Annotated in this window: 47 protein-coding genes, 3 tRNA genes and 3 pseudogenes (1 of these 53 running past the window's edge); 30 read left to right on the forward strand and 23 right to left on the reverse strand. The window is 39.3% G+C overall.

The window, feature by feature from the left end:
• A partial coding sequence (locus tag GQR54_RS05545) for a cytochrome c family protein (protein WP_240918881.1) occupies positions 1-284 on the reverse strand: 284 nt, incomplete at its 3' end.
• A 343-nt stretch (positions 285-627) separates the two neighbouring features.
• Between GQR54_RS05545 and GQR54_RS05550 the strand changes: the two genes are divergently transcribed.
• The 10 genes from GQR54_RS05550 (at position 628) to GQR54_RS05595 (ending at position 12036) form a co-directional block, all read left to right on the forward strand.
• Positions 628-2049: a sulfatase gene (locus tag GQR54_RS05550; RefSeq protein ID WP_166376803.1), complete on the forward strand. Its 1422-nt coding sequence runs from the start codon at positions 628-630 to the stop codon at positions 2047-2049.
• Positions 2050-2068: 19 nt separating this feature from the next.
• Positions 2069-3232, forward strand: coding sequence for a mandelate racemase/muconate lactonizing enzyme family protein (locus tag GQR54_RS05555; protein ID WP_055255562.1), 1164 nt, complete (start codon positions 2069-2071; stop codon positions 3230-3232).
• A 17-nt stretch (positions 3233-3249) separates the two neighbouring features.
• Complete coding sequence (locus tag GQR54_RS05560) at positions 3250-4125, forward strand: SMP-30/gluconolactonase/LRE family protein (protein ID WP_024594145.1); 876 nt, start codon at positions 3250-3252, stop codon at positions 4123-4125.
• 201 nt (positions 4126-4326) lie between these two features.
• Positions 4327-5898, forward strand: coding sequence for a sugar porter family MFS transporter (locus tag GQR54_RS05565; RefSeq protein WP_024594146.1), 1572 nt, complete (start codon positions 4327-4329; stop codon positions 5896-5898).
• Between the two features lie 11 nt (positions 5899-5909).
• Positions 5910-6689, forward strand: a complete 780-nt coding sequence (locus GQR54_RS05570; RefSeq protein WP_024594147.1) for a glucose 1-dehydrogenase — start codon at positions 5910-5912, stop codon at positions 6687-6689.
• A gap of 1 nt (position 6690) precedes the next feature.
• Positions 6691-7674, forward strand: a complete 984-nt coding sequence (locus tag GQR54_RS05575; protein ID WP_024594148.1) for a hypothetical protein — start codon at positions 6691-6693, stop codon at positions 7672-7674.
• A gap of 123 nt (positions 7675-7797) precedes the next feature.
• A complete protein-coding gene (locus tag GQR54_RS05580) occupies positions 7798-9225 on the forward strand; it encodes an NAD-dependent succinate-semialdehyde dehydrogenase (protein ID WP_024594149.1) in 1428 nt (475 codons plus the stop codon).
• Positions 9226-9235: 10 nt separating this feature from the next.
• Positions 9236-10399 (forward strand): mandelate racemase/muconate lactonizing enzyme family protein, encoded by a 1164-nt coding sequence (locus GQR54_RS05585; protein ID WP_024594150.1) that lies wholly within the window; start codon positions 9236-9238, stop codon positions 10397-10399.
• A gap of 18 nt (positions 10400-10417) precedes the next feature.
• Positions 10418-11425, forward strand: a complete 1008-nt coding sequence (locus GQR54_RS05590; protein WP_024594151.1) for a 2-dehydro-3-deoxygalactonokinase — start codon at positions 10418-10420, stop codon at positions 11423-11425.
• The gene (locus GQR54_RS05595) at positions 11416-12036 is read left to right on the forward strand and encodes a 2-dehydro-3-deoxy-6-phosphogalactonate aldolase (protein ID WP_024594152.1); all 621 of its coding nucleotides are present in this window, start codon (positions 11416-11418) and stop codon (positions 12034-12036) included. Before GQR54_RS05590 ends, GQR54_RS05595 begins: the two co-directional genes overlap by 10 nt.
• Before the next feature lie 102 nt (positions 12037-12138).
• Here GQR54_RS05595 and GQR54_RS05600 read toward each other — a convergent pair whose 3' ends face one another.
• The 3 genes from GQR54_RS05600 to GQR54_RS05610 form a co-directional block, all read right to left on the reverse strand.
• Entirely contained in the window at positions 12139-12873 is a 735-nt protein-coding gene (locus GQR54_RS05600; RefSeq protein ID WP_165739260.1) for a FadR/GntR family transcriptional regulator, read from the reverse strand.
• A gap of 68 nt (positions 12874-12941) precedes the next feature.
• Positions 12942-13679: a FadR/GntR family transcriptional regulator gene (locus GQR54_RS05605; protein WP_024594154.1), complete on the reverse strand. Its 738-nt coding sequence runs from the start codon at positions 13677-13679 to the stop codon at positions 12942-12944.
• Between the two features lie 172 nt (positions 13680-13851).
• The gene (locus tag GQR54_RS05610) at positions 13852-16683 is read right to left on the reverse strand and encodes a TonB-dependent receptor (protein ID WP_166376805.1); all 2832 of its coding nucleotides are present in this window, start codon (positions 16681-16683) and stop codon (positions 13852-13854) included.
• A gap of 189 nt (positions 16684-16872) precedes the next feature.
• On the opposite strand from GQR54_RS05610, the gene GQR54_RS05615 reads away from it, so the two are divergent.
• Complete coding sequence (locus GQR54_RS05615; RefSeq protein ID WP_166376806.1) at positions 16873-17634, forward strand: 2-keto-4-pentenoate hydratase; 762 nt, start codon at positions 16873-16875, stop codon at positions 17632-17634.
• Between the two features lie 148 nt (positions 17635-17782).
• Here GQR54_RS05615 and GQR54_RS05620 read toward each other — a convergent pair.
• From GQR54_RS05620 to GQR54_RS05645, 6 genes and pseudogenes are all read right to left on the reverse strand, one after another.
• Positions 17783-18326, reverse strand: a pseudogene (locus GQR54_RS05620) (transposase); the annotation flags it as partial.
• A 572-nt stretch (positions 18327-18898) separates the two neighbouring features.
• Positions 18899-18975, reverse strand: a tRNA-Val gene (locus tag GQR54_RS05625).
• Between the two features lie 26 nt (positions 18976-19001).
• A tRNA-Val gene (locus tag GQR54_RS05630) sits at positions 19002-19078 on the reverse strand.
• Positions 19079-19232: 154 nt separating this feature from the next.
• Positions 19233-19309, reverse strand: a tRNA-Val gene (locus tag GQR54_RS05635).
• A gap of 113 nt (positions 19310-19422) precedes the next feature.
• Positions 19423-20487: a DUF3080 family protein gene (locus tag GQR54_RS05640; RefSeq protein ID WP_166376807.1), complete on the reverse strand. Its 1065-nt coding sequence runs from the start codon at positions 20485-20487 to the stop codon at positions 19423-19425.
• Entirely contained in the window at positions 20450-21820 is a 1371-nt protein-coding gene (locus GQR54_RS05645) for an MATE family efflux transporter (RefSeq protein ID WP_007585131.1), read from the reverse strand. Before GQR54_RS05645 ends, GQR54_RS05640 begins: the two co-directional genes overlap by 38 nt.
• Positions 21821-21948: 128 nt before the next feature.
• Here GQR54_RS05645 and GQR54_RS05650 point away from each other — a divergent pair, with 128 nt between their 5' ends.
• Positions 21949-22575 (forward strand): riboflavin synthase subunit alpha, encoded by a 627-nt coding sequence (locus GQR54_RS05650; protein ID WP_166376808.1) that lies wholly within the window; start codon positions 21949-21951, stop codon positions 22573-22575.
• Between the two features lies 1 nt (position 22576).
• Here GQR54_RS05650 and GQR54_RS05655 read toward each other — a convergent pair whose 3' ends face one another.
• Entirely contained in the window at positions 22577-22780 is a 204-nt protein-coding gene (locus tag GQR54_RS05655; RefSeq protein ID WP_008166246.1) for a CPXCG motif-containing cysteine-rich protein, read from the reverse strand.
• A gap of 103 nt (positions 22781-22883) precedes the next feature.
• A complete protein-coding gene (locus GQR54_RS05660) occupies positions 22884-23756 on the reverse strand; it encodes a fructosamine kinase family protein (protein WP_101163040.1) in 873 nt (290 codons plus the stop codon).
• 125 nt (positions 23757-23881) lie between these two features.
• Between GQR54_RS05660 and GQR54_RS05665 the strand changes: the two genes are divergently transcribed.
• The 4 genes from GQR54_RS05665 to GQR54_RS05680 all read left to right on the forward strand — a co-directional run bounded on the left by GQR54_RS05665 (position 23882) and on the right by GQR54_RS05680 (position 28375).
• A complete protein-coding gene (locus tag GQR54_RS05665) occupies positions 23882-24574 on the forward strand; it encodes a DUF445 domain-containing protein (protein WP_166376809.1) in 693 nt (230 codons plus the stop codon).
• 278 nt (positions 24575-24852) lie between these two features.
• Positions 24853-25638: a hypothetical protein gene (locus GQR54_RS05670; protein ID WP_007585117.1), complete on the forward strand. Its 786-nt coding sequence runs from the start codon at positions 24853-24855 to the stop codon at positions 25636-25638.
• A 100-nt stretch (positions 25639-25738) separates the two neighbouring features.
• Positions 25739-27121, forward strand: coding sequence for an amidohydrolase (locus GQR54_RS05675; protein WP_007585115.1), 1383 nt, complete (start codon positions 25739-25741; stop codon positions 27119-27121).
• 12 nt (positions 27122-27133) lie between these two features.
• Complete coding sequence (locus GQR54_RS05680) at positions 27134-28375, forward strand: amidohydrolase family protein (protein WP_166376810.1); 1242 nt, start codon at positions 27134-27136, stop codon at positions 28373-28375.
• 329 nt (positions 28376-28704) lie between these two features.
• On the opposite strand, the gene GQR54_RS05685 is transcribed toward GQR54_RS05680, so the two are convergent.
• Entirely contained in the window at positions 28705-30927 is a 2223-nt protein-coding gene (locus tag GQR54_RS05685) for an NADP-dependent isocitrate dehydrogenase (RefSeq protein ID WP_166376811.1), read from the reverse strand.
• 525 nt (positions 30928-31452) lie between these two features.
• Positions 31453-31671, reverse strand: coding sequence for a cold shock domain-containing protein CspD (gene cspD / locus GQR54_RS05690; RefSeq protein ID WP_002962500.1), 219 nt, complete (start codon positions 31669-31671; stop codon positions 31453-31455).
• Positions 31672-31881: 210 nt separating this feature from the next.
• On the opposite strand from cspD, the gene clpS reads away from it, so the two are divergent.
• Together clpS and clpA are read left to right on the forward strand one after the other, a co-directional pair.
• Positions 31882-32190 carry an ATP-dependent Clp protease adapter ClpS gene (clpS, locus tag GQR54_RS05695; RefSeq protein ID WP_007585109.1) on the forward strand — a complete coding sequence of 103 codons (309 nt, stop codon included), beginning with the start codon at positions 31882-31884 and terminating at the stop codon, positions 32188-32190.
• A 68-nt stretch (positions 32191-32258) separates the two neighbouring features.
• Positions 32259-34520, forward strand: coding sequence for an ATP-dependent Clp protease ATP-binding subunit ClpA (gene clpA, locus GQR54_RS05700; protein WP_007585108.1), 2262 nt, complete (start codon positions 32259-32261; stop codon positions 34518-34520).
• A gap of 213 nt (positions 34521-34733) precedes the next feature.
• Here clpA and infA read toward each other — a convergent pair whose 3' ends face one another.
• The 4 genes from infA to trxB form a co-directional block, all read right to left on the reverse strand.
• Positions 34734-34952: a translation initiation factor IF-1 gene (infA, locus tag GQR54_RS05705; RefSeq protein ID WP_002962494.1), complete on the reverse strand. Its 219-nt coding sequence runs from the start codon at positions 34950-34952 to the stop codon at positions 34734-34736.
• A gap of 90 nt (positions 34953-35042) precedes the next feature.
• Positions 35043-35747, reverse strand: coding sequence for an arginyltransferase (locus GQR54_RS05710; protein WP_010552618.1), 705 nt, complete (start codon positions 35745-35747; stop codon positions 35043-35045).
• Entirely contained in the window at positions 35740-36456 is a 717-nt protein-coding gene (aat, locus tag GQR54_RS05715) for a leucyl/phenylalanyl-tRNA--protein transferase (RefSeq protein WP_166376812.1), read from the reverse strand. The genes GQR54_RS05710 and aat overlap by 8 nt, the downstream gene beginning before the upstream one ends.
• A 96-nt stretch (positions 36457-36552) precedes the next feature.
• The gene (trxB, locus tag GQR54_RS05720) at positions 36553-37503 is read right to left on the reverse strand and encodes a thioredoxin-disulfide reductase (protein ID WP_166376813.1); all 951 of its coding nucleotides are present in this window, start codon (positions 37501-37503) and stop codon (positions 36553-36555) included.
• A gap of 298 nt (positions 37504-37801) precedes the next feature.
• Between trxB and pssA the strand changes: the two genes are divergently transcribed.
• The gene (gene pssA, locus GQR54_RS05725; protein WP_165734839.1) at positions 37802-39127 is read left to right on the forward strand and encodes a CDP-diacylglycerol--serine O-phosphatidyltransferase; all 1326 of its coding nucleotides are present in this window, start codon (positions 37802-37804) and stop codon (positions 39125-39127) included.
• A 131-nt stretch (positions 39128-39258) separates the two neighbouring features.
• Here pssA and ald read toward each other — a convergent pair whose 3' ends face one another.
• On the reverse strand, positions 39259-40380 hold the full coding sequence (gene ald / locus GQR54_RS05730) for an alanine dehydrogenase (protein ID WP_010552621.1): 1122 nt from the start codon (positions 40378-40380) through the stop codon (positions 39259-39261).
• Positions 40381-40522: 142 nt separating this feature from the next.
• Here ald and lrp point away from each other — a divergent pair, with 142 nt between their 5' ends.
• The 11 genes and pseudogenes from lrp to GQR54_RS05785 form a co-directional block, all read left to right on the forward strand.
• Positions 40523-41002: a leucine-responsive transcriptional regulator Lrp gene (lrp, locus tag GQR54_RS05735; RefSeq protein ID WP_007582985.1), complete on the forward strand. Its 480-nt coding sequence runs from the start codon at positions 40523-40525 to the stop codon at positions 41000-41002.
• 173 nt (positions 41003-41175) lie between these two features.
• Positions 41176-43674 carry a DNA translocase FtsK 4TM domain-containing protein gene (locus GQR54_RS05740; protein WP_166376814.1) on the forward strand — a complete coding sequence of 833 codons (2499 nt, stop codon included), beginning with the start codon at positions 41176-41178 and terminating at the stop codon, positions 43672-43674.
• Entirely contained in the window at positions 43671-44297 is a 627-nt protein-coding gene (lolA, locus tag GQR54_RS05745; RefSeq protein WP_166376815.1) for an outer membrane lipoprotein chaperone LolA, read from the forward strand. Before GQR54_RS05740 ends, lolA begins: the two co-directional genes overlap by 4 nt.
• A complete protein-coding gene (locus GQR54_RS05750; protein WP_166376816.1) occupies positions 44290-45633 on the forward strand; it encodes a replication-associated recombination protein A in 1344 nt (447 codons plus the stop codon). Before lolA ends, GQR54_RS05750 begins: the two co-directional genes overlap by 8 nt.
• Positions 45626-46006, forward strand: coding sequence for a fluoride efflux transporter CrcB (gene crcB, locus GQR54_RS05755; RefSeq protein WP_021032117.1), 381 nt, complete (start codon positions 45626-45628; stop codon positions 46004-46006). The genes GQR54_RS05750 and crcB overlap by 8 nt, the downstream gene beginning before the upstream one ends.
• A 9-nt stretch (positions 46007-46015) precedes the next feature.
• Entirely contained in the window at positions 46016-47320 is a 1305-nt protein-coding gene (gene serS, locus GQR54_RS05760) for a serine--tRNA ligase (RefSeq protein WP_166376817.1), read from the forward strand.
• Between the two features lie 378 nt (positions 47321-47698).
• Positions 47699-48391: a hypothetical protein gene (locus tag GQR54_RS05765; RefSeq protein ID WP_166376818.1), complete on the forward strand. Its 693-nt coding sequence runs from the start codon at positions 47699-47701 to the stop codon at positions 48389-48391.
• Positions 48391-50124, forward strand: a complete 1734-nt coding sequence (locus tag GQR54_RS05770; protein ID WP_166376819.1) for a zinc-ribbon domain-containing protein — start codon at positions 48391-48393, stop codon at positions 50122-50124. Before GQR54_RS05765 ends, GQR54_RS05770 begins: the two co-directional genes overlap by 1 nt.
• 172 nt (positions 50125-50296) lie before the next feature.
• Positions 50297-51028, forward strand: a pseudogene (locus GQR54_RS05775) (transposase); the annotation flags it as partial.
• Positions 51029-51121: 93 nt separating this feature from the next.
• Positions 51122-52096, forward strand: coding sequence for a transposase (locus GQR54_RS05780; protein WP_166376820.1), 975 nt, complete (start codon positions 51122-51124; stop codon positions 52094-52096).
• Between the two features lie 191 nt (positions 52097-52287).
• Positions 52288-52599: pseudogene (locus GQR54_RS05785) on the forward strand (hypothetical protein); the annotation flags it as partial.
• A 100-nt stretch (positions 52600-52699) separates the two neighbouring features.
• Here GQR54_RS05785 and GQR54_RS05790 read toward each other — a convergent pair.
• From GQR54_RS05790 to GQR54_RS05805, 4 genes are all read right to left on the reverse strand, one after another.
• Positions 52700-53902 (reverse strand): Nramp family divalent metal transporter, encoded by a 1203-nt coding sequence (locus GQR54_RS05790; protein ID WP_165741191.1) that lies wholly within the window; start codon positions 53900-53902, stop codon positions 52700-52702.
• A gap of 398 nt (positions 53903-54300) precedes the next feature.
• Positions 54301-55563 carry a valine--pyruvate transaminase gene (locus tag GQR54_RS05795; protein WP_165741190.1) on the reverse strand — a complete coding sequence of 421 codons (1263 nt, stop codon included), beginning with the start codon at positions 55561-55563 and terminating at the stop codon, positions 54301-54303.
• Between the two features lie 135 nt (positions 55564-55698).
• Complete coding sequence (locus tag GQR54_RS05800) at positions 55699-56358, reverse strand: glutathione S-transferase (RefSeq protein ID WP_165741189.1); 660 nt, start codon at positions 56356-56358, stop codon at positions 55699-55701.
• A gap of 13 nt (positions 56359-56371) precedes the next feature.
• Positions 56372-57671: the 3' portion of a peptidase U32 family protein gene (locus GQR54_RS05805; RefSeq protein ID WP_166376821.1), read on the reverse strand. 995 nt of this gene lie beyond the right edge of the window; 1300 of the gene's 2295 nt are visible here — the last part of the coding sequence; its start codon lies beyond the right edge, outside the window; it ends in the stop codon at positions 56372-56374.

A 57671-nucleotide genomic window follows, 5' to 3' on the forward strand; every position in this document is an offset into this window, starting at 1 on the left:
CTTACGGTGTACGTTTTTTTTGTACCTTGCTCGGTCAAATCAATTAAAAAGGCCTCTTTTTCTTTATAAAACACGGCTTTTTGAGAAAAATGGGTCGCGGTTATATTATTAAAATCACCAAGCACGGTATCTTTATTGGCTAAAGCCATTGAGTTTGCATGGTCTGACTGTTTCCAATCATGGGTTTGTTGTTGATGACAAGACTGGCACTCATCATTTGCAATCGCTGAAAAACAGCTGCATAAAAAAAGAACAACAAAAAGGCTGTTTTTTATATTTATCATTTTAGAATCCACCTTTAATAGCACACCAATGCATACTTAAAATTAAATAACAGGCCGCAGCTAAGCACACAGTAAATAGGCTTTGCCTTTAAACTGACAATGTTATTAGGCTTAAGTAATAGTGAGAAATTGAAAAATTAATTTCAAAATATCATACATCATATGTTTGCAATATTGTTATGTTTTGTTTAGTGTAGCGATATTGTGATTTATAAACGCATTATTTACAACTCAACCATTAAATTAACTATCCGTAATAGTCTAATATAACCAATATGTTAGCTATGGTGTAATTAATATTTTTAGCTATGTGCTTAACTATTATATTAAATAGGAAACTGTGATGAATAAGCTACTTGTTCTTCTTTCTGTATGTTTAGGCTTTTGCGTTAGTGCTAATGCAATGGCAAAAGCACAAACAGAAAAACCTAATATTGTTTTAATTTTTGCTGATGACGCAGGTTTTGGTGATTTTGGCTTTCAAGGTAGTACGCAGCTTAAAACACCTAATTTAGATAAACTTGCCCAAAGCGGTGTTCGTTTTACTCAAGGTTACGTAAGTGATTCGACTTGCGGTCCTTCACGTGCAGGTTTAATGACGGGTAAGTACCAGCAACGTTTTGGTTACGAAGAAATTAACGTACCAGGTTTTATGAGCGATAACTCAGCACTTAAAGGTGCAGATATGGGCTTGCCATTAGATCAAAAAACAATGGGCGATTATCTTAAAGAGCAGGGCTATAAAACAGCAGTATTTGGTAAGTGGCATTTAGGTGACGCCGACAGGTTTCATCCTTTAAAACGTGGTTTTGATACTTTTTTAGGGTTTAGAGGTGGCGACAGAAGCTACTTTAACTATTCAGAACAAGAAATGAAAAATGGAAACAAACATTTTTTTGATAAAAAATTAGAACGCGACTTTGGTAATTACGAAGAGCCAAAAGAGTACTTAACCGACGAGTTAGGTAAAGAAGCCGCTAAATACATTGAACAAAACAAAGATGAACCCTTTTTTATCTACCTAGCTTTTAACGCGGTACACACTCCGCTTGAATCAGATCCTAAAGATTTAGCTAAGTTTCCAAACTTAACGGGTAAACGTAAAGAGCTTGCTGCAATGACCCTAGGGTTAGACAGAGCCAGTGGTTATGTACTTGATAAACTTAAAGAGCTAGGCTTAGATGACAATACTATTGTGGTTTTTTCAAACGACAACGGTGGCCCATCTGATAAAAACGCCTCAAATAATGCACCACTTGCAGGGACTAAATCAAACCAGTTAGAAGGGGGCATTCGTGTACCATTCTTAATTAGTTGGCCAAAATATATTAAACCAGGTTCGACTTACGACTACCCAGTAAGCACACTAGATTTACTGCCTACTTTTTACAGTGCCGCACAAGGTAAGGCGTTAGGTAATGATATTGATGGCGTTGATTTACTCCCTTATATTCAAGGTAAAAACACAGCACGCCCACATAAAGTGATGTACTGGAAAAAAGAAAACAGAGCTGTAATACGCGATAACGATTGGAAACTTATTCGTTACCCAGACAGACCTGCAGAGCTATACGACCTAAGCACAGACATTAGTGAACAAACAGATTTAGCAGCAAAAAATCCTGAACGTGTTAAAACTATGTTTAAATCATTGTTTGAATGGGAATTAACGTTAGAGCGTCCGCGCTGGTTATTAAAAAGAAAATACGAAAAATACGATATAGACCGCATGGATAAATACCGTTTACCAGCAACTCAACCTTAATAACGCATAGGTAATAATAATGAAAATAGAATCTGTTGAAGCGCTTTTAGGCTGCGTAGGGAAACGTAATCAGCTATTAGTAAAAGTAGTAACCGAATGTGGCATAGTTGGCTGGGGCGAATCGGGCTTATCAAATCGAGAGCAAGCAGTTATTGGCGCGATACATCACTTTGCTGGATTTTTGAAAGGGCAAGATCCGCGTAAAATTGGCCGTATTTGGCAAGAGCTATACCGCAGCCATTATTTTGAAGGGGGCCGTGTAATTACGGCTGCTATTTCAGCCATTGATATTGCTCTTTATGATATTTTAGGTAAGTCACTACAAGTGCCTGTTTATCAGTTGTTAGGGGGCAAACAACGCGAGCACATAGCGTGCTTTGCGTGTTGTTATACAGAGGCCGATCCGGATAAATTTGACGATTTAGTTAAAGAAGCAAAAGCACTTATAGCGCTAGGTTGGACAACAATAAGAGTGATACCGAGTCGTTTTGACGACCCTGTGTTTTTTGAACCACAAGAATCTATAACGCGCACAGCGCGTTGCTTAAATGAGCTGCGTAAAGTACTCGGGCCTGATATTACACTCGGTATTGATTACCACCACAGATTAAGCGTGGCTGAGGCAGCTTCGTTTTGCCAACGTTTAAAGCCCGATACACTTGATTTTATTGAAGAACCGATTCGTCATGAATCTCCTGATGCGTATAAAACGCTGCGTACTTTAACGCATATTCCTTTTGCTATTGGTGAAGAGTTTAGTTCTAAATGGGCAGCTAAGCCTTATATAGAACAAGGGCTTACTCAATATTTACGTGTAGATGTGTGTAACATTGGTGGCTTAACAGAAGCAATGAAAGTGGCTGGTTGGGCTGAGGCACATTATATCGATGTTATGCCACATAACCCGCTTGGCCCTGTGTGTACAGCAGCCACAAATCACTTTGCAGCAGCGCTACCAAATTTAGGCTTAATGGAAACGCACCAAGGCCCGTTTAGTGAGTTTGGCGCCCATGATCCACTTCTTTTTCCTAAGCAGCATGTGTTAACAGGCAATAAGTTTACTATCCCTGAAGTACCTGGTTTAGGTGTTGAAGTGAATGAAGCCGCGTTTAGATTGGCAACCCCTGTAGAAACCGAAGCACCGCATTTATCAAAGCGTGATGGTTCACATACTAACTGGTAACTAGTTTAGAGAATTAAATGAATACACTTACAGCGACTGTTTTTGACAGCACACTAAATTTTGTAGGCGAGGGGCCTTTGTGGCACCCGATCACACAAACGCTTTATTGGGTTGATTTTCCAAACCATATTTTGCACAGCAAAAAAGGCGACCATAAAGTTGAGCAACGCTTAGATGATATGGTTACCGCTCTGGCTTGGGTAAACAATGAAACCTTATTACTAGCAAGTGATAAAGGCCTAAATACCTATAATACCAGCACGCATAAGCAAACTTTTTTGTGCAGCGTTGAAGCAGATAAACCTGACAACCGCAGTAACGATGGGCGTGCCGATCCGTGGGGTGGGTTTTGGATAAGCACAATGCACGGCGATGCTCACGAAAACGAAGGGGCAATATATCGTTTTCACAACGGCGTACTTACTCAAGTTGTTAGTGATTTAACCATACCCAATGGTATTTGTTTTGATAAGTCGCGTGCTAGAGCTTATTACGCAGATTCAAAAACGCAAAAAATTTACCGATTTGACGTCGACTCACTTACGGGTACGCCAATAGGAGAAAGTGTGTTGTTTTTTGACTATTCGAGCTCAGCTGTATCACCTGATGGCGCTGTAATTGATAGCGAAGGCAACATGTGGATTGCACTTTGGGATGGCGCACGTGTAGATTGCATATCGCCCGAAGCTAAGGTAATTCAAAGCTTAGCGACTCAAACACCTCGCCCTACATGCCCAGCGTTTGGCGACGATGGTACAACACTTTACGTAACGTCAGCACAATGTGGCCTAGAAGATACCCCATTTAATGCTATACCTCACGGCGCTACGCTTGCATTTAAAAATGCGGTAAAAGGTGTATTTGAGCCTTGCGTTAAAATAGACGGCTTTTAATTTTACGTATTCACTTTAAATATTAATTTTGTGTTTTTTCCTCTTACATTAATTAGATGTGAGAGGAAAAACACATTGCACATATAAACATCATATGTTTATATTGTTTTTACTAATTCTATCAATGTTATTCTTTTATATGTTGTAGAGCACTCATTACCAACACAGTAAAAGTATAAAAATAAAACTAAGGGTAATACATTGAAAGACACACACACACAATCAACAAAAGCAATTAAGTACTCCCTCATTGCAGCATTTGGCGGATTTGTATTTGGCCTAGACGCGGCCAATATATCGGGGGCGTTACGCTATGTTAGTTCGCAGTTTGAGCTAACCAGTTTACAAACAGGTAATGTAGTGGGTTGCGCCATTGTTGGCGTAATCATCGCACTATTTTTTACAGGTACTTTATGCCAAAAATTTGGTCGTAAAAAGGTACTTATTGGCATTGCTTTAACATATTCACTCTCTACGGTTATTTCTGCTTTTGCGGTAAGTTACCCCATGCTGGTTGTTGGACGCTTTATAGGAGGGGTCGCATTTGCCTCTATAACTGTCTCAGCTATGTATATTGGTGAAATTGCACCCGCTAATAAACGCGGCCAATTTGTATCAGTTAATCAGTTGCTTATAACGTTAGGTAGTTTATTTGCGTTTGTTGTTAATTACTTTTTTGTTAAAAACATGGGCTCAATTGAATGGTTAAATGAAGCCAATATTTGGCGTTATATGCTTGGCTTTGAAATTGTGCCTAATATTATTTGGTTTTCGTTATTAATGACGATTCCTGAATCGCCGCGCTGGTTAATGAGCAAAAAACGTGATGAAGAAGCACGCGCTGTATTCAAAGGTATGGGGATCAATAACGCCGATACCGAAGTAGTACTTAATGATATTAAAGCAACCATTCAAGAAGATTCAAAAAACAGTGCACTAGAGCAACTTAAAGTATTGTTTAGTAAGCCTATGCGTTTTGTTGTGCTACTTGCTGTATGTTACGCGGTAGTGCAGGGCGCAACCGGCATGAACGCCGTATTGTTTTATGCACCTACCGTGTTTGAACAAATAGGTATGAGCGTCGAAAACTCTTTTTTACAAACAATAGTACTTGGTGCGGTATCTGTATTATTTACATTGGTCGCCATATTCTTTGTTGAAAAACTTGGCAGAAGAACATTAACTATTACCGGTTTACTGCTTATTGCTGTTGCGCATGTATCAATTTGGTATGGTTTTGAAAATGCCACGTACTCACTCAACAGTGAAGCAATAACCAAAGTTGCAGAGCAAAAAGTAGATATTACAAAGCTGCACGTTTTCGAAAATAAAATATACAGCACTGATGTTGCGCTAAAAGCAGATCTAGCCACTATTTACAGTAAAAAAGAGCTACCAGTTGTTACCGGTGCAATTATTAATGCTTCTATAAATATTAGTCCTGCGTATGTTTTATTTGGATTATTCGCATTTTTAGCCGCCTTTAATATGTCGATAGGGCCAATAATGTGGGTGATATTCTCGGAGATATTTTCAAGCCGAGTACGCAGTGTTGCGCTACCCTTTGCCGCCTTAGTACAGAGTATTTCTAGCTGGAGTATTCAGCAGTTTTTCCCTTGGCAATTAGAGAACATGGGCGCAGCAAATACGTTTTTATATTACGGAGGCGTCGCTATTGTAGGCTGCATTGTTATGGCATTCATACTTCCCGAAACTAAGGGCAAGTCTATTGAGGCCATTGAACGCGATTTGGTCCCTGGGCTCAATAAATAAGGAATATAACTATGTCATCACGATTATTAAACGAAGTTGCTATTGTCACTGGCGCAGCCGATGGAATTGGAAAAACAGTAGCACGCGTATTTTGTGAGCAAGGCGCTAAAGTGTGTGTTGCTGATATAAATAAAGAAATGGGTGAAAGTGTTGTAGCAGAGCTAAAAAGCAAAGGGTTTGATGCTATTTTTGCTCATACCGATATTAGCGACGAAACGGCTATAAAAAACATGGTTGAAAAAGTAGTTAATGAGCTCGGCAAGCCCAGTATTTTAGTTAATAACGCGGCTTTAATTAGCCCCGGGCGAAACGTAGATGACGTTACGCCACAAATGTGGCGTGATAGCTTTGCGGTTAATGTTGAAGGTATGTGGCAGTGTGCTGTAGCCGTACTTGAGCATATGAAAGAGTTAGGCCGTGGCAGTATTATAAATGTAGGTTCTGTACATTCTTATAAAATTGTACCGGGGTATTTTCCGTATGCGGTAACTAAACATGCGGTTATAGGGTTAACTAAAAACTTAGCCGTTGAATACGCAAAGCACAACATACGAGTAAACGCATTGTGCCCAGGCATGATAGAAACACCTATGGCGTTTAAGTCGTGGGAGCAAACAGACGATCCGCAAGCTTCACGCAAAGCAATGGGCGATGTACATCCTCTAAAACGAAATGGAACAACTGAAGAAATTGCTTACCCAGCCGTGTTTTTAGCCAGTTCAGATTCGAGTTTTATGACAGGGCAAAGCTTAATCATTGATGGTGGCCGTTCTGTAATTTATCACGATTAAAGTGCTTAACTTAACACACTGTAAGGCTCATGGTTTTGAGGCTATTTTGCTAAAAAATAGTGAGCTTGCTATTACAGTTATTCCTCAGTTGGGTGCAAAAGTCATCTCTATTGTAAGCTTAAAACACAATAGAGAGTGGCTTGCTCACGATAAACAAATCACTTTAAAACCTGCAAAAAATAATGACTTTTCTGAGCATGATAGCGGTGGTTGGGATGAATGTTTTCCGGGTATTTCTCCTCAGCTGTACGAACATATCCCCAATAAAACACATTTTTCACATGATCATGGTGAGTTGTGGTGCCAAGCATGGCAAATAACTAATACCCATATTAGCGATGAAGAGATAATACTTAGCTTACAAGCTGAGGTTTTTGACTCTACTTTTACATTTATAAGAACGTTTACCTTAAAAAAACACAGTAAGCGGCTGCTTGTTGATTACCACGTAAAAAATAACACAACTCACAATCTCCCTTTTGTTTGGTCAGCGCATCCTATTTTTGCCATAAAACCAGAGATGCGTATTTTAATAAATAACAAACATATGGAGTTTAAAGTTGATGAAGGGCTAAGTCATTTTTATAACGTTAATAGTGCCTTTATTAACTGGAGTGAGTGCTCAACTAAAGTCCCGCCGCTAAATAAAGTTATGCCCTATAACAGTGGTTTTGCAAGTAAGGTTTTTAGCAAACACTTAAATACGGGCACTCATAAAGATCAAAGTATAATTGTAAAACTGGTTGATGATAAAGCTCAGCAAAGCTGCGGGTTTGAATTTTCATCAACAAACATAAGTCACTTAGGGCTTTGGTTTAATTACAACGGTTGGTCTGCCAATGAGCAGCTACCCCCTTTTGTACTTGGGATAGAACCTTGTATAGGCAATAGCGATTCTTTACACAAAGCCATGGCGAGTGAAGAGGAGGGCTTAATTAAAGGCAATGCTCATAAATCTTGGCATATGAGTTTTTTTGTTAACTAAATGTATTTTGTGTTTGCTCAATCAAACATCATATGTTTAAATAGTTATTATGTATTAAGGCCTGTGTGTCTTACTTTAGTCATTTAGCCCTTAGGGTGTTGTAGATAATAATGGAGCGACAGAATGCTTTCTAAACAACTGTATATTGGTGGAAAATTAATAACGAGTGACGCAACGACCGAAATTATTAATCCTGCAACACTCGAAGTTGTAGGCGAAATTTCGGCTGCAGGTATTAATGAAGCAAACATGGCCTTAGAGTCTGCGCAAGAAGCATTTTCAAGTTGGTCAACAACGCCTGCAACAGAGCGTGCTCAATGGATGCTTAAACTGCGTGATGCAGTAATTGCAAACGAGCAACACTTACGTGAATGCGTACATTTAGAAATGGCTAAACCATGGCAGTCAACCGCTGACGACTTTCAAATGTTAGTTGATAGCCTTAATTTTTACGCTGATGCCATTGTTAATATCGCCGATGAAGAATTAAAAGATAATGAAGGTACACACAGCCACGTTCTTTCGCGTGAGCCTGTTGGTGTAGCGGCTGCATTTTTAGCATGGAATTTTCCATTATTAAATTTGGCTTATAAATTAGGGCCAGCAATGGCTGCGGGTTGTCCGCTTGTAGTAAAACCGTCAAGCAAAACGCCTTTGTCTGCTTATGCTGTAGGCGAATTATGTGAAAAAATCGGCTTGCCAGCAGGTGTGGTTAACATACTTTCGGGCACAGATAGCACCGTAGGCGATGCTATTTCAGCGTCAACTATTCCCTCTGTACTTACTTTAATTGGTTCTACTAATGTGGGTAAGCATGTAATTGCAACAGGTGCTACGTCAATCAAGCGTTATTCAATGGAGCTTGGTGGTAATGCACCTGCCATTGTATGTAGCGATGCAAATTTAGATAACGCAGCCGATGTGATTTGTGGCGTTAAGTTTGCCAACGCAGGGCAAATTTGTGTTACCCCAAATCGTGTATTTGTACACGAAAGCGTTGCTGATGAATTTATTGAAAAAGTACTTACTCGTGCAAAAGCAGTAAAAGTTGGTTTTGATAAAAACGAGGCCATTGATATGGGCCCTGTTATGGATGCTAGCTCATGGCAACGTATTGATGAACTAGTTAAAGATGCACAGCAAAAAGGCGCACAATTGCAATTAGGTGGTAAAAAACCTACAGGCGTTAATGGGTATTTTTACGAACCAACCGTACTTACAAATGTAGATTCGAGCATGAATCTATACAAAGACGAAATATTTGGCCCTGTTATTAGTATTATTACGTTTAGTGATAACGAACAGGTACTTAGCGATGCAAATGACACGGACGCTGGTTTAAGTTCATTTATTTTTAGTAGTAACGAAGAGACTATTTCTTACTTTGCAAAACATTTACGCTTTGGCGAAGTACAAGTAAACGGCATTAAATACAGCATTAATTTACCTCATTTTGGTATTAAGCAATCGGGCGTGGGTGTTGATTGTTCGTTGTTAGCTTTAGATGACTACCTTGCATATAAACGTGTTTCTCGCGCGTTAAAGGTTTAAGGAACAGACTATGAAAATCACACAAATTATTAGCCACGTTTTACAGTACGACCTAGAAGAAGAACTTGGTTATTCGCAGCAGTATTACGCTAAACGTACCGCACATTTAGTTGAAGTTCGTACGGATATCGGTATTACAGGTTGGGGCGAATGTTTTGGCGGTGGCGGCGTTGCGTTTGCCAATAAAACAATTGTTGAGCATGTAATTCAGCCTATGATTTTGGGCATGGACCCACTCGACAGAGAAGTGATTTGGCATAAAGTTTATAACTTACTGCGCGATCATGGCCAAAAAGGCATGCCTATTCAGTCTTTATCTGGTGTAGATATTGCTCTGTGGGACATTGCAGGTAAATTTTTAGATCAACCCGTTTATAAGTTACTAGGGGGGGCTTTTAGAGACCGCATTCCGGCTTATGGTTACGGCATGATGCTACAAAAATTTCCAAACCTGGAAGAGCGCTTTACCGAAGAAAGCCAACGCATTAAAGAAATGGGCTTTACGGCCATGAAAATGAAAATAGGCCTTTCGCCAGACCGCGATATAAAGCTTGTTGAAGCTGTACGTAAAGGTATTGGCCGCGATATGCGCTTAATGGTTGACGCTAACCATGCATATACAGCGCGCGAAGCTATTCCGCTAGGTCGAGAGCTGCAAAATTTAGGCGTGTACTGGTTTGAAGAACCGGTTGCACCAGAGGATCATCAAGGCTATCGCGATTTATGTGAAGCACTTGATATGAGCATTGCCGGTGGCGAAGCCGAATTTACCCGCTGGGGCTTTAGAGACTTAATTAAAAACCGCTGCGTTGATTTACTCCAGCCAGAAGTGTGTGCGCTCGGTGGTATTACCGAATATCAAAAAGTATTAGCTATGGCACACGCGCATTTTGTGCCTGTTATAAACCATGTGTGGGGTTCGGCTATTGCGGTAGGTACTAATCTACATTTATTAGCTGCGTTACCTGATTTACCAGGTGCTGCACACCCAGTACAACCTATGCTTGAGTACGATACAACGCCAAACTTATTTAGAGAGCAGTTATTGCAAGAGTCTCTAAATATTAACGAGCAAGTTAAAAATAACAACGGAACAGTTGCGCTACCACAAGGTCCAGGCCTTGGTATTGAGCCCGACCTTGATTTTATTAAACATTACGAAGTATCAATTTAATAAATAAGGGCAAGGCTTATGAGCGATAACAAAAGCAACTTACCAGCATTAATTGTGGTTGATTGGGGAAGCTCTAACTTTAGAGCTTTTTTAGTCGATGGCAAAGGCAGCATTTTAGATACTGTTAATGGTGAACAGGGCGTACTTTGTATTAAAAATGACTGTTTAGAAACCGTATTACTTAGTTATATATCAGGCTGGTTATCAAAGCATAAAATGCCGATTATTATGGCGGGTATGGTAGGCGGTGCTATAGGTTGGCAAGATACAGGCTATGTAAATGCGCCAGCTAATCTCGGTAGTATGAGCGTAAACCTTTGTAAAGCAAATAATAAAGCAGGCTTACAAATTAGTATTGTGCCGGGTGTTAAATACGTTATGGAAAATAATGTATGCGATGTAATGCGCGGTGAAGAAGTACAAGTATTTGGCGCTGTATTAGATGTAGAGCAAACAGCGGGTGAGCTAAGTAATCAAACATTGAGTGAGACTATGTTTTGCCTACCCGGTACTCACTCTAAGTGGGTTCAAGTTGCAAAAGATACTGACCAAAAAACGGTTATTACAAGTCTTAGTACGTTCATGACCGGCGAAATGTTTGATTTATTGACTAAACAAAGCATTTTAGGTGAAGGGCTAGAGTCACTAGATAAAACACCAACAGATATGCCAAGTTTTTTAAAAGGCGTTGGTGTTAGTCAAGTTCAGAGCAGTTTATTAAGTGCATTATTTAGTGCGCGTACTTTAAAGCTAGATAAACAATTAACGCTGCAAAACGTACCTAGTTACTTATCTGGTTTACTTATTGGCGCTGAGCTTGCGGGTATTAAAAGTAAGCTAAACGACATTAAGCATGTTTATTTAATTGGTAACTCAAGTTTAAACACTCTCTATTGTGAAGCATTAAAAGAACTCGGCTTCACTTCTTCTATTTTAAACAGTGCTACGGCATCTACTAAAGGCATGTTTACACTAGCTGTACAGGCCGGTCTTTTAACTAAAAAGGAAACTCAATTATGTCATTAATTACGTTAACTCATGCTATGAAGCAACTACCACTGATTGCTATTTTACGCGGTATTACACCAAATGAAGTGCTTGATTATGCAAAAGTACTTATTGATATTGGTTACCGCGTTATTGAGGTGCCACTTAATTCTCCTGAGGCATTAAAAAGTATTAAGTTATTAAGTGATAAATACGCAGATATAGCCATTATTGGCGCGGGCACGGTTGTTACTAAAGACGAAGTTGATCAGGTAATTGAAGCGGGTGGGCGTATTATTATATCGCCGCATAGCGATGTAGAGGTGATCCGTTATAGTAAATTAAAAGGATTATACAGCGTACCAGGATTTTATACACCCACTGAAGGTTTTGCTGCACTGCATGCTGGTGCCGACGCGCTTAAGTTATTTCCAGCAGATACAGCTGGCCCAAAAGGCTTAAAAGCAATTACAACAGTGCTTTCGGGTATTGATATTTACCCTGTGGGCGGTGTATCGCCTCAAAACCAGGATGAATTTGTTAATGCTGGGGCATCGGGTTTTGGTTTAGGAAGCGGCTTGTATAAATCAGGAATGGGTTTAGAAGAATTTACGACTAATGCTAAAAATTATGCTGAATATTATCTTTAATTAATTTTTAATAAAATTGCGATAAAACGTTGTTGTGCTTGCATCGCTACTCATCATTCCTCTCACAATAAATGATGAGTTAGCGGTGCTATTTAAAATAAATTAAATATCCATTAACTTAGCTAAATTTGATTTAGCATCAGCTAAAAGCTTTTCTGTAAGGGCTTGTGCTTTTTCGCTATTACCGGTGGCAATAGCATCAAATACTTCTCTGTGAAACGGAATAGAAGCATGATTACTTTGTGCACTTTGGTTTGTTACTTTAATACTCACAAGCAACGCTGAAAAAATAACGCATTCCATCGAAATAAATAGCTCATTATGAGAAGCGCGTAAAATAGCGCCATGAAAATGTGCATCAGCAATAACAAACTTATCTAAATCGCTTACCGAGCTTTGCATTTCATTTAATGCATCTTCAATGGCTTTAATATCTTCAGGCTCTGCGCGAAGCGCTGCAACACTGGCTGCTTTGGGCTCAAATGCTAAACGAAATTCCATTAATTGAGTTAAAAACTCAGGATTAAGTGGGGCGCTTAAATGCCACGCAAGAACATCGTCGTCAAGCAACGCCCAGTTATCACGGGTTTTTACGCGAGTGCCAATGCCTCTGCGTACATCTAAAAGCCCTTTACCAACAAGAATTTTTACTGCATCACGAACAACAACTCGACTTACTTGAAAACGTTCAGCTAAACGGTTTTCATCATCAATCAGTGTGCCAGGAGTATATGTGCCAGCAACAATTCTACGGCCTAATTCTTTAGCTACCTGTACCGGTAAGCTAGGTGACATGGCACTGCTGCGTCTTAGATCGTAGTATGTTAATTCGCTCATAGTATCTTAGTGTCCGTATTATTTATTTATACGTACTATTTATATGAATTTGCGACAATAAACAATGGCTATTTGTTATTTACTGTCGCAGAAAGACGAAAGCTGGCATCTTTTAGGAGTTTTTCGGTGAGAAATTCGGCTTTATCGCCATCTTTTGCAGCAATGGCTTCGTACACTTCACGATGAAACGGAATAGATGCACCGTTATCGCGCGGGTCTTTATTTGTTACTTTAATACTAACTAAAAGTGCAGAATAAATAACGCCTTCCATAGAAGCTAAAAAGCTATTTTGCGCTGCTTTTATAATGGCCTTATGAAATAAAGAATCAGCAATAATAAAATCTTCTACGCTGTTATCTGTTTTAGCCATGCGCTCGCATGCGGCTGCAATTTCAATTAAATCCTCAGGGCGCGCACGTTCAGCTGCCCAACGTGCTGCTTTTGGCTCAAAGGCTAGGCGCACGTCCATTAATTGCTCTAAAAATTTACGATTAGGTGGTGCTGACAAATGCCATGCTAATACGTCATCGTCTAGCATATTCCATCTATCACGAGGTAGTACACGCGTACCAATACCTCTGCGTACATCAAGTAGGCCTTTGCTTACCAAGATTTTTACCGCGTCGCGTACTACTACACGGCTTACTTGGTAGCGTTTAGCGAGTGCATCTTCATCATCAATTAAACTGCCGGCTTCAAATGATCCAGACACAATGCGTCTGCCAATTTCTTTAGCCACTTGAACAGAAAGGCTTGCTGCCATTCCTGATGTTTGTTTTAGGTCGTAATATATAAGTTCGCTCATATCTTTAATATAAACATATTATGTTTGACTGGTCAATGTAATGTGCACAAAATAGGGGGAGTGGTAACTAATTTTAATCGTTGTTTATATGTTTAAAACTGACATAGTGGGAATATAATAAAGATCGCTGATGAGCGATCTTTATAGCAATTTGGGTTATTTCAATAAAGCGTTAAAACTTAGCGCGTATACCTATACGGTAACGCGGACCAGTATATTGGGTATTAATAACGCGCTCTTTTACATCGGCATATTGATAGGTACGTTCATCAGTTATATTTATTGCTTCGCCTGTTAGCGTAAAGTTATCGTTAACCGCATAAGACATACTAAAGTCGAGCTGACCATAAGCCGCAGTATGCTCTGGTAATCCACCACTGCGTATACCAGCTCGGCTACTTAAAAAGTCATCTCGCCAGTTGTAGGCTAAACGCGCTTGAAATGCATTTTTGTCGTAGTAGGCAACAATGTTATAAGAGTTTTCGGCAAATCCCTCTAATTTATCACCTGGGTCGGTCACACCTGGAAGCTCTATTTTTTGTGTGTTTTTATTTGTAGTATCAGCCCATGTATAGTTTGCTTGCACACCTAAGCCATTTAAAAAGCTCGGTAAATAATCCATATTATGTTGTACAGCAAGTTCTACTCCAGTAATTGAGCCGCCTGATTGGTTTTGTTTAGTATTAATAGTTTCGTTTACATTGCCGTATCCATCAATACTGACTGATGAATCAACATATTGCGACCCATCCCAAATATCAGGCGTATTATCTAGATAAGTTATTTGTGCAATTGTGCTAGATATATCCTTTTTGAAAAAGTTAACCGCGTAAGAATCGCCGCTATCACTATAATATTCAAAAGATAAATCGTATTGATTAGCCTTATAGGGTGCTAAATAAGGATTGCCACCTGTTTGAGAAAAGCTACCTGCTTGCATATCGGTATACGTTGTTTGTACGCCAATGTCGTCAATGGCAGGGCGCGACATAACTTTAGCCGCTGCGGCTCTTACCAATAAGTTATCACTTAAATTAATACTAAAATTAGCGCTAGGTAACCAGTTAGTGTAACTATTTTTGGCTTTAAGGCTTCCTGAGTCTGTGTAATCAACAACTAATAAAGGTTGGCCATTATCAAGCTCGCCCGTATAACCTAGGCGCCTTTTACCGTAACCGCTTGAGCTTGTATCCGTTTTTACATAACGGACTCCCACATTACCGCGCCAATCGTAATCACCAATTAAGCCGCTGAGATTAAACTGCGAATAAGCACTTATTTTCTCTTCGGTGACGCTTGATGATGCGATTTCGTTATATTGCTCGTTTGGCCAATTTGGATTTTTGGTCATATCACGAATAGCGCTATGGTATTTATTTATATCAGCAAACAAAAAGTCACGCGGAAAATTACCTGGCTCACTACTTAAAAAATCTGAATAGGGACTTGCTGAAAATATGTCATCAGGCATATCTCTAAGTTCGCCACAAATATCGGCATTCGGTGCTACTAAACCACAGTTATCTTCATGGAATGTTTCAAAGCGATCCCTTACTTTTTCGCGATCTGAATACGCAATACCAAAATCGATTGAATCTAAGGTTAGGCTTTCAGCAAACTCTAAATCGAGTAAGTATTTCCCTTTTGTTTGCAGCTCCGTAATAGTGTCTTCTAATTCGTAATGTGAAACTTGATTCCAATGTGCTCTCACGCTTGTCGGCGAAGCATAATCAATGGTTGTGTCTAAATTAACGGTATCAGTGTTTCTAAAATCAAAATTTAAACTGTCGTTTCGCTCCGGTGAAATATAATTAGGAACTAATAAGTCGCTACGCGGCGTTGATTTTGATGTTGAATGGCTTATATCAAACTCAAGCGTTAATACATCAAATTCTTTTACAGAATTAAACCCAAATGCCTGTGTTTTTGATTTTGACTCCAGCTCTTGAAATAAACCATCAATTCTAAAATCAACATTTTCACCAGTTCCGCCCAGTGTTTTACCCGAAAACTTAGTGCCTGATAAAATAGTACCGTTGTCTGATACAACCACATTTCGCCAATTAGGATACTGTAAGCCGGCTTGCAAACCTTGAGTTTGAGTTTCTACTGAGAGATCCGTATACATGTAATCAAAGGTATTTGTAAAAGTTGAATCTGGTGCCCACTGAAAACTGGTATTAATGCCTGTACGTTCGCGATGCTCTTGCCCTAATGCGTATTCAATTCGCCCGGCATGGCGAAGCATAGTTGGTGTAACCACATTGCCATCTAAATTATGAATATCGCCTTCAATAACTCCCGGCTCATTATTGAGTAATAACCAACGGGTTGTACCCATTGAATCGTATCGGTTATCACTTTTTTGTTGTGAAAGGGCAATATTAAAACCAAATGTTTCATTAGCAAACGTATTGCTAAATAACGCAGAGTATTCAGGACTCGTCTCGCCAGAAAGTTCACTGTATTTGGCATTTATAGAGCCAAGTACATGTAATCCAGGATTATCTAATGGGCGTGCTGTTTTAACGTTGACATAAGCACCAATACTGCCTTCAGGCGTTTTAGCTGTAGGTGACTTAACGACATCAGCACCCGATATTAGCTCAGCTGCTAATACTTGAAAATCAAACGAGCGACCAATTTCAGAAGTAGCTAATGTGCGCCCGTTTAATGTAACAACGTTAAATTCTGGGCCAAAACCACGAACGGTTATTTTTGAGCCCTCACCATTTACACGGTTAATTGAAACGCCAGGAACACGTTGTAAAGACTCAGCCACATTTTGATCGGGAAACTTACCAATATCCTCAGCAACAATACTATCTTGAACACTATCGCTGTAACGTTTTAGAGATGATGCGGCCTCTAGACTTGAACGAACACCCGTTACAACAATGACTTCAGTATCGTCTTTTACTTTATCGTTTGTAGCAGCTTGAGCAAATGAACAGCTTGAGAGAGCGGCTAAAACACCGAGTGCAATTTTTTTCTTTGAACGCATAGTGATCTCCATATATTTGTGTGTTGTGTCGTCAGATAAAGTTCAACCTTTGAGAGTTTACTCATTTAACAAGAAGTAAATTCGCAAAAGAATAACGTTCGACAAATCTAAACATCATATGTTTAATTGTCAAGAACACTGTTATTATTGCTATGCAAATTACTTTCAATAGCAAAAAAAGGAACTACAGTGGATAACTCAATCTTGCTTGAACATATCGCTAAGCATTTACTAAATAAAAGAGAGCAAGGTATTGCGATACCTGACTTATCATCAGATATAACACTTAATTCTATAGACGACGTTTTAGCAGTTCAGAAGTTGATGATTAAGCTAAATAATCAAAAAGTGTATGGTTGGAAATGTATGCTTCCATCAGGTGATGGCACGATTACTCTCGCGCCGCTTTTGCATGCACCGGTTAAATCTATGGAACGTTGTGCTCTTTTTACAAAAAATAATAAAGCGCTCATTGAGCCAGAAATTGCATTTGTGCTAAACAAAGACCTAGCAAGCTATGAAGAATATAAAAATGAGGAAATAGATAATGCTATTGGTAGCGCCCATTTAGCGTTGGAGCTTATTCAGAACAGATTTCCAGAGGGTTATCAAGCAACACACTATGAAAAATTGGCCGATGGATTATCTAATCAAGGTGTATATTTAGGCCCTAAAGTAGACGTTAAAAAAGCATATGAGAGCAGTGATATAAATATTGATGTTAAACAGGGCGAAGATTTCCAAAGCTATGCGGGGACGCATCCTGCAGGTTTGCCGCAGCTTCCTTTATATTGGGCTATTAACTTTTTAACGGAAAATGGGTTTGAATTAAAAGCAGGACATATCTTTATTACCGGCTCTTATAACGGTCTAATGCAATTAGATATAAATAAAAAAACATCAATAAAGTACGAAGGTTTAGGAGAGATTACAGTCGAATTTTCATGTTGATACATTGAGGTTCTGTAGGTTAGCAAACGCTTTTAAATTACGTTGTACAGCTAACCTACACGTGTATTTTGATTTTACGGTAAAAGAAAAGTTAAATTATTTAAATATCCAGTACGCTGTCTAAACGCCCTTCAAAATAAATAGCTAGTTAGGATAAGCAGAGACTCTAATTATGAATTGGCATCGTCCTACATATTCTCTGACGCATTTAATATGCCTGCGTACAATAATTTCAGTAAGCTATTTTCATTAGGGAGTGCCCTTTGGTTTGGTTAATTTTCTGAACTGATGATGTACTGCTTCCACTGCATTGGTGGAATAGATAATCTTCCGGATGCGCTCTGGGTACTTAAAGTAATGGGGTAATTTATGCCATTTCCTATGCTAAGAATTAATGACTAATGGATAAGCATTTCCCCATTTAGCCTCTAACTCATCAAGTGCGAGTTGAGCTTATTCCTAACTGACTGCTTTATAGACAGGTTTCAAATCAGCCATAAATGCTTTTTGATTCTTAGACGCTACGTATTTCATTGAGTTACGGATTTGATGAATTACGCATAGCTGAGTTTCGGTTTCTGGGAAAATAGTCGCAATGGCCTCAGGAAAACCTGTTAACTCATCAACACAGGTAATAAAAATATCCTTAACACACGATTACTAAGATCAGTAAGCACTGAAAGCTAGTAATCAAGTGTTGACTTTGCCTCTGGCTGACAAAACATTATTGAGGTGATGTAATCTAGTGGATTAATTTGTTAGATTTCGTTTTTTGATGTTGTTGTCCAATTGATTTTTTCCAGCCATTAAGAATTCTTCTGTGCATAATATCCAGTAAGAAACTAAGGATATCTACAATTAATTAAATCAACTCTGTTAAGCGTGACTGCTTGGATTTTTACGTTTATAGAATAGGGGTCATAGGATATTTCATGAAATGACACGGAAAATATTAGGGTAGTGGTCACCTGATTTGAAATTTTTGGTTTGGAATTTGTGATTTGAGGTTTGTGAATTTGCAAGGGTAGGGGTCTAATTTTGAGGAAGATTAAAGAGCTAAAAAAGTGGTTTGGGCGCTTGGGCACAAGTTTGGGCACAAATCGATAAAAACTGGAATTTTTAGGATGATCTTTTGAGGCTTGGCTCTCGTTATTTTAAAATTTTGAATACAAAATAATAAAAAAACTAAGAATTTAATTTTCAACAAAAAATTAAACGAGTAGATTGAATAGGATTTTTAACTGTTTGAAATATAGAGTTTAATTGGTACGACCGAGTGGATTCGAACCACCGACCTCTACCATGTCAAGGTAGCGCTCTAACCAGCTGAGCTACGGTCGTACAATTTTTTTAGGATTTTTAAATGTTGGTACGACTGAGTGGATTCGAACCACCGACCCCTACCATGTCAAGGTAGTGCTCTAACCAACTGAGCTACAGTCGTACAATTTTTGAATTCTTAAATAAATTTATTCTGTGATATTAGAATAAATTTGGTACGACTGAGTGGATTCGAACTACTGACCTTTGGACCGGGTGATCAAGAGTAGGTAGTGCTTTTTCCTTCAGATGTACTTTTATTTATTTTACTTAAATTTTGGTACGACTGAGTGGATTCGAACCACCGACCCCTACCATGTCAAGGTAGTGCTCTAACCAACTGAGCTACAGTCGTATTACTTTATTTAAGTAGGTGTTAATTGCTTAACAACGGCGGCTAATATATAGCGTGGCGGTTGGTGAATCAAGCAAGTTTGTTGTTTTTGAGTTTATTTGCCGTTTTTTTATTCATATTGGGCTTATTTCACACGTTTTATAAAAACCTTGCCACCAAACCACATGTTTTTTAGCTGAGCTTTTTAGTAAGTTCAGTAAGTTACTTGCTGAGCCCGTTTTGACTAAGTTATTAATTTGAGGGCTTGAGATACTTTCGTTAAACCAAAGCTCATTATAAAGCGGTTGTAGTGCCTCTAGATAACCAGTTAACTGCGCTTGATAGGGCTGAATTTCTTTTAGGTAAAACTTTTGAAATACGTTGCTTATGATTTTTGCGTTTTTATTATTTTTATCCTGAGGGCACAGCGTATTCAAGTTTAATGTTTTTACAAACTGCGTGGCGTTGTTATTTAACACTACTTGCTTGCGGACTGATTGAATGAGTGCTTGGTTAAATTGAAATTTATTAAGCTGCTCGAGTGCACTAAAAATAGAATCGCTATTAATTTCACTAAATTCTTTAGCGTTTATTTGCTGCTTAATGAGTACAAGTTGCTTTAGTGCAAATACGGTATCGCTAAAACCAGCGGGTTCAGTAGTAAGCTCGTTTGAGGTGAGTTGCCAGGTACGATTTAACTCAGGCTCTTTAAATAACATGGTGTTAAAAAAGTGCATTAGGTGTGTTTCTTTGTAGTTTTTGGCTGCGAGTATTTTTGTGTAACTAGGACTATTTTTATCAAGCGTGTTTAAGCAAACCTGTGCACTTTTAATAAAGTTTATTTGATATTTTAATTGCCCAGCAGCGCTGGCGGTTTTTCCTAATTGGTTATTGTGCTCACTTATAAGCACGTTAAGCTTACATTGGCTAATGCCTGCAAGCTCAACAATGCTCAGCGTTAAGTCACTTTGTGCTATTGGGGTAGGCTGCAGTAAGGGGAGTTGTTTGAGTGGCGCAGGCTGTGTTGGGCTTGTATCAACTGTGCTACTTAAGCGTTCAATATAAGTAACGTTTATACTACTTTGTGGTTTGTTGCAGCCAGTAAGCGTTAAAAAACACATTACCAGCAAAGCAGCTGGTAGTGTTTTAAGGCTGAGTTTGTTAGTTTTGATTGAGTGCATCAATTTTAAGAAATTCATATTTTAGACGTTTTTTTACCGTTAGCATTAATAAAATAGCAGCGACACTAAGACCTACTATTATCCCAGTCCAGAAACCGTGTGGCCCCATAGCTGGCACAATTATGTCTGTTCTTGCCAATACGTAACCTAAACAAAAGCCGATTAACCAATACGATATAAACGTAATATACGATATAGGCGTGGTGTATTTTAACCCACGGAGTATGCCATTTGCTGCAACTTGCAGTGCATCAGGTAATTGGTAAATACACGCTAAAATCATAATTGATGAAGCCAATGCCATAACAGCGGGGCTGTCAGTATACAGTTGGCTAATTAAATCACGACCGGCAAACGTAATAAGTGCTAAAAATAACGCCACAGCAATGGCTAAAATATAGCTGGTAGAAACCGCAACTTTTAATTGAGTCATGTTCTTTTGGCCGTATAAGTTACCTATACGAATGCTGATAGCGATTGATAGGCTCAGTGGCATCATAAACAGCAATGTAGTTACACTGGCTGCTATTTGATGCCCCGATATAGCTACTGCACCTAAATGCGCTATAAATAGCGGTATACACGCAAATAAAGTGACTTCAAAAAAGGTGGCGAGTGAAATTGGTATACCTAACTTAGTAATAATACCAATGGTAGTGAAATTAGGTTTTTCGAATGATGAAAGCAGGCCTTTAGCATCTACTTTTTTACTCATTTGGCAGTAAGTGACTTGCGCTATTGCCATAACAGTTAAAACAATTGCAGTGGCAATGCCACAGCCTGCGCCGCCATAAGCAGGAAAACCAAATAAGCCATTTATGAAAATATAATTTACCGGAATATTAACAGCTAAACCTAATAGGCTTATGTAAAACGCGGGCTTGGTCATTCCCATGCCTTCGGTAACGTTTCTGTATACCGTAAAAATTAAAAATCCAAATACACCCCATTTCACAAAGTGAATGTAGTCAATGGCAAGGTTTGCAATTGCAGGCGTTGTATCGAGCTTAAAAATAATAGCATCTGCTAAATGGGCAATTCCAAAGCCTGTAAAGCTCAAAATAGCGGTTAAATAAAGCGCTTGTTGAAAATAGTGGCTAATGCCTTTGCGGTCATCACTACCCGAAAACTGCGCAATAATACCGGTAAGCGCTAATAAAATACCTTGAAGGCCAAGTAATAATGGGTTCCATATTCCTGTTGCAATAGACAGTGCAGCTAAGTCAGTAGGGCTAACTTGGCCTGCCATAATTGTGTCGACGACCGACATTAAAATAAGTGTAACTTGCGCTAAAAAAACAGGTAAAGCGAGGGAAAGTAAACGCTTGGCTTCCCAATTGCAAAAGGTCATAAAAACAGCTAGTTGATAAAATAGGGCGTAATTGTAATCTATTGGGGTTTAAATAAAAATCACAGTAGTGAATGATTTTATGAGTTGATACGTTAAACTAGCACTTTGTAATAATTTAAAGTGATTTTATGTTTACAGGAATAGTGCAAACGCAAGCTACGGTGGTCTCTAATACTCAAACAGACGGTGTTTTACGCTTAGTTGTATCGGTGAGCGATGAGTACGTTAAGCATTTAGATTTAGGCGCAAGTATTGCTATTAATGGCTGTTGTTTAACAGTTGTGCAAGTTGAGCTAAGTAATCACGATGTGGTAGCGCAAGTGCATTTTGATGTGATTGACGAAACCCTAAAGTTAACTAATTTAGGACTGCTTGAGTTAGGTAGTTTAGTTAATTACGAACGCTCTGTTACGTTTGGTACTGAGCTAGGTGGGCATATAGTGTCTGGGCATATTCATTGTACGTCACAAATTTCTCAAATAGTGAAGCTTGAGAACAACTGCAAAATACAACTCAGTTTGCCAAAAGAGTGGCAAAAGTATGTGTTATATAAAGGGTTTGTTGCGATAAATGGCGCAAGCTTAACCGTGGGCGAAGTTGATGAACAAGGTTTTTGGTTACACCTAATTCCGGAAACGCTCGCCATTACAAACATTGGTGCAGCGCAAGTGGGTGACAAGTTTAATATTGAAGTTGATCAGCAAACTTACACTATTGTAAATACGGTAGAAAACTACTTACGCCATCAGGCTTAAGTTAAAATATTTGTTCGTCGTCACTGTCTACGTGTAGCTCTAACTTATTGTTAGCATGATCTATATGCATATTTAAATGAATTGGGTTACAGCAGGCAGTGCAATCTTCTATGTAGTCTTGATCGCCCATGCTTGCGTCTAAGTCTAAATGTATGTGGTGTCCGCAGTGTGGGCACGTTATTCGTTGTGATAAAAAATCTTTCATAATCACTCCAGTTATAAATAATTAAGTTAGATTCAACTTAATCGCTTACAGATGAACGCCTACTTACTCATTAAATATAGTGCTGAAATGCAGCTTATGACACTTATTTTATACCTTCAAATACCAGCTTTTCTATATGTTGTTTAGCTTCAGTAAGATAGTGACCGGCAAAGATGTTAGCGTGATTTAAAATAGGGTATAGCTGGTATATTAACTTACGTTTTTCGTAATTTTGAGAAAGCGGGTAGTGCTGGTTATAGGCGCTATAAAAGTCTTTTGGAAGTGGCGCAAATAGTTCGCTCATTGCAATATCCACTTCCCGATCACCATAATAACAAGCGGGGTTAAATACCGTTGGCTCTGCTTTTAAAAAGCCCATATTGCCTCGCCAAAAATCGCCATGCAGTAATGAGGGCTCAACTTGATGACTATGCAGCTGTTCTTTAACGGCATTAATTAAACGCTCGGGTTCAATAAAGTTAATGCCTTTTTCAGCGAGTAACTGTAATTGCCACCCTATACGTTCTTCGGCGTAAAATACATCCCATTTTTTATGCCAGCGATTAGGTTGTATAGTAGTGGCTATGTAGTTGTCTACATCAAAACCAAACATGGCTTGGTCGTGTTTTTGATGCATTTTAGCGAGGCTGCTTCCCATAGTTGCCCACGTGTTGTGGGGTTGTTTATCTAAAACAAGCCACTGTAAAACAATAAACGAAAACTCTATATTTGCACCGGTTGTAATACATTCAGGGACTTTAAAATTACTATTTTGCGCTAAAAGCTTTAAGCCAATAAATTCACTTTCTAAACGCTCGAGTTCGCTTTTTAATGCTATTTTAACGAAGAAGTTATGCGTACCATTGGTAATATGAAATAGTTTGTCGGTATTTGTACTTTGTAATTGGCGTTTATAGGTGTGTTTAAAGTCAAAATTAATGGCTTGGCTGATGTGCTCATTTACTGTTTTCCACATAACAATTGCTCGCCTTTTAAACAGATACTTAAACTATGGCAAAAAGGTATTAATTTAACAATCTAAACGTTGTAAAATTAACGACTATATTGCATAAAAATTACACTTACTGTAATGGAGTAAAAATGAACAAAAGTTTAATAACCAATTTGCTAGCGGGTTTATGTGTTGTTGTAGGTTTTATGTTTAACCAAGTAATTGTGTTATCAGTTGGTTTATTTGCACTTTCTGGCGCGGTAACTAATTTATTAGCGATTCATATGTTGTTCGAAAAAGTCCCGTTTTTATATGGCTCGGGTGTTATAGCGCTTAAGTTTGAAAGCTTTAAAGTAGCTATACGAAACCTAATATTAACGGAGTTTTTTTCAGAGCAAAAAATTGATAATTTACTCAATAAAGCGCAGCCCAATATCGATTTTGAGCCAATAATTAGTAATGTTGATTTAAACCCCGCATTCGACAATTTGTTAGAGGTAATAGAGCAATCTCAGTTTGGTAGCATGTTAGGTATGTTTGGCGGCACTGCAGCAATAGAGCCAATGCGTGAAAAGTTTATTGAAAAAATGCAATTGTCGCTTAGTGAGATTTCTCAAACTGACGACTTTAAAGCATTAGTAACCCAAACGCTTTCACAAGGTAATAGTGCAGAGAGCCTACATAAAACAGTACTTAAATTAGTTGATGAGCGCCTAGATGAGCTTACCCCTAAAATGGTTAAAGAGATTATTCAAACCATGATCCATGAGCACTTAGGCTGGCTTGTAGTGTGGGGTGGTGTGTTTGGTGGCTTGTTTGGTTTAATTGCGGCCGTGATTTAAATATAGCTACTGATACCAATTTTAAAAAAATCATTCTATCGCATTAAATAGCGCACTTACTGCGTTAAAAATTGTTCGTGTACGAGTGCATGGATGCAGGAGGTAGAGCAATGCAGGGAGCAATTAGTGATAGCAACTACACGTTATAATTTCGCCTTATTATTGCGCTACTTTATTAGCGCAATAATAGATAACTAATTTAATGCAATTGGTATGACTTATTTTTTCAGGCTGTTATTATCGCCCCCATAATTTAGTCGTGTTTTTTAGGAGCAACGGTGAGCAAAACGTTAGCCAGTTATTATCAGCAAGCATACGCTTGCGATCAGCAGCATTTTAACCAGTGTTTTTATTGTGGCTGTGAAGCGACAGAGCGCGACCATTGTCCGCCGCTGCATATGCTACAAAGCATTGTTGATTTAGGTGAAGAAGCTGATTTTATATCTATTCCTGCGTGTTATGAGTGTCATGCACTTTTACATAACGAAAGGCTGATGACGATTGATGAGCGTTTCACTAAAATGAAGAAAAAGCTTGCCACTAAATACGCAAAACCTCTGCGTGTTTATAACATGTGGGAAGAAAACGAACTTGGCGATATGAGCGATGAGTTTGCGCATAGTATTCAAGCGGGTATGAAATTAGGAAAAGAAGCCGCTGAGCGTTTAGCGTTTACTGGTTTTAGCTATGCCACAGAAGATGCCAAAGTAGCAGTACGTGAAAAAACAAAAGAGTTTGATGTAGAAGGCATGATATTTACTGACTTTAAAGAGGCGCTAAATTACTGCATTAATGATTTAAACGTACAAAAAAGTGACTTTTATAAAATTTTGGTTGAAGACTACCAAGGGGATTTTAATAAAGCGCTAAGCCAGTATCGTCATCGTCATGACAAAGTGACAGCGGCTAAAGACGGTAATACAATTATTAAAGATTTTTCTAAGTTACATAAGCAAAACTCTGATTTTGTAACGCGTACGGTTAAGCACTTTATTAGTAAAGATCCATCGCTTACAACCGAAGGTGCGCTTGAAAAGTTGTATAACAATTATATAAAGAAATAATTACAGATATTCATCTTAATTAACTGCGTTTTCACCTGTTTTTTTGGCTTTATTCCTTAGCTTTCGCTAAAGTAGCAAAAAAACAGGAGATCCAAACAACATGCAAAAATTTGCACCTTCTTTATTAGCAGTTGGCTTAGCTGCTGCACTTGTAGGTTGCCAAGAAAACGGCCCGCAAGACGATAAAATAACAATCAACAAAAATCCTTACCCAAGCACTTATCAGCCCGTTTCTACATCAAGCACACTTATTACAAATGCAACAGTACTTACAGGTACTGGTGAGCGTTTAGATGAGGCTGATGTATTACTTGTTGACGGCAAAGTACAACAAGTTGGTAAAGACTTAACTGCTACTGCTGATATTACAATTGATGCACAAGGCAAATGGGTAACACCGGGTATTATTGACGTACATTCACATTTAGGTGCATACCCAAGCCCTTCGGTTGAGTCGCATCAAGATGGTAACGAAATGACCAGCCCTAACACTGCAGAAGTGTGGGTTGAGCATTCTGTTTGGCCACAAGATCCAGGCTTTAATCGTGCACGCGAAGGCGGCATTACTTCTCTACAAATTTTACCAGGCTCAGCTAACTTATTTGGTGGACGCGGCGTTACGCTTAAAAACGTCCCTGCACACACTATGCAAGGTATGAAATTTCCAGAGGCGCCGTATGGTTTAAAAATGGCGTGTGGTGAAAACCCTAAACGTGTTTATGGTCGTCAAGGTGTATTGCCTTCAACTCGTATGGGTAATATGGCTGGTTATCGTATGGCGTGGGCTGAAGCCGCTGAATACAAACGTGCATGGGATAAGTACGATGCCGATTATGAAGCAGGTTTAAACCCAGAAGCACCAGTACGTGATATTAAACACGATACGCTTCGTGGTGTGCTTGAGGGCGAAGTACGTATTCATAATCATTGTTATAAAGCTGAAGAAATGGCAATGATGATTGACCTGTCAAAAGAATTTAATTACGACGCGGGTACATTCCATCACGGTGTAGAAGCATATAAAATTGCTGACCTACTTGCTGAGAATGGCTCGTGTGCTGCACTTTGGCCAGACTGGTGGGGTTTTAAAATGGAAGCCTACGACATGGTTCAAGAAAACGTAGCTATTGTTGATGCGGTTAAAAATTCATGTGCAGTTGTTCACTCAGATTCAGATACTACTATTCAGCGCTTAAACCAAGAAGCTGGCAAGGTTATGTACCGTGCTAACGAAAACGGTTTTGATATTTCTGAGCAACACGCTATTAAATGGATCACGGCTAACGCTGCTAAATCGCTAGGTATTGATGACAAAACAGGTTCACTAGAAGCAGGTAAGCAGGGCGATGTTGTTATTTGGAATCAAAGCCCATTTAGTGTTTATGCTAAAGCTGAACAAGTGTTTGTTGATGGTGCAAAAGTTTACGATAGAAACGACAGCGCGTATCAAGCAACAAGTGATTTTATGTTAGGTCAACAATAAGGAGCACCCAGAATGAAAAATTTATCACGTTCGTTTTCGCTTTCTCTGGTTGCTGCAGGATTATTAGCATCTGGTGCTGTAAGCGCACAATCGCTAGCAATTATTAATGCAACATTGCATACGTCATCTGATCAAGGTGTATTAGAAGCGGCAAGCATTGTAATGACAGATGGTAAAATCACAGCGATTAACCCAACTGAAATTAAAGTAGATCAAATTATTGATGCAAAGGGCCAAATTGTAACCCCTGGCTTTATTGCAAGTGTAAATCAACTTGGTTTAGTTGAGGTAAGTGCAGTTGCGGGCTCTCGCGATGCAGGCGAGGAAAAAGCCAGTATTGATTTTGACGTAAGTCTTGCTTACAACGCACATTCAAGCTTAATACCTTACGCTCGTAAAGGCGGTGTAACACGCGATGTCATTACCCCTCATGGCGGCGATAGCATTTTTTCAGGCCTTGCGAGTGTTGTTGATTTAAGTGGTAGTTTTGACAGCGACATGCAAAAACAAGCGGCTTTAATTGTTTACTTAGGTGAGCGCAGTAAAGGCTCTCGTGCTTTTACTTTGCAAACACTGATTAATAAACTTGATGAGCACAAAACTAAAGCTGGTAAAAAAGCTAAAAAAGATGACGACAAGCCAAGTACTGAAGACAAAGTAATGGCAAAAGTACTCAGTGGCGAAATGCCATTAGTGGTTGGCGTATCACGTGCGGCAGATATTATTGAGCTTATTAAAGTAAAAGAGCAATTTGGTATTAACTTAGTACTTAACGGCGCACAAGACGCTGTTGTAGTAAAAGAGCGCGTTGCTAAAGCAAATATCCCAGTAATTATTAGTGCAATGGACAGCTTACCAGCAAGTTTTGATTCGCTTCATGCGAGTTTAGATAATGCAGGTGTGCTAGAAAAAGCAGGCGTTAAAGTATTATTAACGGTAGGTGGTGATGCAAGTCACAACATTTATCAGCTGCGTTTTGATGCTGGTAATGCAGTATCGTATGGTATGAGCCAAGAAGGTGCGTTAAAAGCGGTTACATCAAACGTTGCTGATGTATTTGGCATTAATGCAGGTAGTCTTGAAGTAGGTAAAGCTGCTGATGTAGTAATGTGGAGTAATGACCCGTTTGAACTAAGCAGCCACGTGAACAAAATGTTTATTAATGGGGTTGAGGTATCTACACAATCTCGCCAAGATAAACTGCGTGATCGTTATACGACTGATTCAAAAATGCCACGTGCATATACTAAATAATTAATAAATTTAATTATTTTAAAGGCCGCTATTTTATAAATAGCGGCCTTTTTTAAAGTTTATACCAATCCGCAATAATACTTAATCATTTTGCGGGGCTAAACGTGTCACTACCTGTGTTAAAAAATTCTCATTTACGACTGCATGGATGCAGAAGGTAGAGCAATGCAGGAGCAATTGCCGAGAACGACTAAATAGCAAATTTTTTGCCTAGCTATCAACACGTTTTTCCATCCTAAAAATAGATCACTTAATTAAGCGAATTGGTATTAGACATAAAAAAGCCGCTTACTTTTACAAGTAAGCGGCTTTTAAATTTAAACTAATATTTATACTAATTTAGCAAGAATATCGTTAAATGTAGTGCTTGGACGCATCGCTTTAAAGGCTGCATCATCGTTAGGCTGGAAGTAACCGCCTAAATCAACTGCAGGGCCTTGCGCATCGTTAAGTTCACTTACGATTTGTTCTTTATTAGACTCAAGATCGCTAGCAATTTGAGTAAACTGTGCTTTAAGTTCACTGTCATCATTTTGCTTAGCAAGTTCTTGTGCCCAGAATAAAGATAGGAAGAAATGAGAACCACGGTTATCAATTTCTTTCACTTTACGTGAAGGAGACTTGTTTTCTGCAAGGAAAGTACCAGTCGCTTTATCTAGTGTATCAGCAAGAACTTGTGCCTTGTTGTTACCTGTAGTTACGCTTAGGTGCTCAAGAGATGCAGCAAGTGCTAAAAATTCACCTAAAGAATCCCAACGTAAGTGGTTTTCTTTTTCGAATTGTTGAACATGCTTAGGTGCAGAACCACCTGCGCCAGTTTCAAATAATCCACCACCGTTCATAAGTGGAACAATTGAAAGCATTTTAGCACTCGTACCTAGCTCTAAAATTGGGAATAAATCTGTAAGGTAATCACGTAAAACGTTACCTGTTACAGAAATAGTATCTTTACCTTCTTTAATACGCGCTAGTGAGAACAACGTTGCTTCAAGCGGTGCTAAAATTTGAATATCTAGGCCAGCTGTATCGTGATCTGGTAGGTATTTATTTACTTTTTTGATTAGCTCTGCATCATGTGCACGGTTTTCGTCTAACCAGAAAATAGCTGGAACGCCTGTTGCGCGTGCACGATTTACTGCAAGCTTAACCCAATCTTGGATTGGTGCGTCTTTAACCTGACACATGCGCCAAATATCGCCTTGCTCAACACTGTGCTCAAGTAATGTATTACTATTTGCATCAACAACACGGATAGAACCATCTGCTTTAGCTTCAAACGTTTTATCGTGTGAACCGTATTCTTCAGCTTTTTGAGCCATAAGGCCAACGTTAGGTACGCTACCCATAGTTGTTGGATCAAACGCGCCATTTACTTTACAAAAATCAATAGTTGCTTGGTAAATACCTGAGTAACAACGATCTGGAATTACAAAGCTAGTGTCTTGTAATTTACCATCGTTATTCCACATTTGACCGCTTGAACGGATTGCAGCAGGCATAGAAGCATCGATGATCACGTCACTTGGTACGTGTAGGTTTGTAATACCACGGTCAGAATCAACCATAGCAATAGCAGGGCGGCTGGCGTAAACAGCTTGAATGTCTGCTTCAATTTCTTCGCGCTTAGCATCGTCTAATGTTTGAATTTTAGAATATACATCGCCTAAACCATTATTTACATCAACACCTAGCTCTTCAAAAAGCTCACCGTGTTTAGCAAATACATCTTTGTAGAATACTTTTACAGCGTGACCAAAGATAATTGGATCAGATACTTTCATCATTGTCGCTTTCATGTGAAGCGAGAATAAAACACCTTTTTCTTTAGCAGCGTCAATTTCAGCAGCTAAGAAAGCTTGAAGCTTAGAAGCGCTGATGCTTGATGCATCAATAACTTCGCCAGCTAAAAGAGGCGTGCTTTGTTTAAGTACAGAAACATCGCCGTTAGTTGCAACATGTTCAATACGTACATCAGTGGCTGTATCAACAGTTACAGACTTTTCTGAACCAAAGAAGTCGCCTTCGCTCATGCTTGCAACATAAGACTCTGAATCTTTGCTCCACGCACCCATTGAATGTGGGTTGTTACGTGCATATTCTTTTACAGAACCTGGTGCGCGACGATCTGAGTTACCTTCACGTAGTACTGGGTTTACTGCACTGCCTTTGATTTTGTCGTAAGCAGCTTGAATTGCTTTTTCTTCATCATTTTTAGGTTCAACAGGGTATTCTGGAAGAGCGTAACCTTTTGCTTGAAGCTCTTTAATTACAGCGCGAAGCTGTGGTACAGATGCACTGATGTTTGGTAATTTGATGATGTTTGCTTCTGGTGTTTTAGCAAGCTCGCCAAGTTCAGCAAGTGCATCACTAATGCGTTGTTCTTGTGTTAAATAATCAGGGAAGCTAGCAATTACACGACCTGCTAATGAGATATCGCGAGTTTCAACTTCAACACCGGCCGCATTTGTATATGCTTGGATGATCGGTAGCAACGAGTAAGTTGCTAGTGCCGGAGCTTCGTCCGTTTTTGTATAGATAATTTTTGATGTCATCATCATTCCTAGATAGTAGACCGAAAAGGTCTTATTCAACAATGCAAAGAAAATCATTACTAATGAGTGAGTACATATTATTAAACAAGTTAATGAATACATACGCTCGTAATGAATAGTTTGTTAGGTGTTGGTACTCAGCGTTGCTCTTTTATAAAAGCAGAATAGTCACACCTGACGAACTGGAATTGTATTTATAGCTAAAAAATTAACAAAAATAAATCAGCCTTTAGCCTAGTACATATAAAAGAGGCGACAAGTTGGATTAGTTGCTGCGTTAATACGCAATTTTTAGCACCAAGAGTGTAACAAGCTTAAATAAAAAGGGCTAGAGGTTGAGCATGCCCAATAAGCAGTTAAACAATCAACTCTTAGAACATTGGGGTATATAAAATAAATTCAAGGAAAAGGGTTGAATTTGAATGAAAAGAGGCAATAAATAGGGGAGAAGAGATAAGTTAGTATGCTTAAGGAATTAAGCGAGGATCTTAAAAGGTCACTCGCTTTAGTCGAACAAAACAATAGTCACTCAATAATGTCACCATCTGGGGCAATATTTTTAGCGTGTAGACCTTTAGGTCCTTGTTCTAATTCGAATGTTACATCTTGACCAGCTTTAAGCGTTTTATAACCGTCCATTACAATTGTTGAGTAATGAGCGAAAATATCATTCTCGCAGCCGTCTTCTACGATGAAACCAAAACCTTTAGCGTTGTTGAACCATTTAACTTTACCGCAAGCCATACTTCTACATCCTTCAATAAGTTGACTAATTTAGTTATTCTAAATTGTATTATTTGCTAGACTGACTAAGGTTTAATCAATCTACGTTTGACTGTAGTTTATTTAGCCAACCAGTCAAGTGTTTTGAGTTATTTTTTTTAACATTTTATTTATTTTTTATTCAAGTTTGCTTGAGTTACAAAGACAAGACTATATTTAATTATGAGTGGTATGAAAGATTCAGGTGTTATCGATACAGTTCGCGACAGCGAAAAGCAAAAGCTACAGCCGCCGCGAAAATATAAAGTTGTTTTAAATAACGACGACTACACGCCGATGGACTTTGTAATAGAAGTTTTAACGACGTTTTTTAATATGGATAGCGATAGAGCAACCGACGTGATGCTTCAGGTTCATGAAAAAGGTAAGGGTATATGTGGTGTTTACAGCGCTGACGTAGCCCACACCAAAGCTGAACAAGTTAACCGCTACGCGCGTGATAACGAGCATCCACTGCTTTGTAGTTGTGAGCAGGAATAAATACCAATTAGGGTGATCAAACATCCGATTGTTGTGGTATAAATTATTATCTCAGTAAGGGGTTGCCAATGCTAAACAAAGACTTAGAACTCACATTAAATGCCGCGTTTCGTGAAGCGCGCACTCGCCGTCATGAGTTTATGACCGTAGAGCACCTTTTACTTGCGCTGTTAGATAATCCTTCTGCAGGAGAAGCCCTAAACGCGTGTGGTGTTAATATTTCTGGTTTAAAAACCGAATTATTAGAATTTATTGACGAAACAACACCCGTCATTCCAGATTTAGAAGAAGAGCGTGAAACTCAGCCAACACTTGGCTTTCAACGTGTATTACAACGCGCTGTGTTCCATGTGCAATCGTCAGGTAAAAATGAAGTCACTGGCGTGAATGTGCTAGTTGCTATTTTTTCTGAGCAAGAAAGCCAAGCTGTATATTTACTTAAAAAGCATGATGTATCGCGTTTAGACATCGTTAACTTTATTTCGCATGGTATTTCTAAAGCAGATGATGAATTAGGCAACGACAGCGACGATATTCATGATGAAGTGCAAGAAGTTCAAAATGAAGAAGCAAGCAAGCTAGACAGCTTTACAACTAATTTAAACGTTCAAGCCCGTGAAGGTAACATTGACCCACTGATCGGTCGCGACAGCGAAGTAGAGCGCACGGTACAAGTATTGTGTCGTCGTAAAAAGAATAACCCATTACTTGTTGGTGAAGCGGGCGTTGGTAAAACAGCTATTGCTGAAGGCTTAGCGTATCGCATTGTTAATAAGCAAGTACCAGAAGTAATTGCAGATGCCGTTGTGTACTCGCTAGATATGGGTGCATTGCTTGCGGGTACTAAATACCGTGGCGACTTTGAAAAGCGTTTTAAAAGCTTACTAAAAGAGCTACAAGCAGAGCCTGGATCTATTTTATTTATTGATGAAATACATACTATTATTGGTGCCGGCGCGGCGTCTGGTGGTGTTATGGACGCATCAAACTTGCTTAAACCACTCCTTTCAAGTGGTAAGCTACGTTGTATGGGTTCAACAACTTACAACGAGTATAAAAATATTTTTGAGAAAGACCGTGCATTAGTACGTCGCTTTCAAAAAATTGATGTACTTGAGCCAAGTGTTGCCGATACCACTAAAATATTAAATGGATTAAAAGAGCGTTACGAAGAGCACCATGGTATTCGTTACACTCAAAAAGCATTAAAAGCAGCTGCAGAGCTTAGTGCTAAATATATTAATGAGCGCCATTTGCCAGATAAAGCAATTGATGTAATTGATGAAGCGGGTGCAAGTCAGCGCTTGCAACCTAGCTCTAAACGTAAAAAAACCATTGGCGTGGCAGATATAGAACTAATTATATCTAAAATGGCACGTATCCCAGCGCAAAGCGTCTCGTCGACAGATAAAGAAACGCTTAAAAACTTAGACCGTAACCTTAAAATGCTCGTGTTTGGGCAAGATCAATCTATTGATGCGCTTACATCAGCTATTCGCTTATCTCGCTCTGGTTTATCGAGCGAAGAAAAACCAGTAGGTTCGTTCTTGTTTGCAGGCCCAACCGGTGTGGGTAAAACAGAAGTAACTAAGCAACTTGCTAAATGTATGGGTGTTGAGTTTATTCGTTTTGATATGTCGGAATATGTAGAACGCCATGCAATAAGCCGATTAATTGGTGCACCACCAGGGTATGTTGGTTTTGAACAAGGTGGTTTATTAACAGAAGCTGTGATTAAAAATCCACATGCAGTTGTACTACTAGATGAGATTGAAAAAGCGCATCCAGACATTTACAACATTTTGCTACAGGTTATGGATCACGGTACGTTAACCGATAATAACGGTCGTAAAGCTGATTTTAGAAACGTAGTGGTTGTAATGACTACCAATGCGGGCGTTCAAGAAACTACGCGTAAGTCGATTGGTTTTACAGAGCAAGATCATACGCACGATGCAATGGGTGCAATTAATAAAGTATTTTCACCAGAATTTAGAAACCGTTTAGATAACATCATTTGGTTTAATCACCTTGAACGTGAAGTTATTTTACTGGTGGTTGATAAATTTATTGTGGAACTGCAAGCGCAGCTCGATAAAAAATCGGTTAATCTTGAGCTTACGTCTAAAGCACGTGAGTGGTTGGCAGATAAAGGCTACGATAAAGCAATGGGTGCACGTCCAATGGCACGTGTTATTCAAGAAGAGCTTAAAAAGCAATTAGCTAACGAAATACTGTTTGGTGAACTTGTTGATGGCGGTACGGTTAAAGTATCAGTTAAAGACAAGAAGATTCGCTTTGATTACGAGAGTAATTTAACACCAGCGTAAAACGTTAATTAAATAATCTAGTTAAATAAAATGGCCCGCTACATAATAGCGGGCCATTTTTTTGCCCTTTTTATAGGCAACAAAAAACCCAGCAAAAACTGGGCTTTTTGTTTATTAAATGTAATTGCTAGTCAATGTCTATCAATTACATTTAATAAACGCTTAAAGCTAGTAAAACACTAGCCAAAAACTAAATCTCGTTTACGCACTTACTTAGCGAGCACGGAATACGATACGACCCTTTGATAAATCGTAAGGAGTCATTTCTACCGTTACTTTATCGCCGGTTAAAATACGGATATAGTTTTTGCGCATTTTGCCTGAAATATGAGCCACAACTACGTGACCATTTTCTAGCTCAACTCGGAACATTGTATTTGGTAAAGTATCAAGGACTGTCCCTTGCATTTCGATTACGTCTTCTTTCGCCATGTTTAGCGTAACACCTCTTTAATAGTTAAACGCTGCAGATTTTGCCCAAAATACTCCAATAAGTAAAGGCGCAGGGGCTATATTTGCAAATTAAATAGCCACCCACTCATCATTGAGCTGTTTTTGAGCAGGTAAAAACTGAGTTTTGTACTTCATTTTGTCGCATTCATCAATTTGATAGCCTAAGTACACGTATTGCTTATTTTGCTCTTTAGCAAACTTTAGCTGCTCTAATATCATCACAGAGCCTAAACTATAGTGTTCAAAGTCGGGATCAAAAAAGGTATAAATTGCAGAAATAGCGCTATTCATACAATCAGTTACGGCAACCGCGACTAAAGTATCTTGGTGCCACAATTCAATAAATGTGATCTTGAGCCAACTACAAAGCAAAAAACTTTGAAACTGTTCTTTTTCAGGAGGGTACATACTTCCATCCTGATGACGCATCGTTATGTATTTACTATAGAGCGGATAATACTCAGGTCGCTCTTGCGTTGAATATTTTACCTCAAACTGTGTTTTTGCTTTGTTTAGTTTACGTTTTTGCGATTTTGAGGGCATAAAGTCTTGTGCTAATACACGCACAGAACTACATGCGCTGCATATTGGGCAGTGCGGACGGTATATTTGGTTACCACTGCGACGAAATCCCAAGCCTAATAATGACTCAAATTTGTCGGTGCTGTAGCAACTAGGATCAAGAATAACTAAAAGTTGCTCTTGTCTGTTGGGTAAATAGCTACAGTCAAACTCTTGGGTTAAACCAACACGTGCAGGAAGTTGCTCATTCATAGATTGCGTCAAGTTCTTGTGGCTCCCACATAATAGGGTTAACAGTATAGTTATGTGCAGCTTTTAGTTTAGTCAAAAATGTGGAACGGGGGATTACTTTTGCACCTAGGGTCATTAAATAAGGGTTTTCTAACTGGCAATCAATAAAGTGTGCATTATGCCGTTTAAGCCAATTTACCAATGCCCACATAGCAAGTTTGGAGCAATTGGTTTGATGATGAAACATCGACTCGCCACAAAATACCCCATTTTGCATTATGCCGTATAAGCCACCTGCAAGCTCTCCGTTACTCCACACCTCTAAACTATGTGCAATGCCTGCATGGTGCGCGTTAACGTAAGCGTCGAGCATTTCAGAGGTGATCCAGGTGCCATCGGTATCAATGCGTTGATCTCGACAGGCTTCTATCACTTCCTCAAAGGCATTATTAATGGTTACTCTAACAGGGTGTTTTTTTAAATGCTTACGCAGGCTCTTACTTATATGAAAATCATTAAGCTCAAAAATGCCTCGCTCACTTGGCGACCACCACATAATAGGCTCATCTTCACTAAACCAAGGGAATACTCCGCTTTTGTAGGCATTACTTAGCCGAGGCAAGCTTAAATCTCCACCAATTGCTAACAAGCCATCAGGGGATTCTAATGCGTATTCCGGATTGGGGAATGCTATATCGGTTTCGCTTAATTGGTATAGCTGATTTCTCATACAGTACTTATTTTATAATTGATCGTAAAAGTGTAACTATATTTTAGACATAAAAAAAGGGCTGAATAATCAGCCCCTCTAAATTATTTTGACCGCTTATAGATTATCTAAGAAACGTTCAGCATCAAGTGCAGCCATACAGCCTGTACCCGCTGATGTGATTGCTTGACGGTAAATATGGTCTGACACATCACCTGCAGCAAAAACGCCTTCTACGCTTGTTTGAGTCGCATTACCGTGAAGACCAGACTCTACAACTAAGTAGCCATCTTTCATTTCTAGTTGACCAACAAACATATCGGTATTTGGCTTGTGACCAATAGCAATAAATACGCCGGCTAAATCAAGCTCTTCAGTTGCATCAGAGTGTGCATCTTTAATACGTACGCCTGTTACGCCCATTTGGTCGCCTAATACTTCGTCAAGCGTACGGTTGTAATGCATTACGACATTACCGTTTGCTGCTTTTTCAGCAAGGCGGTCAGCTAATATTTTTTCACTGCGGAAACTATCACGGCGGTGAATAACATGTACTTCGTCAGCAATGTTAGATAAGTAAAGCGCTTCTTCAACCGCTGTATTACCACCACCAACAACCGCTACTTTTTGACCTTTATAGAAAAAACCGTCACATGTAGCACACGCCGAAACACCACGGCCTTGGAAATTAGTTTCTGACTCTAAGCCTAAGTATTTAGCAGATGCACCGGTTGCAATGATTAACGCATCACATGTGTAAGTACCTTGGTCGCCAATTAGTGTGAAAGGGCGCTTAGATACATCTACTTTATTAATGTGATCAAATATGATTTCAGTTTCAAAGCGCTCAGCATGCTCTTTCATACGATCCATTAATGCAGGGCCTGTTAAACCGTGTGCATCACCTGGCCAGTTTTCAACTTCAGTCGTGGTTGTTAATTGACCACCTTGTTGAATGCCTGTAATTAAAACAGGGTTTAAATTTGCACGTGCTGCATATACTGCGGCAGTATAACCAGCTGGGCCAGAGCCTAAAATTAGTAGCTTACAATGTTTTGCTTCAGTCATTATTTTTCCTAAACGTTTAATACGGTGTTCAATATGCTCATTAATGCGCTTGATTCTAAGAAAAACAAGGCAGATGTAAACAAAATCCGCGATTATTTTTTTTCTTAAATCGAAAAGCTGTGCAGTATTGTGTACTAGAGTTCTGTGCTTTTACAGTTAAAATGCCTAAGTAGCTCAATAAATAGACTAACAGGCAACAAAACAGCGTTATTTCATGACCCCTTTGATTTTTTTTGTTATGTTTTACCTAATTTTATTTGTCACTGATAGATTATGTGACCTAAGCAAATAGGCAACTATGTTATTTTGGCAGGAAAAACCCGCATTCGGGTTGACTTCAAAAGACGTTAACGTCTTAACCAATGCGCAAGATTACCGAACGCAATTGCTACGCTTGATAGCGAACGCAAAAAAACGAATTTATATTACTGCGTTGTATTTACAAGATGACGAAGCAGGTCGCGAAATTTTAGAAGCGCTGCATCGTGTGTCATTGGCAAACCCCGCACTAGAGGTAAAAGTGCTGGTGGATTTTCATCGTGCGCAACGTGGATTAATTGGCGCTGATAAATCAGACGGTAACGCAAGTTTATACTGTGACGATTTAGAAAAGTTTAAATCGAACGTACAAGTTTATGGCGTACCTGTAAAAGCTAAAGAATTGTTTGGCGTATTGCATTTAAAAGGTTTTGTAATTGACGACACCTTACTTTACAGCGGCGCAAGTTTAAATAACGTGTACTTGCAGCATAACGAACGCTACAGACTCGATCGCTACTTTTTAATAACGCAGAGCGAACTGTGTGACTCCGTAGTTGATTTTATTGAGACAAAGCTACTTAGTTCAGTGGCTGTGCCACGCATTGACACACGACCGCTTAAGCGTTTGCACGACTTTAAGCTTGATCAAAAGCAATTAATGCGTGATTTAAAAGTCGCAAGTTATAACGCAGCAGAGCAGCTAAATACGAAAGCATTAGGTATTCGCTTATTTTTAGGGCTTGGGCGTCGTAATAACGAGTTAAATCGTTTAATAAAAGCGTTATTTGATACAACAGAGCAAGAGCTTGTGTTGTATACGCCATACTTCAATTTTCCGGCACCGCTTATGCGATCGCTGCGCCGATTATTAAAGCAAGGCAAGCAAGTGACTATTGTTGTAGGCGATAAAACAGCAAATGACTTTTATTTACCGCCAAGCGAGCCGTTTAGTAAAATAGGGGCATTACCTTATTTATACGAAACTATTTTGCATAAGTTTGTAAAAACGCAAAAGCGTCATATCGATAACGGTAATTTAAATGTGTACCTGTGGAAAGATGAAAGCAATTCGTTTCATTTAAAAGGTATTTGTTCAGATAGAACAAAGCATTTACTGAGCGGGCATAACTTAAATCCGCGTGCATGGGGTCTTGATATCGAAAACGGTATTTTAATAGAAGATCCAGAGCAAACAATTATGGATGCTATTGATAACGAAAAGCAGGAAATTTTACAACACTGCCGCCGTTTAACTGGCCCAGATGATTTAGAAACGATGGATGATTACCCACAGCCAGTTAAAAAACTACTTGGCCAAGCTAAGCGCGTAAAAGTAGATTTTATAATTAAGCGTTTTATCTAAACCAGTTTATCTAAATAAGTTTATATAAATCTGAAATTTAAATACAAAAAAAGCAGCTAATTAGCTGCTTTTTTTATGGTTGTAGTTAGGTAGCTACATACTTAATACCAACCTAACTACAAAACGCTAAATTATGCGTTTTCTACCGCTGTGCGTGGGTCAACATATTCCATGTTGAACGCTTCTGCTACTTCTTTGTAAGTTACTTGGCCTTTAATTACGTTTAAGCCTTTTAAGAAGTGAGCGTCATCTAGTAGCGCCTTTTTATAACCTTTGTTTGCAAGGTTAATGATGAAAGGCAATGTTGCATTGTTAAGTGCAAACGTAGATGTGCGTGGAACAGCACCTGGCATGTTAGCAACACAGTAGTGAACAACTTCATCAACGATGAAAGTAGGATCTGCATGCGTAGTTGCTTTAGAAGTAGCAATACAGCCACCTTGGTCGATTGCAACGTCAACAATTGCAGAACCAGGTTTCATTGCTTTAATGTGTTCAGCAGTTACTAGTTTAGGTGCAGCAGCACCTGGAATTAGTACGCCACCAATTACTAAGTCAGCTTCTAGTACATGTTTTTCTAGTGCATCAGCAGTTGAATAAATAGCTTTTACTTTATTACCAAATTGCGCATCTAGTGCACGTAAAACGTCGATGTTACGGTCAAGAACGACAACTTCAGCACCAAGGCCAACAGCCATTTGCGCTGCACTACGACCAACCATGCCGCCGCCAATGATAACAACTTTAGCTGCTTCAACGCCTGGTACGCCACCTAGTAGCATGCCACGACCGTGGTTAGATTTTTCTAGCGCTTGTGCACCAGCTTGAATAGACATACGACCAGCAACTTCGCTCATAGGAGCAAGAAGCGGTAAACCACCGCGAGAGTCAGTTACAGTTTCGTATGCAATACAAATAGCTTTGCTTTTTACAAGGTCTTCAGTTTGTGGAAGATCAGGTGCAAGGTGTAAGTAAGTGAAAAGAATTTGGTCTTCACGTAGCATTGCACGTTCAACAGCTTGTGGCTCTTTTACTTTTACAATCATGTCTGCTTTAGCGAAAACGTCAGCAGCAGTTGCTAAAATTTCAGCACCCGCTAGCGTGTAATCTTCGTTAGTAAAACCAATACCCATGCCTGCATCAGTTTCTACAATCACTTGATGACCGTGGTTTACTAATTCACGAACACTCGCAGGAACCATACCTACACGGTATTCATGGTTTTTAATTTCTTTAGGAACACCAATAATCATATCATTTGCCTTATTAAGAACGGATTAACATTTTTCACTATTATATTCATCATAAGCCCGTGTGTCTCACCTTTTTTAAAGTCAAATCTAGTGTTATCATCTATATAACAAAAATAAACAGCACAAAAAACTAGTTGGTACTATGCATCAGTTATTAGATAGAATTGACCGTAAAATTTTAATGGAATTACAGCACGATGGACGCTTGTCAAATGTTGAACTGGCCAGACGAGTTGGCCTAAGCGCCACGCCCTGTCTGGAGCGAGTGAAAAAGCTAGAACGAGAAGGCTACATACTTGGCTATAAAGCAGTGGTCGATCCAGCTAAGCTTGGGCAAGGTTTATCGGTGTATGTAGAAGTAACAATTACTAAAACATCTCCCGACGTATTTGATGAGTTTAGTGCGGCCGTTAAAAAGCACGAAGAAATTATCGAATGTCATTTAGTATCGGGTAATTTTGATTTTTTACTTAAAACGCGCGTAAATGATATGTCAGAATACCGTGGTGTATTAGGTGACATATTATTAAAATTGCCTAACGTTAGTGAAAGCCGAACTTATGTAGTAATGGAAGAAGTAAAAGGTGAAGAAGGTGTAATTATTCGTCCTTATATTACTTAAGGTTATTTATATTAGCTGCGTCATTTACTTATATAAGCTCAAATTATAAAAACTTGTTCATAATCAGGCCATCAAGGTTAAGATAAAGTGCAACAAATTGCATTTCCTGCTAAGGTATTTCACTGCTAAGTAAGTGTGAATAAAAATAGAATAATAAAGAGGAATAGGGAACTATGCGCCTAAACGGTGTGCAAAGACTATTAGAAACAGGGCTGATTATCAGCACCTTTACGGCAATATTTATTTTATGTGCCTTGATCAGCTTTGATCCAGCAGATGCTGCATGGTCGCAAACTAGTTTTAGCGAAGTAAGCAACATCACAGGAGCAGCCGGTGCATGGATAGCCGACATTTTATTACTCACCTTTGGTTGGTTGGCTTACTTAGTGCCGGCGGCCATTCAGCTATTTGGCTACTTGCTATTTAAACAACCTCACCGCATTTTACAGCTTGATTACACCACCTTAGCGCTGCGTGTTATTGGTTTTGCTTTATTTATTACCTCAGCTACCGCTATTAGTAGTATCAATTTTGACGATATTTATAACTTTTCCTCTGGTGGGGTAGTGGGCGATGTTATTGCATCAGCCATGATGCCTGCGTTTAACTTTACCGGTACATCTATATTATTGCTGTGTTTCTTTTTTGCTGGGCTTACCTTATTAACGGGTGTATCGTGGGTTGATTTTGTAGATTACCTTGGCGATTTAATGGTTAGGTTTTACCGCTTTATTGTATCGTACGCAAAAGGTTGGATGCACCGAGAACACGCTGCGGGCAAAGCAAATAATAACGATGAAGCTGATGCGCACTTTGAAGACGATATCCATGAGCAAATAGAGCTGCCTACATCAGCTAAAAAAGCAGAGAAACAAAAAGCAATTAATAAACCGCAAACACCGTTTAATGAGCCTCAAATTAGTGACGAGTTTATGCCGTTTGACGAGCTTGACGACATACTCGATCAAGAAATTGGCTTTAGCGCCATAGACGACGAACCAATGGACACGGCCGCTGCGCTAAACGCGCTTGACCAAAGCCCAGTTGTAGAGCCAGAAAAACCAGTTACAACAGTGGTATCGCCAGCAAGACCAATGCCTAAATCAAAAGCGCAATATCAACCACCGCCAACGGCTAAAGAAAAGTTTGAGCAATTATTAACGCAAGAACCACCACCGGGGCCATTACCGTCGCTCGATTTACTCGACAGACCGGATAAAGCTAAAAACCCAATTTCGCAAGAAGAGCTCGATACAGTATCGCGCTTAGTAGAGACAAAACTACTCGACTTTAACGTTCAAGCTAAAGTTGTTGCTGTATACCCAGGGCCAGTTGTTACACGTTTTGAGCTAGATTTAGCACCCGGCATTAAAGTATCTAAAATTACAGGCTTAGCTAAAGACTTAGCCCGTTCGCTTTCGGCAATTAGTGTACGTGTTGTAGAAGTTATACCAGGTAAAACGTATGTAGGTATTGAGCTTCCTAATAAACACCGCGAAATAGTACGTTTATCAGAAGTAATAAACGCGCCTAAATTTGAGCAAAACCCTTCGCCACTTACCATGGTGTTAGGTAAAGATATTGCCGGTCAGCCTGTATGTGCTGACCTTGGTAAAATGCCACACTTATTAGTAGCAGGTACAACCGGTTCAGGTAAATCAGTGGGCGTTAATGTCATGATAGTAAGCTTGCTGTACAAATCAGGTCCTGACGATGTACGTATGATTATGATTGACCCTAAAATGCTTGAGCTTTCAGTATACGAAGGCATTCCGCATTTATTGTGTGAAGTAGTTACCGACATGAAAGAAGCGGCCAACGCACTGCGTTGGTGTGTAGGCGAAATGGAACGCCGTTATAAATTAATGTCAGCATTAGGTGTACGTAACTTAAAAGGTTACAACCAAAAAGTGCTTGAAGCCAAAGAAGCGGGTTACCCAATTCTTGACCCATTATTTAAAGACACAGATGGCATGAAAGAAGGCCCAGACGAGCTAGGTAAATTACCAAGTATTGTTGTAGTAATTGACGAATTTGCCGACATGATGATGATTGTAGGTAAAAAAGTAGAAGAACTTATTGCACGTATTGCCCAAAAAGCACGTGCGGCTGGTATTCACTTAATACTGGCAACTCAGCGCCCATCGGTTGATGTAATTACAGGTTTAATTAAAGCAAATATACCAACACGTATGGCGTTTCAGGTATCAAGTAAAATAGATTCGCGCACCATACTTGATCAACAAGGCGCCGAAAACCTGCTGGGTATGGGCGACATGCTTTATTTACCACCAGGTACTAGCGTACCAGAGCGTGTGCATGGCGCGTTTGTAGACGACCATGAAGTACATGCCGTAGTAAACGATTGGAAAGCGCGTGCAAAACCAAATTACGTTGATGAAATACTCAATGGCGATGCAAGCGAGGATATTTTATTACCAGGTGAAGCAAGCGAAAACGCAGACGAAGAAAACGATCCGCTATACGACGAAGCTGTGTCGTTTGTAATAGAAACCGGCAAAGTATCGGTTTCATCAGTACAACGTAAATTACGTGTTGGCTATAACCGCGCAGCACGCCTAGTAGAACAAATGGAAACATCGGGTATCGTGAGTTCACCAGGCCATAACGGTGCTCGCGATGTATTAGTACCTAATGGAGCAAATTCATGAAAAAAGTTAATGCCTTATTATTAGTGTTAGGCAGCGTACTAGCTGCACCAAGCTTTGCAGATGACAGCCAAGCATTACAAGACCAATTAGCGACATTAAAAAGCTTTAAAGCGCAATTCGCGCAAAAAGTAACAGACAAAGAAGGCCAAGCAGTAATGCAAGGCGAGGGTACAATAGCCCTTCAACAGCCTATGATGATTCGCTGGCAGCAAACTAATCCAGACGATACGTTATTTGTATCAAACGGTGATAAAACATATTACTTCGACAGCTTTGCTGAGCAAGTAACGATTATGAATACCAGCAGCCTAATCGACTCAACACCGTTTGTACTACTTACATCTAAAGACCCAGCACAGTGGGAAAAATACAGCGTACTTGCAACAAGTACAGGCTTTAGCGTAACGCCAAATAAAGGCGTAGAAAGCCAAGTAGAACAACTTGATATAGCGTTTGCAGATAACGAACAAGGCCTTGCTAAATTAGTAGTTACCGACAACTCAGGGCAGCTATCGTCATTTACGTTTAACGATGTACAAGTTAATACACAGCTTGATAAGAGCACTTTTGAATTTACGCCTCCTGAAGGTGTTGAAATAGACGATCAGAGTAACGGTGAGTAATTTAGGATTTAATTTTGGGCCCGATGTACGCCCACTTGCCGCGCGTATGCGCCCTACAACGCTTGACGAGTACATTGGTCAACAGCATTTATTAAGTGCTGACAAACCATTGCATCAAGCCATTGTAGCGGGGCGCTGCCATAGTTTAATTTTGTGGGGCCCGCCGGGTGTTGGTAAAACAACGCTTGCGCAAATAATTGCCAACCATGCTGATGCCTCACTTATTCAAATGTCGGCGGTAACCGCAGGCGTAAAAGATATACGTGACAGCGTAACGCAAGCGCGAGACAACCTAGAAAGCCGTGGCCAACGCACCCTTATGTTTGTTGACGAAGTTCACCGCTTTAATAAATCTCAGCAAGATGCGTTTTTACCGCACATTGAAGACGGCACCTTTATATTTGTAGGTGCTACCACCGAAAACCCCTCGTTTGCCCTTAACAACGCTATATTGTCGCGTGCACGTGTGTATGTTTTAAAATCGCTTGCCGATACCGACTTATATACCGTAATAGAGCGCGCACTTAAGCAAGACGAACAATTAAGCCAAAAGCATATCACTATTGCCGGCAACGCTAAAAAGGCATTGTGCCAAGCAAGTGGTGGCGATGCCCGAAAAGTACTAAATTTACTTGAACAAGCGGTTGATTTAACAACCGAGCAAAACGGTCAATACAACGTAGACGAGCACGTACTTAGCCAAGTGTTACCTACTCATTTAGCTAAATACGATAAAGGCGGCGATGAGTTTTACGATTTAATATCAGCTTTTCATAAATCAGTACGTGGCAGTTCCCCCGATGGTGCGCTTTATTGGTATTGCCGTATTTTAGCTGGTGGTGGCGACCCTTTATATGTTGCAAGGCGTTTACTTGCTATTGCCACCGAAGACATTGGCAACGCCGATCCGCGCGCAATGGAAGTCGCCCTAAACGCATGGGATATATTTCAGCGAGTAGGTCCAAGCGAAGGTGAGCGTGCAATTGCACAAGCCACATTGTATTTAGCCAGTGCACCTAAAAGTAATGCGGTGTATATGGCATTTAATCAAGCCAAAGCAGATGCTCAAAATGAGCCTAGTTACCCTGTGCCAGAGCATTTACGTAATGCCCCAACCAACTTAATGAAAGACTTAGGTTACGGCGCTGAGTACCGCTATGCGCATAACGAAGAAGGCGCATTTGCCGCAGGTGAAAAATATTTACCACCAGAAATGGACGGCAAAGAATATTACTTACCGAGCGAACGCGGACTTGAGCAAAAAATTAAACAAAAACTCGACTACCTAAAAGAGCGCGATGCGCAAAGCCCACTTAAACGGTACGAAAATGATTAAACTTTATATGATGATCGCCCTTGGCGGAGCGTCAGGTGCGTGTTTACGGTTTTTTATTAGCGAAAGCATGCTAAAACTCCTCGGTAGGGGATTCCCTTTTGGCACGTTGACGGTTAATATTCTGGGTTCATTGTTAATGGGCATTTTGTACGGTTTGATAGATAAAGAAATTATCACCGCAAGCCCCGCCAAAACCCTTATCGGTATTGGCTTTTTAGGTGCATTAACCACCTTTTCAACATTCTCAATGGACTCGTTGTTGTTATTACAACAAGGTCACTTTATTAAAATGGCCCTCAATATCATCTTAAACGTGATGGTGTGTATTTTTATGGCTTGGCTGGGCCTTCAGCTAGTAATGCAAAAAGGTTAAAAAACTAACATGTTAGATTCTAAATTTTTACGTCAAGACATCGAACAAACTGCAGCACGTTTAGCGGCGCGCGGTTACGAACTCGATGTTGCGACGGTAACGGCACTTGAAGAAAAACGCAAAACATTACAAGTAAAAACGCAAGAACTTCAAAGTCAACGTAATGCAAGCGCAAAAGCAATTGGTCAAGCCAAAGCAAAAGGCGAAGACGCTCAGCCACTACTTGATGCAGTGGCTAACTTAGGCAGTGAGCTAGACGCCGCTAAAACTGAGCAAGATGCAGTATTAGCCGCAATTAACGACATTGCTTTAGCAATTCCAAACTTGCCAGACGAGTCAGTACCAGCGGGCAAAGACGAAGACGACAACGTTGAAATTTTAACGTGGGGCATACCTAAAAAATTCGATTTTGAAGTTAAAGACCACGTAGATGTAGGTCAAGACCTAAACGGTTTAGATTTTGAAATGGGCGTTAAAATTAGTGGCGCACGCTTTACTGTAATGCGTGGCCAAGTTGCGCGTATGCACCGTGCACTAACGCAATTTATGCTAGATACACACGCTGATAAAAACGGCTACACAGAAATGTATGTACCGTACCTAGTAAATAGCGCAAGCCTTTATGGCACAAGCCAACTACCTAAATTTGCGGGCGATTTATTCCACACATTAGGCCTTGTAAATGACGACGGCGAACAACAAGCCGGCTTTAGCTTAATTCCTACAGCTGAAGTACCGCTTACAAACAGCGCCCGCGACGAAATTTACGATGAAAGCGCTTTACCAATTCGCTTAGTTGCTCACACTCCGTGTTTCAGAAGTGAAGCAGGCAGCTATGGTCGCGATACACGTGGCTTAATTCGTCAACACCAGTTTGATAAAGTTGAACTTGTACAGCTTGTAAAACCAGAAGACTCAATGGCAACGCTTGAAGAGTTAACAGGGCACGCAGAGCAAATACTACAAGCACTTGACCTACCATACCGTAAAGTAATTTTATGTATGGGCGACATGGGCTTTGGCTCAGCTAAAACATACGATTTAGAAGTATGGTTACCTGCGCAAGATACATACCGCGAAATTTCATCATGTTCAAACATGGCTGACTTTCAGGCGCGTAGAATGCAAGCACGTTTTCGTCGTGAAGGTGTTAAAAAGCCAGAGTTACTACATACACTAAATGGTTCAGGCTTAGCCGTTGGCCGTACACTAGTAGCGATACTAGAAAACTACCAACAAGCCGATGGTACAGTTGTTGTGCCAGAGGTTTTACGCCCATACATGGGTGGACTTGAAGTAATTGGTAAACAATAAAAATCAAGTTTAAGTTAAGCAAGCTTTAAGCTTGTAAATCTTAAGACGAAAGCCGCTGTTTGCAATGAACAGCGGCTTTTTTGTTTTAGGTTAAAGGCAAAAGCTTAGAGAAAAATTTAAGTTATCTTATTAATAATATCGCTTACACCTATTTTATGGCTCATTACTTTTTTGTCCGATATTACTGATCTCTACCATTTTGGGGTATTTCTACATCAAGGAAACTTAAATATCGGCTAACTAGTTGTTTACAAGTCCTTATTAGCTGGTTAAATTAGAACCTTTGTAATATTTGGACATTTGTCGGTTTGTAAAGCGACAAATGTCGGATACAAAGTTTTTAGGTGTTTCTTCTAAATCGAGTCCGGAGTCTTAAATATGAACAAAGCACCAAAAGATGTAATGATCGAATTACATGATAAATTCGATCATAACTTTAATGAATGGAAAAACGTTGAAGACGTACGGCTCGAAAATACATTTATTTACCTTAAATGTGTAGCTGCGACAGGTGATATTTTAAGGAAAAATAGTTCATCTAAACATCATGAAATATGTTGTAAAATTTACGATGAAATTTTTTCTGATGGTGTATCTGCATTATACTTAGCTTCAAGTTCCATGGATAAACCTGCCAACATAGTACTACGGAGAATACTCGAATTAGGAGTTGCCGCACTTTATTTATGGGATATGCCACATATGGCTCATTCATGGAATAGCCATGATCAGGATCTTAGCTTCTCTGAGATGTTGAACCACATTAACTCTAAAGGTTATTTATCATACTTAAACAGTGAAAATTCTCAAGCCATAACAGGTGAGTTACTTCCTTGTAAAGAGCTTCAAAAAATATATGGAGACCTAAGCGATGTCGTACATGGGAAAATAACAACGTTTGAAAGTTCAATGCCCGGTAGGTTTAAGTTTATTGAGCAAGAATGGCTGACTTTCATAGATTTGATAGAAGTGATTCTTAAACAGTTAGTTAAAGCATTTATAATTAGATATGATATTACAAGTGAAATATTTACTTGTGTCCCAACGGCAAAAAAGGAGTTTGATTTATAATGGCAGCTAAAGACTTTGATTTACTTCATGCAGCAAGAACTGAAGATCTAGATGATTCCCAAATAACTAGCTTAGCTGTGCTTGGTAAGTTAGAAAAAGAAATTATAGGGAAGCTTAAGTATAGCGGTTCACACCTTTTACAAGGTGCTCGAGGTGTTGGTAAATCAATGCTTTTAAAAGAGACGGAGGCAGAACTGGATCGAGAGTTTAAAGATGAAAGGAGCCTTGCCGTTTATGTAAACTTTAAAACAAGTACTCTTCTTGAAGGTGTAAAAGCAGATAATAAAAGTGCTTTTCAAGTATGGGTTGGAGCCAAAATATTACAATCGTTATATGAAAAACTAATTACCAATGGTGTAATTAATGAAAATGACTCATCAGACCCATTTAAAAGAATATTCGGTGTTCAAACCATATATTCAATGAAAAGAACGCTGCAAGAAAAAATTCATTTATTACAAAAACTATCTAAAAATGAAAATAAAGAAAATATCATTGAAGAAATAGGTGATGACTTTTTAGATAAGGTTAATGATATTTCGTATGTATCAGGAATTATCAAAGAAATTATTGAAGAGTATTCATTAAATAAGGTCATTTTTCTCTTTGATGAAGCTGCTCATACTTTTATTCCAGAGCAACAAGAAATATTTTTTGAAATATTCAAGTTAATACATGGAGGTAAAATTGCGGTTAAAGCCGCTGTCTACCCTTCAATTACTTCGTATGGAAAGAATTTTGAAATTGGACATGATGCCATTTTAATACCTCTTGGTACAATTGAAACAGGAGGACCTGCCCGGAGTTACTCGAGAAAGCTATACCGCGAAATTATTACAAAAAGGACTCCTGAAACAGGGAGTCTTAGAAAACAAATTTTTGCAAAAGGAGAGGTGTTAGATCAATGCATACACTTATCCTCAGGGAACCCAAGAGCATTTTTACATTTGTTTAATCGTTTATGGGATAGAGGTTATTCAGAAAGAGCATTAATGTTGGCTACACAGGATTTCGTTGATCAAGAGCTTCTACCCTATCACATGGGTTTAACTAAACGACTCCCTAAATATTCTCATCACGTAAAATTGGGAATGGACGTATTACGTGGTTATATAATCCCTGAAATAAAGATAAGAAATAACCGTGATAAAAAAGTAAATTTTCAATCTGCTTTTTTTACTATTCAACGAGATATGTCCCCTAATCTAAAGTTGTCTTTAGACCTTCTCTGCTATTCTGGTATTTTATCAAAACAGGGAACTGTGAAGATATCCTCTAAAAAAACAGCACAGAGATATATGATTCACCTTGCACTGTTATTTACAGAAAAAGCTTTTGTATCGAATAAGTTTAGTGAAGTGATTGATATGATAAGTTTACAAGACTATAGAGAATTTAATGCTAATGATCCGATGTTCTTACCATATCTTGAACAGTTAAAATCAACTTCAGAAAAGTGTCAAGAATGCTCTGCTGAAATATCTGCAAATGCAAAATTTTGTCCTGAATGCGGGAGTAAAATACCTGAAAAATCGATAGTAGGATCATTACTTGATGATTCGGTTCGAAGCATTTCAATAACCAAAAAAATATCTGACCGGGTTGAGCCTGAGTTTCCTCTTGTTGGAGATGTCATTCATGCCACTAGAGAAGACTTAATGAAGATCGCATATATTAAAGATGTAAGATCTAAAATTATTAAGAATGCTGCTGATGAGTATATCTCGGGTTAACACCTAACAACATGCCCTGAGGTGGACAGCAAGCGCTAAAGCTCACTTTCCACCGCAAATTTTAATAGCGGAGCGATAAAACAGCGATAACAGTGACACCCATCCTATTTTTTGCAGTTTAGTGAACTAAGTACTAGGCTTTTATCAGTGTGAAAAATAAGCAGGGTGTCTTATGGCAATTGCAAGAAAGCACCAAGTAAGTTTGGTTGATACAAAGTACTACCATTGCATATCACGTTGCGTACGCCGTGCATTTTTATGTGGGGAAGACCACTTTACAGGTCAATCCTACGAGCATCGTAGAGGCTGGGTTGAAGATAAACTGCTTGAGTTAGCCAAAGTGTTTTGTATTGATGTATGTGCTTATGCTGTTATGAGTAATCACACCCATTTAGTGCTGTATGTTGATGATAAAAAAGCGAATAGGCTAAATGATAAAGCGATTGTTATTCGCTGGCACAAGCTGTGTAAAGGCACTGTACTTACGCAAAAATACATACAGGGTGAAAAGCTAAGTAAAGCTGAACTTATCTTTTTTAATCAAACAGTAAAACAATACCGCGAGCGCCTATCAAGTATTAGCTGGTTTATGCGGTTGTTAAATGAAAACATTGCTCGCAGAGCAAATAAAGAAGATAACTGCACTGGCCGTTTTTGGGAGGGACGATTTACGTCTCAAGCATTATTAGATGAAGCAGCCCTTGCGGCCTGTATGGCGTATGTCGATTTAAACCCCATTAGAGCCAAAATGGCTAACACCCCAGAAGAGTCAGACCATACCAGCATCAAACAGCGTTTAACGTATGCAAAGGATGGCAAGCAACCAAAACAACTACTGCGCTTTGCAGGCATGCCACGTCAAATTATGCCAAAAGGGCTGCCGTTTGAGCTTAAATCGTACCTTGCAAAAATTAACAGTGACACCCAACCTAAATTTTGCACTTTTTGAAGTTAGAGGCTAGCCTTTGTTTAGTGTAAAAAGTGAGCTGGGTGTCTTATGGCAATCGCAAGAAAGCGTCAAGTAAGTTTGGTTGATACAAAATACTACCACTGCATATCACGATGTGTTCGGCGTGCTTTCCTGTGCGGTGAAGACCGTTTTACAGGCCAATCTTTTGAGCATCGCAGAGGTTGGGTTGAAGATAGGCTGCTTGAGTTAGCCAAGGTATTTTGTATTGATGTATGTGCTTATGCCGTAATGAGTAACCATACCCACTTAGTGTTGTACGTTGATGATAAAAAAGCGAATAGGTTAAATGATAAAGCGATTGTTATTCGTTGGCATAAACTGTGTAAAGGCACATTGCTAACGCAAAAATATGTACAAGGTGAAAAGCTAAGTAAAGTTGAACTTATCTTTTTTAATCAAACAGTAAAGGAATATCGAGAGCGCCTATCAAGTATTAGCTGGTTTATGCGGTTGTTAAATGAAAACATTGCGCGCAGAGCAAATAAAGAAGATAACTGCACTGGCCGTTTTTGGGAAGGACGATTTACGTCTCAAGCATTATTAGATGAAGCAGCCCTTGCGGCCTGTATGGCGTATGTCGATTTAAACCCCATTAGAGCTAAAATGGCTAACACCCCAGAAGAGTCAGACCATACCAGCATCAAACAGCGTTTAACGTATGCAAAGGATGGCAAGCAACCAAAACAACTACTGCGCTTTGCAGGGATGCCTCGTCAAATTATGCCAAAAGGGCTGCCGTTTGAGCTTAAATCGTACCTTGAACTTGTTGAGCTAACAGGGCGCTGTATACGAGAAGACAAACGTGGTTATATTGAAAGTACACACTTACCCTTACTAGAAAGAGTTAATATCTCCCCAGAAAACTGGTTAAAGCTCACCACACAATTTACGCGTGTATTTCATGGTGCAGTCGGCAGGCCAGCCTCACAAGAAGGTTATTGTGAAAACTTAAACCGAAAGCGGCGAGCGAATATCAGTAACTGCGAAAAGCTACTGGCATAAAACTTAAACTACTCAGTAATAAATCACAACTGCATTATGCAGTCATTTTCATGCGTGTAATTTAGGTTTAACAGTGATAATTGCTTATTAAATGTGTAACGCGCGAGTAAAGATATAAAAAGAGGTGAACTCTTAGCTCAAAAAAGTAAATTTAGTGGCGCTAGATTAGTTTACAATTGGAGTGGCTGTCTAGTTTAATGCGTGATGATTGGTTAGGCCTATTACCTACCTACGGCGCTATTATTGCCGTAGCACTTGCCATCGCTTTTTTTGTTACCGTAAAGCTTAATAAAAAGGCTCAAAAATACAGTACTCAGTTATTTGTTATTGCTGGCATTGTGGCGTTTGGTATTGTGTTAATTGCCATTGAATCAATTATGAATATTCATATTATAGCGGGCGCAAGAGGCTGGGGTTTTTATGCTCAACTGCTTGCCGGCGCGATAGGTGGTTATGCGTTTTCACAATTAATAAAGGTAACTAACAACCAAAAAGCGTATTAGATGTGTGAATATAAGTACGGCTTATACGTTATTTAGTGATTAATAAATAAAGGCCGCTGTTTATTATAAACAGTGGCTTTTAAATATGATTTTTTAGAATTTAACTAGAAATTAAACTAATTAGTTTGTAGCTACTTAGCCCAAAAATTAGGATTAAAACGGGTAGGGTTACCAGGTTTAACACCAAAGAGTTAGTGTAGTTTCCCATAACCCCTTTTTGATTAACCAGCCATACAAGGTAGGTGCTAACAATAGGAAGTAATAACCCGTTAGCCGCTTGCGCGAATATAATCACCGCGACAGGGTCTAAACCGAGTGAGGCAACCGCAGCACCAAACAATAAAATAACAATAGCAACGCCTTTAAAGCGTGCGTTACTCATATCGTTTGACCAACCTAACATGCCACACACAGCATAAGCACCCGCAAGTGGCGCTGTAATAGCACTAGTTAAACCTGCTGCAAACAAGCCAATAGCAAAAAAGTAATGAGCGGCATCACCAAGTAATGGCTCTAGCTGTACGGCCATGTTAGCCGCACTAATTTGCCCCGCATCTGTGCCATAAAATGCAACCGATGCAGTAGATAAAATAGCGAGCGTGATCACACCGCCTAAAGTGATTGATAGGCCTGTATCAACATTTGTTTGTTTAATCACTTTTTGCATGTCGCTGTTACTGTCGTGTCTAGCAGCGAGTACGCCGGAGTGTAAAAATAGGTTATACGGCACAATGGTAGTGCCAACTAAAGCGAGTATGGTTGTAATAGAGCCTTCAGGCATACTAGGAATAAAACCAGCAAATACATCACCCAGTGAAGGCGCTGCCATTACAAGTGTTGAGATAAACACTAAGCTCATTAAAATAACGAGTAAAATTAGCGCGTTTTCAACCACTTTATGTTTGCCGCTATACAGTAAAGCTGCACTAAAAAAAGCAATAAGTGGTGTCCATAGTTGGGAGCTAACTTGAGGGAATATTTCAATTAATCCCATGCTAGCGCCACTTAAGTTACCCGCTTCATAAGCTGCACTGCCCACACCAATCGCGCTAATGACTAAAAATATAGCTAAAGATTTGAATAAGGGCGTTTGAATATGTGCTCTGAGCGCTTGAGCTAAATCTTGCCCGGTAGCAACGCCAAGGCGCGCCGCCATAGATTGTAATAATATAGTGGCAACTACTGAAAACAGTAATGTCCATATAAGTGCAAAACCAAAGTTTGCACCTGCCACGCTGGCGGTAGTAATGGTCCCTGGTCCAATGAAGGCAGCGGTGACGAGCAGTCCTGGTCCTAATCGCATAATTGGCCTTAATAGTGCTATTGCATGTTGCTATTTAAAGTTACATCTAACGTTTAAAACCGATATTTATACGCGATGCCGATTGTGTCATTGCTGCCACTTAAATTAAGTGCCTTGCAGCGACAATCGCCCCTTGGCAGGTTCTCTTTTAACAAGCATATGTTAAAAAAGGTCGCGTAGGATACCAATTTATATATAAATTTAAAGGGGATACAGTGCGTTTGGATAAAGTTTAAGCTAAAAGTGGGTATGAGTAAGTGTTACAAGCTAAGGTTCAAAGTTAAAATAACGCTTGCTGCACAAACAAGCAGAGTATTAAATGCAGTAAATTTTAAACGAATATATAAGCCAATCGAGTTAAATAGGTGATGCCGATGTTAATATCAGCATCAGTGTATTTACTTTATTAGCGATTTAATCGCTTCTAAGCCTTTTTTTAGGGTATCTGCATCGGTAGCATAGTTAATACGAATACACTCGTGCTTGTGCGCCCAGCTGTCGTCAATGCCGATAAAAAAGTTGTGACCTGGGATCACATACACGTCTTGCTCTTTAAGCTTTTGATACAATGCCTCGCTTGTCATTTTTGCATCTTTAAACCACAGCCACATAAAAAATGCGCCTTCAACTTTGTGCAAATAAACAGGCAGCTCGGCAAATACTTCATCAAACAATTCAATCGCTATGTGTGCTTTATTACGATAAAAAGGCAGTACAACATTACGGCACAGTGGCAGTAGTTCGTTGTCGTTAATTAAGCGTGTCACTAAGCTTGGGCCAATACTATTTGGCGATAAAACCATGCTGCCGTTTACGCGGCCAATTGCTTTAATAATCTCATTATTAGCAACCACAATACCGCTGCGTAAACCCGGTAGGCCCAGTTTTGAAAGTGACATACATAAAATAATATTTGAGTTCCACGTTAGGTTTGCATCGGTGTAAATACAACCTGGAAACGGATCGCCATATGCGTTATCAATAATGAGTGGAATACCATATTGCTTAGCGAGCAAATCAAGGTGCTTTACTTCATCGTCAGTAATTACATTACCTGTTGGGTTAGTAGGGCGTGATACGCACAGCGCGCTTATGCTGTTGTCGTTTGCTAGTGTTTTTTCAACTGCTTTAAAATCAATGACGTATTTAAACTGTTTTGATGTGCTGCCTGTATTTAAAATTTCGATATCAGGCTTTATGGCAACAAACATATCATCAGATAAACCTTGGTCGGCATAACCTATGTACTCTGGCGCAAGGGGAAATAAAATCTTTTTATGGCTGCCATCCGGCATTTCACCTGCCAACATATTAAACAATACAAAAAAGTTAGCTTGGCTGCCATTACCAAGTGCTACGTTATCGGCGCTAATATCCCATGCGAACTCTTTACTTAGCTGGCCAGCTAATGCAGCTCTAAACTCGTCGTTACCAGTCGGGCCGTCGTAAAGGCCAAATACCTGCGATACCTTGTTACTGGCAACGAGTTTTTGTAATTCACTTAAAAAAACCTCATTTACTTGTGGTACTAATGCGGGGTTACCGCCACCGAGCATAACAATATTAGGATTGTTGCTGTTTTTAGCACCACCTAAATCTTCCATTAACTGAGTAATGCCGTTGGGTTGTGTGAATTTAGTGCCGAAGTTTGAGTAGTTCATAATGCATAGCGTTTGTTAGTAATGGGGAGGGCAGTATAGCGTAAATAAAGGGCTTAAATCCGATGATGAGAATAATTCAATACTTAGCTTTGTAGTTGGCTATGACAATAAAATTTCTATAAAACAAAGGCTAAGTTAAGATTTTTTAACGCCGTATAAAAACTCTTCGCCGCAGTCCATATACAAATCAAATTTGGTCATAACTTTGGTGAACATGGGGGCGTGTAAAAACTCGTTTAACCATGCGCGTACATGCGTGTATTCACTTTGTAAGTACCAATGTTTATCTACACGGGCAAACTGTCTAATAAATGGTAGCAGGGCATAATCGGCTAGACTTTTTTCATCGCCCATTAAGTATTTATGCGTGGTTAGTTTTTCTTCAAATTGCTTAATAAATTCTTCGCAGGCTTTTTGGTAATAAATTTGTGCCATGTCTTTTGTGCGAGCATAAAACTTATACTTTTCAAGCACTGGTTTAAATTTCGTGTCGTTTAGCTTAATTAATTCAAGCATGCGCTCAAGTGCTAATGGGTCTTGAGTATGAAGTAAATTATGCGGATCGTTTTGCTTTAAAGCCCACAGCATAATATCTAGGCTTTCATCTATAACTTGATTATTCGGCAGTAATAAAACAGGCACCGTGCCTTTTGGCGATATTTGCAAAAGATGCGGTGGTTTGTTTTTAGTTTTAATAGCGCGTAGTAGCACGTGTTGCTCTGCCATTAAAATCCCCATTCGTGCACGCATTGCGTATGGGCAGTGTTGTAATGAATATAATAATGGCAGTGTCATTTTATTACTTACCTTAGCTATTTAAACCTTCAACATATTGCTGACGTGTTTTTACTTTTACCATGTGATTTAACTGATCAGCTGCTTGTGTTTGCCCGCTAATTAAATCTTGAAAATGCGCAAGTAACACGGCTTTATCGAGTTTTTCTTTATCGCCTGAGCCAATGTCGGTTAAATCAATCATGAACTCGTCAAACTTGTCGGCATAATCGGTCACAATATCCATATTTAAAAATTGTTCATGATTATAAATGCTCGGGTAGCCGCCTTTTTGTTTATCAATGGCAAAGCTAATGCCTTTAACATTGGTAACGGTTGTTTCCTTTTTACAGCTCAGCATACAGCTGGCATCAATACGTGGTTTTTTACAGCCAACGGTTTGCTGGAAAAAACACTGGCGGCTGGTCATCATTAGTATTGGATGATAAATGCTGTACATCATTTTAAAGTTGTTAGGGCGTTTAATACTGCGCATTTGCTGCTTGTTTATTTCGTTTGAAATAAACGCGCCTTTTGCGTTTAAATCTTCTTGTAGCGTTAATAACGCATAAGAGTTTGTAGTGTTTAATAATGGACCGGCAATCCAGTCAAGACCCATTTGCACGGCTTTAAATGCAACGCCTGTGTTGTTACTAATAATAAGCTTAGGTTTTACAACCTCGAGTAAACGTACCGCTTCTTCAAAATCTTTACCAATTAATACCGCCGGGAACCACGGAATTAACTGCGGGTGCTCTAAAAATACGTTGATGTATTTATCGTTATCGGTTCTAAAGCTCTCAGGTAATTTAAAGTAAACATCGCCATCTGTTAAATCACATAGGTGAACGTCTTTTATGTCCGATATTAAAATAGAGAGTGTTGTTTTGTTTTTATCTGCTTTTTCGTGGCTTACTAGTTTTGGTAATTCAACAGGGGCGAGTACGTCTTTGCCTTCGTTTAATAAAAACGCGACTTGCTTTTTAATACGGGCGAGCTCTTTAAACGGAATGCTTAAGTTGTTGCCTAAGTTTGAGTAATCCATATTTTTAATTTCAAAATTGGCATTACTAAAGCTTTTAAAGCGTTTATCAATAGCAGCAATATCAACAACCGATTTATCGGCGGTTTGCATAGGCATTTGCGATTGAACTTCAAAGCGTAGAGGCTCTTTTTCGTTTTTATTCGAAAGCGTAATATCGTTTTTATCTTCAATAATTATGTTTACAGTGAATGGCTGATTTAATTGCCCTGAAAATTCTAATGTAAGCTCGCGCTTTGAAATATCTAAAAATTCAATTTTCTTTTTAACTAACGAATCAATTTCACTTTTT

Origin of the sequence: Pseudoalteromonas sp. Z9A4, assembly GCF_011378845.1 — a bacterium.
In the GTDB taxonomy this organism is placed as follows: Bacteria; Pseudomonadota; Gammaproteobacteria; order Enterobacterales; family Alteromonadaceae; genus Pseudoalteromonas; species Pseudoalteromonas arctica.

Coding starts and splice junctions, on each gene's coding strand:
- GQR54_RS05550 (WP_166376803.1), top strand. CDS start 628: ATGAATAAGCTACTTGTTCTTCTTTCTGTATGTTTAGGCTTTTGCGTT.
- GQR54_RS05555 (WP_055255562.1), top strand. CDS start 2,069: ATGAAAATAGAATCTGTTGAAGCGCTTTTAGGCTGCGTAGGGAAACGT.
- GQR54_RS05560 (WP_024594145.1), top strand. CDS start 3,250: ATGAATACACTTACAGCGACTGTTTTTGACAGCACACTAAATTTTGTA.
- GQR54_RS05570 (WP_024594147.1), top strand. CDS start 5,910: ATGTCATCACGATTATTAAACGAAGTTGCTATTGTCACTGGCGCAGCC.
- GQR54_RS05580 (WP_024594149.1), top strand. CDS start 7,798: ATGCTTTCTAAACAACTGTATATTGGTGGAAAATTAATAACGAGTGAC.
- GQR54_RS05585 (WP_024594150.1), top strand. CDS start 9,236: ATGAAAATCACACAAATTATTAGCCACGTTTTACAGTACGACCTAGAA.
- GQR54_RS05590 (WP_024594151.1), top strand. CDS start 10,418: ATGAGCGATAACAAAAGCAACTTACCAGCATTAATTGTGGTTGATTGG.
- GQR54_RS05595 (WP_024594152.1), top strand. CDS start 11,416: ATGTCATTAATTACGTTAACTCATGCTATGAAGCAACTACCACTGATT.
- GQR54_RS05600 (WP_165739260.1), bottom strand. CDS start 12,873: ATGAGCGAATTAACATACTACGATCTAAGACGCAGCAGTGCCATGTCA.
- GQR54_RS05605 (WP_024594154.1), bottom strand. CDS start 13,679: ATGAGCGAACTTATATATTACGACCTAAAACAAACATCAGGAATGGCA.
- GQR54_RS05610 (WP_166376805.1), bottom strand. CDS start 16,683: ATGCGTTCAAAGAAAAAAATTGCACTCGGTGTTTTAGCCGCTCTCTCA.
- GQR54_RS05640 (WP_166376807.1), bottom strand. CDS start 20,487: ATGAATTTCTTAAAATTGATGCACTCAATCAAAACTAACAAACTCAGC.
- GQR54_RS05645 (WP_007585131.1), bottom strand. CDS start 21,820: ATGACCTTTTGCAATTGGGAAGCCAAGCGTTTACTTTCCCTCGCTTTA.
- GQR54_RS05650 (WP_166376808.1), top strand. CDS start 21,949: ATGTTTACAGGAATAGTGCAAACGCAAGCTACGGTGGTCTCTAATACT.
- GQR54_RS05655 (WP_008166246.1), bottom strand. CDS start 22,780: ATGAAAGATTTTTTATCACAACGAATAACGTGCCCACACTGCGGACAC.
- GQR54_RS05660 (WP_101163040.1), bottom strand. CDS start 23,756: ATGTGGAAAACAGTAAATGAGCACATCAGCCAAGCCATTAATTTTGAC.
- GQR54_RS05665 (WP_166376809.1), top strand. CDS start 23,882: ATGAACAAAAGTTTAATAACCAATTTGCTAGCGGGTTTATGTGTTGTT.
- GQR54_RS05675 (WP_007585115.1), top strand. CDS start 25,739: ATGCAAAAATTTGCACCTTCTTTATTAGCAGTTGGCTTAGCTGCTGCA.
- GQR54_RS05680 (WP_166376810.1), top strand. CDS start 27,134: ATGAAAAATTTATCACGTTCGTTTTCGCTTTCTCTGGTTGCTGCAGGA.
- GQR54_RS05685 (WP_166376811.1), bottom strand. CDS start 30,927: ATGACATCAAAAATTATCTATACAAAAACGGACGAAGCTCCGGCACTA.
- cspD (WP_002962500.1), bottom strand. CDS start 31,671: ATGGCTTGCGGTAAAGTTAAATGGTTCAACAACGCTAAAGGTTTTGGT.
- clpS (WP_007585109.1), top strand. CDS start 31,882: ATGAAAGATTCAGGTGTTATCGATACAGTTCGCGACAGCGAAAAGCAA.
- clpA (WP_007585108.1), top strand. CDS start 32,259: ATGCTAAACAAAGACTTAGAACTCACATTAAATGCCGCGTTTCGTGAA.
- infA (WP_002962494.1), bottom strand. CDS start 34,952: ATGGCGAAAGAAGACGTAATCGAAATGCAAGGGACAGTCCTTGATACT.
- GQR54_RS05710 (WP_010552618.1), bottom strand. CDS start 35,747: ATGAATGAGCAACTTCCTGCACGTGTTGGTTTAACCCAAGAGTTTGAC.
- aat (WP_166376812.1), bottom strand. CDS start 36,456: ATGAGAAATCAGCTATACCAATTAAGCGAAACCGATATAGCATTCCCC.
- trxB (WP_166376813.1), bottom strand. CDS start 37,503: ATGACTGAAGCAAAACATTGTAAGCTACTAATTTTAGGCTCTGGCCCA.
- pssA (WP_165734839.1), top strand. CDS start 37,802: ATGTTATTTTGGCAGGAAAAACCCGCATTCGGGTTGACTTCAAAAGAC.
- ald (WP_010552621.1), bottom strand. CDS start 40,380: ATGATTATTGGTGTTCCTAAAGAAATTAAAAACCATGAATACCGTGTA.
- lrp (WP_007582985.1), top strand. CDS start 40,523: ATGCATCAGTTATTAGATAGAATTGACCGTAAAATTTTAATGGAATTA.
- GQR54_RS05740 (WP_166376814.1), top strand. CDS start 41,176: ATGCGCCTAAACGGTGTGCAAAGACTATTAGAAACAGGGCTGATTATC.
- lolA (WP_166376815.1), top strand. CDS start 43,671: ATGAAAAAAGTTAATGCCTTATTATTAGTGTTAGGCAGCGTACTAGCT.
- crcB (WP_021032117.1), top strand. CDS start 45,626: ATGATTAAACTTTATATGATGATCGCCCTTGGCGGAGCGTCAGGTGCG.
- serS (WP_166376817.1), top strand. CDS start 46,016: ATGTTAGATTCTAAATTTTTACGTCAAGACATCGAACAAACTGCAGCA.
- GQR54_RS05765 (WP_166376818.1), top strand. CDS start 47,699: ATGAACAAAGCACCAAAAGATGTAATGATCGAATTACATGATAAATTC.
- GQR54_RS05770 (WP_166376819.1), top strand. CDS start 48,391: ATGGCAGCTAAAGACTTTGATTTACTTCATGCAGCAAGAACTGAAGAT.
- GQR54_RS05780 (WP_166376820.1), top strand. CDS start 51,122: ATGGCAATCGCAAGAAAGCGTCAAGTAAGTTTGGTTGATACAAAATAC.
- GQR54_RS05790 (WP_165741191.1), bottom strand. CDS start 53,902: ATGCGATTAGGACCAGGACTGCTCGTCACCGCTGCCTTCATTGGACCA.
- GQR54_RS05795 (WP_165741190.1), bottom strand. CDS start 55,563: ATGAACTACTCAAACTTCGGCACTAAATTCACACAACCCAACGGCATT.
- GQR54_RS05800 (WP_165741189.1), bottom strand. CDS start 56,358: ATGACACTGCCATTATTATATTCATTACAACACTGCCCATACGCAATG.